Genomic DNA, 56,164 nt, shown 5'->3' with positions numbered 1-56,164 from the left:
CCCCCTGTTCGCAGGAGCTTTCCATGTTGATGCCGTTCTCGCGCAACACCTCGAGGATGGTTTTTCCCGCGGGCACATTCAGCGACAGCGCCGAGCGGGCCAGCTCGATCTGGAAACTGTTGGTGTCGTCGACCTCCTTGGTGTTCTTGAAGTATTCGAAATGCACGGCCTCGTCGGACCATCCCAGATCGGCAGCAATCCCGCGCGTCGCTTCCAGCATCGGCCCCGGCCCGCAGATATAGAGATGGCGGGCATGTCCTGGCGAGGCCAGGATATCGCGCAGCTTCGCGCCGGTATCCTCGGGCGATAGCCCCTTGTGCAGGGTCAGGGCATCGCCGAACTCCCCCATTTCGCGCCTGAACGCCGCATGGGCGTGGGATTGCACAAAGTAATGGAACTCAAAGCTGAGGCCCTGGGAGTTCAGCGCTCTCGCCATGGCCAGCAGCGGCGTGACTCCGATGCCACCGGCGACAAACACGGTGTGCAGCGCGTCGCGGCGCAATGGGAAATTGTTGTGTGGCGCGGACACGGCAAGCACATCGCCCACAGCCAGGCTGTCATGGATCGCGACGGAGCCGCCGCGGCTGTCGGGTTCGCGCTTCACGCCGATGGTGTAGTGATCGGTCTCGCCCGGCCCGTTGGTCAGGGAGTACTGGCGCACCATTCCGTTTTGCAGGTGCACGTCGATATGCGCCCCGGGCTGGAAGGTGGGCAGTTGGCCCTTGATCGCCTCCAGCCGCAGGCTGACGATCCCCTCGGCCGTCACGGTCTTGTCGACCACCTGCACGCGCAGTTCCGCCGTGCGCCCGCCTTCCTGCTCGGGGGGTATTTCCGCCAGATCGGCCGAGACCTTCGCGATCGGCGGCGTCATGGGTTCGGGAGTCTCCAATTCGGCGGCGCGGGCCTCTACCTGGCTGCGCAAGACGTCCAGCAGGAAGTTGTGATGGCGCAGCGCGGCAATGCGCTCTGCGCCGTCCAGCGCCTGGTTGAGTACGCCGCGGATGACCGAGAGGTTGGAGTCGCTTGGCTGCACGAAAAAACGCACCGCTTGCCCGTCCGCCGCCGTTACCGTCACAACACCATGTTCGTCGGTCTGCGCCGAACAGCCGTCGGCAAAGGCGTAGGCACCAAGCGCCTCGATCACCATATCCCGCGGTGCGTTCACTGGCAGGCCGCGCAACGCGGTCACGGACTCGAACCCGCTCATGTCGGGCAGATCGCCGGTTGCGTGCTCCCCACACCAGACCAGCCCGCTGGCTTCGGCGACGGGATAGGTATTGTTGCAGATCGTGCGGGCCGGGGCGTCTGCGGGATGGGCGGGAATATAGGTGCAGCCCGCGGTGCGGTTGGCATAGCGCCAGCCGTGATACTGGCACTTCAGCTCACGCCCATCGTTGATCCCGATGGACAGGCGCACGCCACGGTGCAGACAGCGGTTTTCCCAGATGTTCACATAGCCATCATCGGCGCGCCACACGGCATATTCCCGCCCCAGAAGCTGCGCCTGGTAAACGTGGCGTTTCACGAGGTCGGTGCTGGCGGCAATCGGATGCCAGGTGTTTTGCAGGTCGGTCGCCATGTTGATTTCCCTGAGTTGTTCGTTACGCCGCAGCAGGTATGACGCCGTACGTGATGCCCTTGTCCGACAACCACCTACGATAGACGATCGCGGATTTGTCCGCGCGGATGGGCGTCTCCGCCCGCGGGTCCAACGGAAGGCGTTTGGGATACTGGTTCTCCAATATCGGCTTGTCCTGCCCGAAGATGGTCTGTTGAAACAGCCGGATATCCAGATCCGTACTGGTGTCGTCAAGCAGCGAGAGCATCATGTGCACCCGCACGCTTTCCTGTGTGATCGGCTGGATGAAGATCGCGATGGCATCCATGCGCGCCGGGTCGATCGCAGCGGATTTGTAGAGCACCGAACAATAGGGATGCGGCACGCGATAGATATAATCGACATCGGCACCGCCGGAGGATGCCCTGGAGGCCATCGGCTGCCAGAACTTGCAGTTGGTCGCGAGGATCTCGTCGCGCTCGTCCGAGCGTTCGACGAAATACTCCTTCACCTCTGTATGGGGCTCGGCACCCAGAATATCGGTGTGGACGTAGGGGAAATGCCCCATGTCGAGGAAATTTTCCACCAGGCGCGGCGCAGAGGCATTCACGCCGAAACTGGCGGCATGGATATTGCGCCGGTCCGGTTCGTCGTATTCCGGAATAGCAAAGATATCGGCGTCGGGCGTGCCGAGCGTCGTCCAGAAATAGCCGTAACGCTCTTGCACCGGAAGGGATGCCCCGACCGGGCGCGCGCCGTCGCCGTCGTGGGACCAGACGGCGATCTGCCCCGAGGGCTCGCGGGTGAAGGCGATGGGTTGCTCCAGCAGGATCGAACGTTCGACCTTGCCGTCAAGAACCTCCTCCAGCGGCGCAATGGCGTACCACAGGTTCAGGGCGATAGGGTCTTTGCATTTGGGTGATGACACGGGCTTGGCTCCCTTGGAGAGGTTTATCCGGCAGCGATTGCGCCATAGGTGACAGAATGATCGCGCAGCCAGCGGCGATAGAGGATGGCCACCTGATCGGCGCGGATGGGCGTTTCCGCGCGCGGATCCGGCGCCACCGAAAGGCTTTCGCCCAACAGCAGGGTCTGCTGATGGCCTCCGGGCGACACCCGCGCGCCATCGGCCACAACGTGCCAATCCTTCAGCAGTATGTCGTCGTGACATGTCATTCCGGCACTCCGAATGCTGCGCTCGTTGGCGACAGTCCCGCACTTATCGTATGCAAAGCTGCATAGATTGGGTATCAATTCGTCGCAACAAGACTTTCAATTTTTGCAAGATAGTGCTTCAAACAATTTCTTAATACGGTTCGATGGCCATCTGGTGTGACTGAAGTACCAGAGAGCAAGACGGAGGAGGCGGTCTGATTCTGCAGGAACCGGAAGGCAAGGCGACGCCGATGGAGCATCGATCCGATGGGATAGCCAAGGCCATCACACGGGCGATCGTCAACAAGCGTCTGGCGCCCGGCTGCAAGCTGAGCGAACAGACGTTGGCCGATGTCTTCAAAGTCAGCCGCACAGTGGTGCGCCAAGCGATCATCAAGCTGACCGAGGACGGGCTGGTCACCATCGAGCGCAACCGCGGCGCCTATGTCTCCACCCCCAGCTACCGCGACGCGGTCGAGATCTACGATGCGCTCACCATCCTGGAACAGGGCGTCGCAGCCCAGCTTGCGGGGCGTCTGGATGCGCGCAGCTGGTCGGAATTGCGCCGCCACGTGGAATTGCAGCACAAGGCCGTCGAGGAGCATCAGGACGGGCTTGCCGATCAACTCGGGTCGGGCTTTCATGAGCTGCTGATCAAGTTTTCGAACAACAGTGTGGTGCAGGCCATGCATTCGCAACTCATTCGCCGGACGTCGCTGCTGCGGTTCCTTGTCGACAGCCGCTTTGACTACTGCGGTCTGCTGCATGACCACGCGGTGCTGGTCGACCTGCTTGAAGAGGGACAGGTCGCCGAAGCCCAGAAACTGATCGACGAGCACCACCGCACGGTCGTCAGGGGGTATCTTCTGGACATGGAGCGTATTCCGAAGATGTCCGCACGCGAGGCGCTTGCGCCTTTTGTCGAAGCCGCCACCGAAGGTGGACCACCCGGGTGAGTGTCTCTAGTCACCATCATTTGCAGCCACGAACCACATGAACCGAACAGGGGAGACGAGGATGAAACGCGCAACAAGACGGGATATTCTGAAATACGGGGCCGCCACGGGGCTTGCGACCGGGCTGACGGGTCTGCCGGGCCTGTCGCGCGCCCAGGAAAAGCTGAAGGTGGGGACGGTCTTCGTTTCGCCCCTCTCCGAAATCGGCTGGACCAAACAGCACAGTCTCGGGGTCGAGGCCATCAAGAATGAGATGGGCGACGCCGTCGAAATCACGACCATCGACAATATCTACCTGCCCCAGGACGCCGAACGGGTGTTTCGCGAACTGGCCAGCACCGGCCACCAGCTGATCTTCGGAACCAGCTTCTCGCACGGCACGCCGATGCAAAAAGTGGCGCCGCGCTTTCCCGAAGTCGCCTTTGAACATTGCTCGGGGATCAAGCATCTGAACAATCTCGGCACCTTCGAGGCGAAATACTACGAAGGCACCTATGTCGCGGGCATCACCGCCGGGCATGTGACGAAAACCGGCAAGATCGGCTTCGTCGGCGGTTTTCCGATCCCCGATATAGTCGGGCCGGGCAATGCCCTGCTGCTTGGCGCGCAAAGCGTGAACCCCGACATCACCTGCAACGTTATCTTCCTCAACTCCTGGTTCGATCCGGGCAAGGAAAAGGAAGCGGTGAAAACCCTCGTCGCGCAGGGGTGTGACGTGATCTGCTCGATGACCGACACCCCGACGGGTGTGCAGGTCGCCGGGGAAAACGATGCCTGGTCCATCGGCTATGCCAGCGACATGTCCCAGTTCGGCAATGGCAAGCATCTGACCGCCTTCACGCTTAACTGGGCGCCGGTCTATGTGGATGCCGCCAAGCGCGTCGCCGCGGGCACATGGGAGACCAGCGAACGCTGGCTCGGGCTGAAGGACGACGTGGTAAAACTGTCGCCGTACAACCCCGATCTTCCGGCAGAGGTGGTGGCCGCCGCCGACCAGGCACAGGCCGACATCAGCGCCGGTACGCTGCACCCCTACGCGGGTGAACTGAAGGATCAGTCCGGCGCCGTCCGGGCCGAGGCGGGATCGCGGCTGTCGGATGGCGATATCCGTGGCATGAACTGGTTCGTCCAGGGCATGATCGGCAACTTGGGATAACCACGTCCTTTTGGGGCCACAGGCCGGTCAGACGGTGCTGTGGCCCCTTTCTCACGAGGGAAACGCGCGAATGAACCCACGATTGGAACTGCGGGGCATAAGCAAGTCTTATCCCGGCGTGCTGGCCAATGACGAGATTTCGCTGACCGTGCAGCCCGGCGAAATCCACGCGATTCTGGGTGAGAACGGCGCGGGCAAAAGCACGCTGATGAAGATCATCTACGGCGCGACGCACGCCGATGCCGGCGAGATCCTCTGCGATGGCGTCGCAGTGCCAGAGCATGGACCAGCCGTTTCGCGCGAGCTGGGCATCGAAATGGTGTATCAGCACTTCGCGCTGTTCGAATCCCTGACCGTGGCGGAAAACGTCTCTCTCTCGATGCCGGGCAATATGGACCTGAAGGCGCTGGCAGCAAGGATCCGCGACGTTTCGGAGAAATACGGCCTGCCGATCGACCCCGACCGCCGGGTGCTGTCGCTTTCGGTGGGCGAGCGTCAGCGGGTCGAGATCGTGCGCTGCCTGTTGCGCAATCCCAAGCTGCTCATCCTTGACGAGCCGACTTCGGTGCTGACCCCGCAGGCGGTGCACAAACTGTTCGAGACCCTGCGCACACTGGCGCAGGAGGGGTGCAGCATTCTCTACATCAGCCACAAGCTCGACGAGGTGCGCGCGCTGTGCCATTCGGCCACCGTTCTGCGCGGCGGGCGCGTGACCGGCGTTGCCGATCCGCGCAAGTCCACCTCGGCGGAACTGGCCCGCATGATGGTCGGCAACGATCTCCCCGAAGTAATCCTGACGAAGACGGAGTTGAGCCATGCGCCCATGCTGTCCGTCAACAATCTTTCCATGGCCTCCGAAAGCGTCGTCGGCACCTCGCTCAAGTCGGTCAGCCTTGAGGTCCATGGCGGCGAGATCGTCGGCCTTGCCGGGGTGTCGGGCAATGGCCAGAGCGAGTTGGCCGCCGCCATCAGCGGCGAGCGGATCACCAACGCCGCCGAGGATATCCTTCTGGAGGGGCGCCCCATCGGGCATCTCGACGCCGGGCGCCGCCGCGATCTTGGCCTCGGTTTTGTTCCCGAGGAACGCCTGGGGCGCGGCGCGGTCCCGCCCCATGAACTGTCGGAAAACGCGCTGTTGACCGCACATCGCCAGGGCATGGTCAAACGCGGCATGGTCAATCGCAAGCGGGCCCGCGCATTCGCCAGGGACGTGATCGACAAATACAGCGTCAAGGCCAATGGACCGGACGCAAAGGCGCACGGGCTGTCGGGCGGCAACCTGCAAAAATACATCATGGGCCGCGAGATCGAGATGGCCCCGCGCGTGCTTCTGGTATCGCAACCCACCTGGGGCGTCGATGTCGGCGCCTCCGCCTATATCCGCCAGACGCTGATCGACCTCAGCCGTTCGGGCGCCGCGGTGATCGTCATTTCGGAGGAACTGGAGGAGTTGTTCGAGATCTGTGACCGGCTCTATGTCTTTTGCCACGGGGCGCTGTCGCACTCGCTGGACCGGAACGCCACCAATGTCGAGGAAATCGGCCTGCTGATGAGCGGGACAGGTGGCGCCGCCCAGACGGCCGTTCCGTCGGCCGACGAGGTGCGCCATGTTGTTTAAGATCGAGCCGCGGGCCGAGCCGTCGCGCCAGATGGCGATTGCCGCCCCGCTGATCGCCACCGCCATGACCCTTGTCGTCAGCACGATCTTCTTCGTGTCGCTCGGGCTGAATCCGTTCGTGACGCTCTACACCTTCTTCGTGCAGCCGCTGACCACGATGAACGGTGTGTCGGAATGGTTGCTGAAGGCATCGCCGCTGATCCTGATCGCCTGTGGCCTATCGATCGGGTTTCGCGCAAATGTCTGGAATATCGGCGCCGAGGGGCAGTTGATCATGGGGGCCATACTGGCAACCGGGGTCGGGTTGTTCTCGCCCTGGCAGGAAAGCGCGTTGCTGTTGCCCTTGATGGTGGTGGCTGGCATGGCGGGCGGCGCGGCCTGGGCGGCGATCCCGGCGTTCCTGCGCGCGCGCATGAACACGAACGAAATCCTCGTGACCCTGATGTTGAGCTACGTGGCGGCGCTGATCCTGTCCTACCTGGTGCACGGGCCCTGGCGCGATCCGGCCGGGTTCAACTTCCCCCAGACCGCGCTGTTGCCCTATTCGGGCACCTTCGAGGTGTTCGACTATTCCTATCGCCTGAACACCTCGATCTTCTTTACCGTCGTTGCCGTTTTCCTGACCTGGCTGTTCACCAATCGCAGCTTCATGGGGTACAAGATGGCGGTTGGCGGCGTGGCCCCGGCAGCGGCAAGGTTTGCCGGGTTCAAGTCCTCGGTGTCGGTCTGGCTTGGCCTTCTGGTGTCGGGCGCGGCGGCGGGGCTGGCGGGCATGATGGAGGTCGCGGGCCCCCTGGGGCAGCTTTCCTCGCAGATCTCGCCCGGTTATGGATTTGCCGCGATCATCGTGGCCTTCATCGGCCGGCTCAACGCCTTCGGAATCGTTCTGGGGGGGCTGCTTCTGTCCTTGCTCTATCTCGGCGGCGAGACTGTGCAACTCAACATGGGGCTGCCGTCATCGGTGGCGTTGATCTTCCAGGGATTGCTGCTGTTCTTCCTGCTGGCCAGCAACTTCCTCGTCAACTTCCGTATTCGCAGACTTGTCACGAGGACGCACTGATGGATCTTTTCGTCTCCATGTTTGCGGCGACCATCATCGCTGCGACCCCCCTGATCTTCGCCGCTCTGGGAGAGCTGGTTGTCGAGAAGTCCGGCGTGCTCAACCTCGGGATCGAGGGCATGATGCTGATCGGCGCGGCCTTTGGCATCTGGGTGCATTTCGCGGGCTTCCCGATGATCCTTGCGGTCGGTGCGGCTGTCGTGGGCGGGGCGCTGGCCTCGCTGATGTTCGGCGTTCTGGCGCTGACCTTCATGACCAACCAATATGCCGCCGGGCTGGCGCTGGCGATCTTCGGGGCCGGTGTCTCGGCCTTCATCGGGCGCGGTTTCGGCACCACGCCGGTCGAGGCCATCCAGCCGCTGCACATCCCCGGCCTGTCCGACATTCCGATCCTCGGCGAGATGTTCTTTCAATTCGATCCGCTGGTCTATCTGTCCTTCGTCCTGTTCGCCGCGGTCAGCTGGTTTCTCTATCGCACCAAGGCGGGGCTGGCGCTGCGCGCCATCGGGGAAAGCCCGGATTCCGCCCATGCCATCGGTTATCAGGTCATCAGGATCCGCTATCTCGCCGTCATGTTCGGCGGCGCCATGGCGGGGCTGGGCGGCGCCTACCTGTCGCTGGTCTATACGCCGCTCTGGGTCGAGAACATGACCGCCGGGCGCGGCTGGATCGCCCTGGCGCTGGTCGTCTTTGCGGCCTGGCGCCCCCGGCGCGTCATCTTCGGGGCCTGGCTCTTTGGCGGAATGACGATCCTGCAACTCCAGGGACAGGCTATCGGGCTTACCGTCCCGACCGAGGTGCTGTCGGCCTTGCCCTATGTTGCCACCATCGTCGTTCTCGTCCTCATCTCGCGCAACCGCGAGGCCATGGCGCTGGATTTCCCTACCTCGCTGGCGCAGCCTTTCCGTCCGAAAGGTTGACGCCTTCGGGTGCCGACACTTCCGCCTCAGGTGACGGGGGCGGTACAGGGCATCCCCTAAAAGACCGGACTCCGGCGCGTTCAGCGTGGTCCAGTTGTTGCCGCCACGCCAGCGGCGGCAGCGATCCGGACCCGCCGCGAAAAGGCAAGGAGCCGGGCCTTGGCCGCCTCCATCTCCCCGCTGGGTGCTGTCATGTGAGGACGGTTCCGTTTACGCAAGGATTGATTTGAGCTGATATTGGTCATTGCGGGTTGCGGTCATGTGTCAGGCCTCGTTTCTCGGCACGTCTGACCGCTGGCCCTGATGAAGTCCGCATGCCGGGTCCCAATCAGACCACCGAGCTTTTAAGCTCAGACAGCACCTCGGGGTATCCCGGCAGCGGTCCCGTTTGATCATCATCACTCACTTCTGCCCTTGCATCTCATCGCAACGCCGTTGGCGCGCCGCTATCTCTTCCTGCATTCAGATTGACGGTACGGCTTTGTACTCTTCTTCTTTCGCCGTCAACGCCCAGGCGGTTCGAGCGGTTTTGTCGGCCATGGCCACGGTGACAAGCCTCGTTGGTTTGCGCTCGAGAAGCGATCGGAGCCAGGCGCCGGCTCGAGTGTCGGCAGTTGGTGATCGTCGTGTGACGGATGTGGCCCCGATCACGAGCAGGCGGCGTAAGTAGCTGCTCCCCATCTTCGATTATGCCCAAGACGGTCCTTGCCGCCTGACGAGTTCTGTCGTGCTACGGGGCCTAGGTAGGCCGCAAACTGTCGGCCAGATTTGAAGACAGTAGGGTCGGGCACGCTGGCCGCGAGGGCCGTGGCGGTGATGATGCCCACACCTGGGATCGTCTCGAGGTGCTGGCTTTCCTGGTTCTGCCGATGCCATACCAACGGTTGCCGTTCGATATTGCAGATCTGAGGTACCCCAAGTTTCCTAGACACCTGCCTCGCGCAGTTTCTGCTGTCTGATTTCGAAGTCAACGGGTGACAGTATGCCGTTGTTCGTGTGCTTGCGTTTCGGGTTTTGGAACAGCTCAATGTCTTCGAATACGTCGCGCCTTGCATCGTCCCTTGTGAGATATGTCCGGCGTCGGATACGTTCTCTCTTCAGGAGCTGGAAGAAGCTTTCGGCGACCGCGTTGTCATGGCAGTTCCCTCGTCGGCTCATACTGGGTTGGAGGTTGTGTTGGCGCAGGATCATTTGCCATTCGCGGCTGGTGAACTGGGAACCCTGGTCTGAGTGCACCGTGACACGGTTGTTGGGTTTTCGCCGCCATACCGCCATCAGCCGTGCCTGCAAGGCGAGGTCGGTGGTCTTGCGGGATTGGGCAAACCAGCCAACCTCGCGGCGCGAGAACAGATCAATGACGACGCAGAGGTACAGCCAGCCTTCGTGGGTCTTGATGCAAGTGATATCGGTCACCCAGACCTGATCGGGCTGAGAGGCTTGGAAACGCTGCTCCAGCCTGTTCTCGGCCACGATGGCTGGTTTGCCGCCATATCGGCCAGGACGGCGTCTGTAGCCAACTTGAGCGGCAATCCCGGCCAGCGATGCCAGCCGCGCCACCCGGTTCTCCGAAATGCGTTCGCCCTGATCGCGCAGATCGTCGGTCAGCGTCCTATACCCATAGACCTTACCGCTCTCGGCCCATGCCTGTCGGATCAATACAGTCTGGCGGATATCCTCCTGCGCACGGTGGCTTAACGGGTCCTTAAGCCAGGCGTAGAAACCGGAGAAATGGACCCGCAGCACCCGGCACATGGCCCGGACGCCGAACTCCTCGCGATGCGCCCGGAAGAAGGCGTACTTCATTGGGACTCGCGCGCGAAGTACGCCGTTGCCTTTTTTAGGATGTCGCGCTCCTCGATGACCAGGGCCAGCTCGCGCTTCAGACGCCGGCTCTCGGATTCGTGGTCCACTCCCAGCTTCGGCGAGGGCTCCGCGAAGAGCTTCAGCCACTAGTAGAGAAAATAAATGCTGACGCCCAAACGCTTGGACACCTCCCGCACCGGATAGACAGGAAGGCAAAGTCGGAGTTCCTTAACCTGTCGGCGTCGGCGTTAAGTTTCAGAGTAACCGTTTCGCAATAGTGCGCGCCGACGGACCTGGGTCGTCGGGCAATGGGCTTCATCCGGCACCATCCTGTGAAATATGAACCTCGGTTGTCGACGTCAGAGTCGGGGCGTTTCGAGTGGCGTGTAATAACGAGCGCCACCGCGCTCCCATCGTGTCCGGTCGGTGGCCGGGAGTTCGAAGACCGCCAAGTCCGGCCCTCTTTGACAGACGTCATACAAATTGGTCTCGGATGCACGTTGTCGCGCCGGCTCACGCGGATGCCACCACCTCTGGGGACTGATCATATCCCCGCAGCGCGCCGCTTTATTGGTGATGCACAACATTTCAAGAGCGGCCAGCCCCGCTGGATGTGGCGTTGCCTCCTTTTTCTTCGCTCATCGTGCGGTCCTCAACGGCATCTACATGCCGTCCGTCATGAAGAGGAAATGGAAGGGTCGAGTTCAGGCAGAAACATTTTCCCGCAGACTGCCGCAAAATGTTCCTCCGCACCTCGCGGAGACGACTCCTCGTGATCCTTTTCGGCGCGCCCGAAGAAGTTTCCGGCGGGGCGAAAACCACGCGCTTCGGGAGAGGTACCACGGCCCCGGGCCAGTGTCGTCATCCGGCGTCATGGGGCCGGTTGACGACTTTGGCAGGGGAATTCCCAAGCACTTGCGGGCAGGACGAAGTTTTTTCTTCGTGCCGCAGGCCGTTGGCCAATCTCCATGTCTAGGGACGAGCTCAGTTGCCGGTGAGGCCCAAGAACAGACGGGAGGCTCATTCCGGCGAACCGAAACTCGGACAGGCTTGATGCTGCCGCGATTGGCAAACGCGCAACAAACAGGAGGACCCACCATGCAGTGCAAGCTCCCCAGGGAGACCCTGTCCGCAGATCTGCAACTCGCTGCCGTCCGCGCGCATTTCGACAAGCACGGATCGGCACTGTGCACCGCCGCGGGGCTGATCGACGGCGAGGCCGCAACGGCCCGCGTCCTGCGCCTGATGACCGGCTTGCGCGAAGCATCGCGCCTGGACCGGGCGACTCGGCGCAAGCTCGTTGATCTGCACTGGCTCCTGTCCCTCGATCTGGTTGGCGATAGTCTCGACCCGGAGTTGTGGTCCTGGCCCCTCCTCGATCCCGCCAGCCCGGAAGTGGAAGAGCTCTGCCTGCTCACCGACCGGCTCTATGATCTTCTGGTCGAGATCGGAGAATTGGACGACGGGCGGGACGCGCAGGCGGTCGCCGTCCCTACGCGGAACGCGGCCTGAGCCGCAACGCCGGCCCTGCACGGATCGCACGACCGGCGTCATGCTCTCGGACCAACGCAACGTCTGATGCCCCGCCTTGCACGGACCTGGCACGCCGTCGGCGGTGCGACGCGACAGCCGAAAATAGTTTGTGCACACGGCAGATTTCTTCTTCGTCATCCAAAAGAACGACCAATGTTCTCTTCACCAGCACCCGAAACCAGTCCCCGCAACCACCCGAGAGGAATCTGCCAACGCCCGACTTCTCCCCCGCGACGGAACATGACACCGACGAACCAGGCACACCAAACCTTTTCCGCCACCGCATGAAGGGAGAACAACATGCTCAACACTACCACACTCAACACCGCCGAGGCCGGTCTCGGCACCACCTACACGGTAGAGCAGCACCTCCGCCGCCACGGCGCGAGTCTGTGCGACCTGCTCGACGCGCTCGATGATCCGAGCGGGTTCGCGGCGCTCTGCGACCTGCATGGCGCCTTCGGGCAGCCGATCCCCAATACCGATATCGTCGAGGCCGCGCTGCGCGATATCCAGCGCATCCTGGCCGACCAAGCACCGTCTTCGCTCAACCGGATCGGTCATGAGCGGGGCCTGCCAGCCTCCGACATGACCCGTTGGCATGGTGCGCGGATCAGTGAACTTGTCGCGCGGTTCCGTCATGCCGACTGAGACCGGGGCACGCTGTGCCCTCTAGGTGGCGAGCCAGCGGCGCCTGAGTATCTACCTCGACGAATTCGGGATGGAGCAGGACATATGCGACGTGACACTGTGGCTTATCGAGATGCACGGCCTGTCTCGCGTCCACGTGTGGGTGGACCGGCACAACACGCAGATCGGCCGGGAGATCGCCGGCGTGACCGTCATGACCTCGCGGAGCCATCCAGCGCGGCTGATCAACGCGGCGCACGAGGCGTTTCTCGCGCTCGGCTACACGATCGAAGATACGCGCGCTGACACTTAAGGGCACCAGTTCTGCGACGGCCATCACTCGAAGCACGAGGCCATCTAGGCCTTCGCGCGCATCGAGCGCGCGTTACGACGATGGCGATCAGAATAGTAGACCAATAGATTGTTTGGAGAAGGGCGGCGAAAGCCGCCCTTTTTCGTGCCCGGTGATGTTGGACTTGCCAGCGGCCAACATACTGAGTCTCGTTCGCACGGCCAGGAATTCGATCGCGGTAGGAAACGCCTTCGATCGATGGGCCGCCACCGGCTGCACTCTTATCTGTCGTTGCGGAAGAAATCAGTCGGCCAACCGCGGCGGGATCGGGCCGCCTGACACGTGAGATGGCAGCGCTCAGCTCTTCGACCCCCTGAATTCATGGCAGATTACTGCGTTGTCAGCGTAGAATGGACACGAGAAGTTCCTTGCGCGCCGGACTGCGTGACGAAGGTCCGCGCATTCGGAATAGCGCTTTCGATCCGCGTTTGCTGCCAAATGCGACGCGACTGCGAAGGATCATCCTTGCGAAAGAAACTTCTGAAAACGTTTTGGCCGCGTGGCTCCCGGAACCATCTTCCTCGGGACAGAGTCGAACCCTGCACCCAAGGTGCAGGCTCGTAATACGGGAAAACCGGGCGTTGCCGCCCGTTGGTCGCGTTATGCTTATCAGAATGGCCAAAAAACCACCCCAAAAGGACAATTAGTCCTTTCAGTTTCAACACCGCGCCCGCCCCTTGACCTCAGCTGCACTTGGAGTGCCCGCAGGAGCCGCAGGTCATGCAGCCCTCGACCATGTGCATCGTGTACTGCCCACAGTTCGGGCATGCCGGGCCACGCCGTTCGCCCACGGCCATGGCGGCGAGCTGCGGGTCCGTCTTGGCCCCCTGCCCTTCGCCGCCGAGGAAGCCGATGGCGATCATGTGCCGCTCGATCACGCCCCCGATGGCGGCCAGGATCGAGGGGATGTAGCGCCCGCCCATCCAGGCGCCGCCGCGCGGGTCGAAGACGGCCTTCAGCTCCTCCACCACGAAGGACACGTCGCCGCCGCGCCGGAACACGGCGCTGATCATCCGCGTCAGCGCCACGGTCCAGGCGAAATGCTCCATGTTCTTGGAGTTGATGAACACCTCGAACGGACGGCGCTGGCCGCCGACGATGACGTCGTTGATGGTGATGTAGATGGCGTGCTCGGACTCGGGCCACTTGATCTTGTAGGTGTTGCCTTCCAGCGCCTCGGGCCGGTCGAGCTTCTCGGCGAGGTAGACGACGTCGCCATCGACCATCACCGGATCGCCGGGCGCACTAGGGGCCTCCCCGGCTGTTACATTACCCCCGTAAAGCAGCCATTGCTCCGTCGTTTGCAGCGTTCTAGCCAAGGCAGTCAGCAGTTCTGACTTTCTAAGGCTACGAATATCTCTTTCAATTTTGCTGAGAGTCGTCTGATCGCACCCAGTCATTTCGGCAATTTGCTCCTGCGTCAGGTTCAGCGCTTTACGCCTCTCCTTCATACGCGAGCCCGGCGTATCAGCAGAATCCACGCTCAACACAGAGCCGGTGACCGCGTTCGGACGGTAGGTCGTGCAACCCTTGCAGCCCTGGTCCCAGGCGGCCATGTAGACCTCCTTGAAATCGTCGAAGCTGATATCCTCGGGGCAGTTGATCGTCTTGGAAATACTGCTGTCGACCCAACGCTGCGCGGCCGCCTGCATGCGCACGTGATCCAGCGGGGCCAGCGTCTGGGCGTTCACGAAATGGTCGGGCAGCGGCGCGTCACCCTTCAGGTCGCGCCACATCTGCACGGCGTAGTCGACCACCTCCTCCTCGGTGCGCGAGCCGTCGCGCTGCAACACCTTGCGGGTGTAGGCATAGGCGAAGACCGGCTCGATGCCGCTGGAAACGTTGCCCGCGAAAAGGCTGATCGTGCCCGTCGGCGCGATGGAGGTCAGCAGCGCGTTGCGGATGCCATGCTCGGCCACCGCGCCGCGCACGTCGTCGTCCATGTCCTGCATCACCGCCGAGGCCAGGAACTTCTCGCGGTCGAACAGCGGGAACGCCCCCTTCTCGGCCGCCAGTTGCGCCGAGGTCAGATACGCCGCGCGGGCGATCCGCTTCAGCCAGTGTTCGGTCAGACGCGCGGCCTCCTCCGAGCCGTAGCGCGCGCCGACCATCAGCAGTGCGTCGGCCAGCCCGGTGACGCCCAGCCCGATGCGCCGTTTCGCGGCCGCTTCCGCCGCCTGCTGGGGCAAGGGAAAGCGCGAAGCGTCGACGACATTGTCCATCATCCGCACCGCCGTGGCGACCAACTCGTCCAGCGCGCCCTCGTCCAGCCCAGCGCCCTCGGCGAAGGGTTCCGGGACCAGCCGCGCCAGGTTGATCGAGCCGAGCAGGCAGGCGCCATAGGGCGGCAGCGGCTGCTCGCCGCAAGGGTTCGTCGCCGCGATCTGCTCGGCGTAGTACAGGTTGTTGCGCTGGTTGATCCGGTCGATGAAGATCACGCCCGGTTCCGCGTAGTCGTAGGTGGCGCGCATGATGCGGTTCCAGAGGTCCCGCGCCTCGAGCGTGCGATAGACCTTGCCGTCGAACACCAGCTCCCAGGGGCCGTCCGCCTTCACCGCCTCCATGAAAGCGTCGGTCACCAGCACCGACAGGTTGAACATCCGCAGCCGCGCGGGATCCTGCTTGGCGGTGATGAAGGATTCGATATCCGGGTGATCGCAGCGCATCGTGGCCATCATCGCGCCCCGGCGCGAGCCGGCGGACATGATCGTGCGGCACATCGCGTCCCAGACGTCCATGAACGACAGCGGGCCGGAGGCATCCGCCGCCACGCCCTTCACATCCGCGCCGCGCGGGCGGATCGTCGAAAAGTCATAGCCGATGCCACCGCCCTGCTGCATGGTCAGCGCCGCTTCCTTCAGCATTTCGAAGATGCCGCCCATGGTGTCGGGAATGGTGCCCATCACGAAACAGTTGAACAGCGTCACGCTGCGCTTCGTGCCCGCACCGGCGACGATGCGTCCCGCCGGCAGGAAGCGGAAATCCTCGAGCGCGGCGTAGAAGCGCGGCTCCCAGGTTTTCGGGTCGTCCTCCACCTCGGCCAGGGCGCGGGCGATACGGTGCCAGCTGTCCTCGACCGTGCCATCCAGGGGGTGGCCGTCGGCATCCTTCAGTCGGTACTTCATATCCCAGATCTGTTCGGCAATGGGGGCGGAAAAACGGCTCATGGCGACGGCCTTTGTTATACGTCAGTCGGGAAGGCGTTCTTAATACGTTCCCCCGCCGCCGTGGTCAATCGTCCGTGGCCCTGCCAGAACGCTTTACGGCCGCCTGAACACCGCAATATACGGCATGCGGCAGCGCGCCCACCCGCGAGATATTGAAACCCCTCCCCCCGGTGCTAGAGTCCGGGGCAGCAGGGAATCGCCGGGGGGCACATGGGCGCGGGCATCCATCTTCTGAAACTGTCGGTCGGCACGGAAAGCGTCGAGACGCTGGCCGCCTGGCAGGACACGGTCGTCGCGCGCAATACCCAGGCGGGCTACGGCGCGGTGGTCACGCACACCACCCGCATGTGGCCCAAGAAAGAGGCCGAGCTGCTGGACGGCGGCTCGATCTACTGGGTCATCAAGGGGGTCGTGCAATGCCGTCAGCGCGTGTTGCGGCTGGATGAGCGCCGGGGCGAGGATGGCATCCGGCGCTGCGCCATCGTGCTCGACCCGGCGCTGTTTCGCACCTCGCCCCAGCCGCGCCGCCCGTTCCAGGGCTGGCGCTACCTGAAAGCCGAGGACGCGCCACAGGATCTTGGCCCCTACCGCCCGGGCGAGGAGGCGTTGCCCTCCGAGCTGGCCAGCGAACTCGCCGCGCTCGGCGTCCTCTGAGCACGCCGCCCGCTGCCCGGGAACCCGGGCCAACGCACCCTCGCCATGGCTGCGCGGCGGACTATCTTCCGGGGAGAGCAGGCCAAAAGTGCCTGCCGACCAACACCGGAGGTACCCATGCCAGACGACCAGAATACGCCCGCGCAGCCGCGGATGAAGGCCAGCGACTTCGACCAGCGCCTGCTGGAGCTCTACGACGGATATGTTCACGGCAAGATGAGCAAGCGCGGCTTCCTCGACGCGGCGGCGAAATTCGCCGTCGGCGGGGTGACAGCCGCGGCCTTGCTGGAGCAATTGCAGCCCAATTACGCGCTCGCACAGCAGGTCAGCCCGGACGATCCCGGGATCGAGACGCAGCGCATCACCTATGCCTCCCCCGAGGGGCACGGCGATATCAAGGCGCTCTGGGCAAAGCCCGCCGGTGCGACGGAGCCTCTCGGCGCGGTACTGGTCGTGCATGAGAACCGCGGCCTCAATCCCTATATCGAGGATGTCGTGCGGCGCGTCGCCAAGGCGGGGTTCATCGCCATGGGCCCGGACGGGCTGAGCCCGCTGGGCGGGTATCCCGGCAATGACGAGGATGGCCGCGCCATGCAGCGCGAGCTGGACGGCACCAAGCTGATGCAGGACTTCTTCGCCGGGTTCGAGTTCCTGCACAACCACGCGGAAACCACGGATCGCACCGGCGCGGTCGGCTTCTGCTACGGCGGCGGTGTGTGCAACGCGCTGGCGGTAGCTTATCCCGAAATGGCGGCCTCGGTCCCCTATTACGGGCGGCAGGCGGATGCGGCCGATGTGCCGCGCATCCAGGCGCCGCTGATGCTTCAGTACGCCGGGCTGGACGAGCGGATCAACGAAGGCTGGGAAGCCTACGGCTCCGCGCTGGAGGAGCACGGCAAGGAATTCTCGGTCCATTTCTATCCGGACGTGAACCACGGTTTCCACAACGACACGACGCCCCGCTACGACGCGGACGCGGCAGAGCTGAGCTGGAAGCGCACGATCGCCTTCTTCAACACGCACCTGGGCTGAACCGGAAACCTTCGTCGGCGGGGCCGGTCCCGGCCGGCAGCGACTAGACTAGGCCGGAACCGGCACGTTGTCGATCAACCGCGCCGCGCCGAGCCGCGCCGCCACGAAGACCCGCGCCCCCCGCCCCGGCGAGGGGGCGAGGCGCAGCGTCTCGGCGTTGCGGCATTCCAGGTACTCGACCTGCGAGAACCCGGCGAGGGTCAGGGTTTCCTGCGCCTCGGCACAGGCAAGCTCGGTCGGGGTGCCTTGCGCAATGCGCGCCGCCGCCTCGCAGATCTCGTGATACAGCTGGGGCGCCAAGCGCCGCTCGGCCGCGGTGAGGTAGCGGTTGCGGGTGGACAGGGCAAGCCCGTCGCTATCGCGCGCGGTCGGAACGGTGACAATATCTGTATCGATGTTGAGATCACGCACCAGCGCCTTGACGACAAGGCATTGTTGCCAGTCCTTCTCACCGAAATAGGCGCGTTCGGCGCGGGCGATGCACAACAGCTTGCACACCACCAGGCTGACGCCGTTGAAATGCCCGGGCCGGTTCTGCGCACACAGCACGTCTTCAAAGGCGGTGATGGATATCCGGGTGGAAAACCCGGGGGGATAGATCTCTTCCGTGGCGGGGGCGAAGACCAGCGCGGCCCCGGCCGCCTTCAGCAGCGCGATATCGGCGTCCCGCTCGGCGGGGTAGCGCTCCAGGTCCTCGGATTCGCTGAACTGCGCGGGATTGAGGAACAGCGTCGCCACCGGCAGATCCCCGGCGGCGCGCGCCGCCTCGACCAGGGCGGCGTGCCCGTCGTGCAGCCCGCCGAGCGTCGGCACCAGGCCGATCCCCTGCCCGTTCGCGCGCATCGCCCCGATCCGCGCGCGCAATGCCGGGATCGAGGTAATCACCTCCATGGCGCGCCCGCCGTCTCGGGCAGGTTCAGGGCCTGTCGCATGGTCGTCAGCACGGTCATCTCGTCTTCGCTCCAGGGGGCCGCCGTCGCGGCGAACAGCGTCGCCTGCGAGCGCAGGATCACCCCGTCCGAGAGGATCCGCAGATGGTTCGCGCGCAACGTATCCCCGCTGGAGGTGATGTCGGCGATCGCCTCGGCGGTTTCATACTTCACGGTGCCCTCGGTCGCGCCCTGGCTGTCCACCAGCTGGTAGTCCGCCACGCCGTGCTTGCGGAAAAAGGCCCGCGTCAGCGCGTGGTACTTGGTGGCGACGCGCAGGCGATGCCCGTGGCGCGCGCGGAAAGCGGCCGCCGCGGCGTCGAGGTCGTCCATCGTGTCCACGTCGATCCAGAAGTTCGGCACCGCGACCACCAGGTCGGCGTGACCGAAGCCCAGTTCCGCGACCTGGCTGACCGCGCCCGGGGCAAGCCGTTCCGCCACCAGGTCCTGGCCCGTCACCCCCATGTGGATGCGGCCCGCCGCCATTTCCCGCGGGATTTCGCCCGCGGACAGCAGCACCAACTCGACGCCAGACAGACCAAGGACCCGGCCGGCGTATTCACGCCCCGCGCCGCTGAGTTCCAGCGTGATGCCATGGGCGGAAAACCACTCGAACGTCTGCGCCTGCAACCGCCCCTTGGAGGGCACACCGAGCTTCAGCATCCCGCGGCCCCCCGCAATGTCACCAGCATCTCGGGGCGGATGATGCCCCCGACCGCCGGCACCCCGGCCCCACCGCCGAGCGCGCGGGTCAGCGCGTCATAACGCCCGCCGCTGGCGACCATGGGCAGGTCACGCCCCTCGGACAGGAAGCCGAAGACAAACCCGTCGTAATATTCCAACGTGGTGCGCCCGAAAGCGCCCTGGAACGGCAGCGTCGCGATATCGATGCCGCGCGCTGCAAGCGCGTCCAGCCGGGCTGCGAAGCGGTCCACCGCATCGGCCAACGGGGTGCCCGCGCACGCAAGGTCGCGCAACTGGCGCAGCGCCGCTTCACAGGGGGCGCGGATGGCCAGCAGCGCCTCGATCAGGTCGACGTCCGCGCGCGCGATGGGCGGGGTGCGGGCATCCTCGGCCAGCCTTTCGATGCGGGAGGCGACGTCCTCGGGTGTGCGCAGGCCAAGTGCGGGGCCTGCCGCGACGATCTGCCCGGCGATCTGCTCGGCGTTGAGGCTCACGAGTTCGGGCTTGCGCGTTTCCCCTGAGCTGTAGAGGCGCAGGAGTCGCTCAAACCGCTCGGGCCGCCAGAGGTGGCGGCGCAGCGCGGCACGGCGCGGCGCGGTGGTATCGATCCCGTCGATGGCGGCGATCAGCAGGCCGATATCGCCGGTGGTCGGATGCAGCCGCGCCCCGGCGACCGAATCCGCGATCAGCGCGAAAACCTCGGCATCGGCGGCGGCGGGATCGGTGGCGTCGAACACCTCGAACCCCGCCTGAAGGTATTCCCGCGCCCGCATGCTGCCCGGGGGCTGGCGGCGCCAGACCGGCCCGGCATAGGCGTAGCGCGCTGGGTTGCGGGCGCGCGCCATATGCGCCTGCACCAGCGGCACGGTGAAATCCGGGCGCAACATCAACTCGTCCGTGTCGTCGTGAGTCACGAAGGCGCGCGCGCGGATGTCCTCTCCGTAGAGGTCGAGCAGAACGTCGGCGGGTTGCAGAACCGGGGGATCGAAGCGCTCGGCCCCCGCCTCGCGGAAGATGTCCAGAAGCCGGGCGACCTCCGCCTCGATCGCGCGTTCCATGGCCTCAGCCCGCCCGCGCGATCATCTTGCGCACCTCGGAGACGAGGTCGGCACGCTTGATTTCCATCTGCGCGGGCTGCGCTTTCCAGTCCTCGTTCGTGGTGATGTTGGCGGCCAGCCGCGCGCCAAGGGCAAGGTCCTTGATCTGGACCACGCCGCGCGCCTGCTCGTCCGAGCCCTCGATCACCGCGACCGGGCTTTGGCGGGCGTCGGCGTATTTCAATTGGTTACCGAAGTTCTTGGGATTGCCGAGGTAGACTTCGGCCCGAATGCCTGCGTTGCGCAGCTCGGCCACCATCGCCTGGTAATCGGCCATGCGGGCGCGATCCATCACCGTGACGACCACGGGGCCCGAAGCGGTGTTCTGGCCCGCGCGCAGCGCAGCGGTCGCCGCCAGCAGACGGTCCACCCCGATGGAGACACCCGTCGCGGGCACCGCCTGGCCGGTGAAGCGCTTCACCAGGTCGTCATAGCGCCCGCCCCCGGCAACCGAGCCGAACTGGCGCTTGCGCCCCTTCTCGTCCAGCACGTCGAAGGTCAGCTCGGCCTCGTACACCGGGCCGGTGTAGTAGCCGAGGCCGCGCACCACGGAAGGATCGATCACGAACTGGTCCGCCCCGTAGCCCATGGCCGAGACGAGGGTGCCGATCTCTTCCAGCTCCTGTACACCGCTGCGCCCGGTTTCGGACCCTTCGACCAGCCCCGCCAGCGTCGCGATGGTCGCGGCGGCGTCATTGCCGCGCGCCTCCATAAAGCCGATGATCAGGTCCGCCGCGTCCGCGCTCAGCCCCGCGCCGTCGGTGAAATCGCCGCTCTCGTCTTTGCGACCGGCCCCGAGAAGGGCGCGCACGCCCGCAATCCCCAGCCGGTCCAGCTTGTCGATGGCGCGCAGCACGATGCCGCGCTGGGCGGCATGGGCGTCGGGGTCATTCGGGTCCAGCAGGCCCACGACCTCCATCACGCCGTTCAGCACCTTGCGGTTGTTGATGCGCACGATGTAGTCGCCGCGCTCGATACCCGCCGCTTCCAGCACGTCGATCAGCATGGCGCTGATTTCCGCATCCGCCGCCATACCCGGTGCGCCGACAGTATCCGCATCACACTGGTAAAACTGGCGGAACCGCCCCGGCCCCGGCTTTTCGTTGCGCCAGACCGGGCCGACCGCGTAACGGCGGTAAGGCGTGGGCAGGTCGTTGCGGTACTGCGCGAAGACACGCGCCAGGGGCGCGGTCAGGTCATAGCGCAGCGCCATCCAGGCCTCGTCCTCGTCCTGCCAGGCGAAGACGCCGGCGTTGGGACGGTCCACGTCAGGCAGGAACTTGCCCAGCGCCTCGACCGTTTCGACGGCGCTGGTTTCCAGCGGGTCGAAGCCATACGCCTCGTACACGTTGGTGATCCGGTCGAGCATGGCGCGGCGCGCGCGCACCTCGTCGCCGAAGTAATCCCGGAATCCCTTGGGCTGGATCGCCTTTGGGCGTTGCGGTTTTCCCGATGATTTGGCCATGCGCCACCCTGCCCTTGCTGCTCGCAGCGTCTCCTACCTCAGGCCCCCGTGCGGGGCAAGGGCGGGCGCTGCTCCGCCGATGGCGGGGCGGCGGCCCCCTGCGGGTTGCACGGCCGGTTTTGACGCCGGATAACCATGCCCAGCATCAACAACCCACCAGAAAACACATGATTCGCACCACTCTGCTCAAAGCCGCCACCGGTCTTGTCGCGGTGTCTCTTGCCGCCTGCACCCAACCCGCCCCCACCGAGCCCGAGGTGATCAGCCGCACCGCCAGCGGCCTGACCCTGACCGAGCGGGACGCGGCCTGCCTGCGCGAGGCGATTTACCACGAATCCGCCGCCAACAGCCTGGACGGCGGGCGCGCGGTGGCCCATGTGATCCTGAACCGCACCGTCGATCCGCGCTTTCCCAATTCGGTCTGCGGCGTGATCGCCGAAGGACAGGACCGGGGCAGATGCCAGTTCTCCTACCGCTGCGATGGCCGGCCTGAGAACTTTGCCGACCTGAAGAAGCTTGCCGGCGCCAACAAGGCGACCGAAGTCGTGCTCGCCAATCCCGAGGATGACCCCACATCAGGCGCGTTGTTCTTTCACGCCCAGTTCATGGCGCCAGGCTGGTTCGCAACGCTCAAACGCACCATCGTCGCGGGCGGCAATATCTTCTATCGCTGAGCCCGTGACGGCGGCGCGGGGTCGTTTACCTGCCCTCGCCCTGCTCCAGCAGGGCGTAGGCGCCGCGGTGGTACAGCAAAGGGCGGCTGGTGTTGTGGTGCATGCGCTGAACCTCGCCCACCACGATCAGGTGATCGCCCCCGTCATGCCCGGCCGCGTGCGCGCATTCGAAAACCGCCGCGCAGCCCGGCAGCAAGGGCACGCCGCCCAGCCCCTCGCCGATGTCGAGACCCGCGAAATCATCGCCCGAGCGCGCGAAACGGTCCGCGAGCGCGCGCTGATCCTCCGCCAGGACGTGAATCGCGAAGTAGGACGCCGCCTCGAAGGCGGGAAACCGCGCCGACCGGCGCGCGGGCGACCACAACACCAGCGGCGGATCGAGGCTGACCGAAGCGAAGCTGTTCGCTGTCATCCCCAGCGGCCCGCGCGCGCTTTGCGTCGTCACCACCGTGACGCCCGTCGCATAACATCCAAGCGCATCGCGCAGGTCGCGTTCGTCGAGGGTTGTCATGCCTACGTTTCCTTCCAGTCTTTACAGGGGGACATAGCGCGCCCGGCAGATACGTCACAAGGGCCGTTGCGTAATGGACGGGGCAGCGGCGTTGGGATAAACCTCGCGCAGCTCCACCAAACCGGAATGCACCCATGAGCGACCCTCGTCTGACCCGCCTGGAAGAAGCCCTGACCCACCAGGCCGACATGCTTGAGGATCTGAGCCAGATGCTGATCGCCCAGGGCAAGACGATCGAGCGGCTGGAGCGTAACGTTGCCCTGCTGCGCGCCCGCGCGGCCGAGGCGGAGGCGGATTCGGGGGGCGGTACCGTGATCCTAGCCGATCAGAAGCCACCGCATTACTGATGCCGGTGCGTCACTTTCCCCGCGTGGGTCACGGGCCGACCGTGATCCTGCTGCATGGGCTGGGCCGCACGCCGGTCAGCTTCTGGCGCATGCACCTCGCGCTGCGCCGGGACGGCTTTCACAGCCTGCCGATCGGCTATCCGACGCGGCGGCGCGGGCCGCCGCACCAGTTGGCGTCGGTCCTCGTGGAAAAGCTGCCGAGGCGCGGGCGGCTGCATTTCGTCGGCCACTCGCTGGGCGGGCTGCTGGCGCTGCACCTTGTCGCCACCCTACCCGACTCGCGGCGCGGGCGCGTCGTGCAGCTCGGCACGCCCAACCTCGGCTCTGAAATGGCGAAGCGCGTGCGCCCGCTCGAGCCACTGTTCGGCCCGGTGCTGGAAGCGCTCGAACCCCATAACTCTCCGCTGTCCTCGCCGGTGGAGATCCTGTCCATTGCAGGCTCCGCCGCGCCCGAAGCCTTGAGCAGGGTGACCGGGCTTAAGGGCCCGAACGACGGTGTGGTAAGCGTGGAAAGCGCCCATGCCGCGGCGCGGCCTGAAAACCGCCTGACCCTGCCGGTGATGCACACGCTGATGACCATGGACAGCCGGGTGATCGACGCCACGATCGACTTCCTGGTGCACGGCAAGCTCGATCCCAAGCGGGTCGCCGAGGGGTACGACTGACGCGCGGGACCGGTTCGCACACCGGACCGGCGCGTCAGAAATCCTCCACGTGGGCGACACCCGCCACATGTTTGATTGCCCCCTTGATCTGGGGCGTGATCGGGTACTTCCGGGGCAGCTCCACCTCCACCTCGCCAGGCAGTTCGGGGTGCATCAGGATCAGGTTGACCGGCCCCCCGACGCGGCCCGCCTCGGACGCCTCCTCAAGGCGGGAGGCGACGGAGCCGACCGCCGACGGATCGCTGAGGAAGATCTTCAGCCCCGCGGGCGCCGCCCCGGCCACCGCGTCATCCACGGGCTGCACGCCGCGCGCCAGCAGCTTCAGCTGATCGCTTTCCAGCGTCGCCTCGACCGAGAGCACCACGTTCTGTCCCGGCTCCAGCAGGTCGCGGTACTTTTCCAGCGTGTCCGAGAAGACCGTCACCTCGTAAAGCCCGGTCGGGTCGGACAGCTGCACGAAAGCGAAGCGGTTGCCGCGCGCGGACTTGCGTTCCTGCTTGCCCGCGACGGAGCCCGCCAGTTTCGCCGCCCGCGGCCCCGCCTTCACCTGTTCGCTCAGCGCGGCCAGCGTCGTGACGCGCTGACGCGCCAGGGGGGCCTGGTAGTCGTCCAGCGGGTGGCCCGACAGGTAGAAACCGATCGCCTGATGCTCCTGCCCCAGCCGTTCGGTGGGCAGCCATTCCTCGGGCTCGGGCAGACGGGGGCTCGGCAGGTCCGCGCCGCCATCCCCGAACATGGAGATCTGCGCGCTGGCCTTGTCTTCATGCGCCGCGGCGGAATAGGCGACGAGCTGGTCGACGCTTTCAAACATCTTGCGCCGATAGCTGTCGAGCTGGTCGAACGCCCCGGCGCGCGCCAGCATTTCCATCGGCCGCTTGCCCACGCGCTTCAGGTCCACCCGCCGCGCGAAGTCGAAGATGTCGCGGAACGGCCCGCCCTCTTCCCGCGCGGCTACGATCAGGCGCATCGCTTCCACGCCGACGTTCTTCAGCGCGCCGAGGGCATAGACGATCTTGCCGTCCTTCACGCTGAACATGGCCTGCGAGCGGTTGACGCAGGGCGGGATCATCTCGATCTCCAGCCGGTCGACCTCCTGCTTGTAGACGTTCAGCTTGTCCGTCAGGTGGATATCGCAATTCATGACAGCGGCCATGAACTCCACCGGGTAGTTCGCCTTCAGCCAGGCCGTCTGGTAGCTGACCACGGCATAGGCGGCGGCGTGGGACTTGTTGAAGCCGTAGTTGGCGAACTTGTCCAGAAGGTTCCAGACCTCAAGCGCCTTCTTCTCGTCCACACCGTTGGCCTTGGACCCTTCGAGGAACTTCGGACGCTCGGCGTCCATCGCCGCCTGGATCTTCTTACCCATGGCGCGGCGCAGCATGTCCGCTCCGCCAAGGGAATAGCCGGCCATCTTCCGGGCGATTTCCATCACCTGTTCCTGGTAGACGATGATGCCTTGGGTTTCGTCCAGGATGTCGTCGATCAGCGGGTGGATCGAGGCGCGCTTTTCCTGCCCGTTCTTGACCCGGCAGAAGGTGGGGATGTTCTCCATCGGGCCGGGCCGGTAGAGGGCCACCAGCGCGATGATATCCTCGATACAGTCGGGCTTCATCTGGCGCAGGGCGTCGCGCATGCCCGAGCTTTCCACCTGGAACACGGCGACCGTGTTGGCCGAGCTGTAGACGCCGTAAGCGCCGGGATCCTCAAGCGAGATCGCGCCGATGTCCACCTCGACCCCGCGCAGCTTCAGCAGGTCGATCGCGTTCTGCACAACGGTCAGCGTCTTCAGCCCGAGGAAGTCGAACTTCACCAGCCCCGCCTGCTCGACCCATTTCATGTTGAACTGGGTCGCCGGCATGTCCGAGCGCGGATCCTTGTAGAGCGGCACCAGCTCGTCCAACGGCCGATCCCCGATCACCACACCGGCGGCGTGGGTCGAGGCGTTCCGCAGAAGCCCCTCCACCTTGCCCGCGAAGTCGAGCATCCGCGCGACCACCTCTTCGCGGCGTGCTTCCTCGCGCAGGCGCGGCTCGTCGGTCAGCGCTTTCTCGATGCTGACGGGCTTCACGCCCTCCACCGGGATCAGCTTGGACAGGCGGTCCACCTGGCCATAGGGCATCTGTAGCACGCGCCCCACGTCGCGCACCGCCGCCTTGGACAGAAGCGCACCGAAAGTGATGATCTGCGCCACACGGTCACGGCCGTATTTTTCCTGCACGTACTGGATCACCTCTTCGCGGCGATCCATGCAGAAGTCGATGTCGAAGTCGGGCATCGAGACCCGCTCAGGATTCAGGAAGCGCTCGAACAACAGCCCGTAACGCAATGGATCCAAATCGGTAATCGTCAACGCATAGGCGACGAGTGAGCCCGCCCCGGAGCCCCGGCCCGGCCCCACCGGAATGTCATGGTCCTTGGCCCACTTGATGAAGTCGGCAACGATCAGGAAGTAGCCGGGAAAGCCCATGCCCTCGATGATGCCAAGCTCGAATTCGAGGCGCTTGTCGTATTCCTCGACCGGCGCGGCATGGGGGATCACCTCCAGCCGGCGGGCGAGCCCCTCCTTCGCCTGGCGGCGCAGTTCCTCCACCTCGTCATCGGCGAAGCGGGGCAGGATCGGGTCGCGGGTATGGGCGCGCCAGGCGCAGCGGCGGGCGATCTCGACCGTGTTTTCAATGGCTTCGGGAAGGTCGCTGAACAGCTTCTCCATTTCCGGGGCGGACTTGAAGTAATGCTGGTCGGTCAACCTGCGGCGTGGCGCGGACTGGTCGACATAGGCGCCCTCGGCGATGCAGATCAGCGCGTCATGCGCCTCGTAGAACGAGGGGTCGGGGAAATGCACGTCATTGGTCGCGACCAGCGGCAGGTCCATCGCATGGGCGAGTTCGACGAAGCCCGGCTCGGTCTGCGCCTCGGGCAGCGTGCGCCGCGCGCCGTTCTCGGGGTGGCGCTGCAGCTCGACGTAGAGCCGGTCGCCATAGATGCCCGCGAAACGCTCCATCAGGGCGCGCGCCGCCGCCTGCTGACCGTCCTGCAACAGCTGGCCCACCGGGCCCAGGGCCCCGCCGGTCAGGCAGATCACGCCCTGGCTGTGGGTTTCCAGCTGCTCCAGCGTCACATGCGGCAGCACATCGCTCGACCCGAGGTAGTAGGCCGAGGTCAGCTTCAGCAGGTTCTGATACCCCGCCTCGTCCTGGGCCAGCAGGACGACGGCGCGCGGCTCTGCCATCCGCTCCCCCGGGCGGGGCGCGGGACCGTAGGCCACCGGCAGCTGGCAACCGAGGATCGGCTGCACGCCCGCCCCGGCGGCGATCTCGGAAAATTCGAGCGCCGCGAACAGGTTGCCACTGTCGGTCACGGCGACCGCGGGCATCCCCTCTTTGGCGGCCATCTTGGGCAAGGCCTTGATCTGGATCGCCCCCTCCAGAAGGGAGTAGGCGGAGTGCACGCGCAGGTGAATGAATCGGGGATCGCTCATGGCTCAAGGCTAGCGCAAATGCCGCCCCCCTCACCACCGCGAAAGCGCCCCAGGGCGGCAATTTCGGCGCATGGCGAAAAGTGAACTTGCCAAAGCCGCAAAACCGCGCTTTCCTGCCTGTCGGACAATAACAAGGGCCGCGCCGCCTGCCTTACGCCGCATCGGGCGGGCCGCGCACAACAGCCCAATGCAGAGAAAGCGGCGGACACAGCCATGACCCTGGCGTTTCTTCTCAACGGAGAGACCGTGCGCCTGAGCGGCGTACACCCCACCACCACCCTTCTTGACTGGCTGCGCGAGCAGCGCCGCCTGACCGGCACGAAGGAAGGCTGCAACGAAGGCGATTGCGGGGCCTGTACCGTCACCGTTTCCGCGCTGGAGGGGGATACCCTCGTCCACCGCGCGCTGAACGCCTGCATCCTGTTCCTGCCCCAGCTGCACGGCAAGGCCGTGCGCACCGTGGAAGGCATCGCCGCGCCCGACGGCACGCTGCACCCGGTGCAGGACGCGATGGTGACGCACCACGGCTCGCAATGCGGCTTCTGCACGCCCGGCGTGGTGATGTCGCTTTACACCGCCCACCGCGACGGGCGGCAGGATTTCGACGACGTACTGGCGGGCAACCTGTGCCGGTGCACTGGCTATGCCCCGATCCTGCGCGCGGCGAATGCCGCCGCCGGGATCCCGACCCCGTCCTGGGAACAGGACGAGACAGCGGCGCTGCAGGAACTTGCCGGGGACGAGGATGTCTTCCTCGACGGCGGCTTCCTGCCCGGCACCCTCGACAGCCTTGCGGCGTGGTACGCGGACAATCCCGACGCGACGCTGGTTTCCGGCGCGACGGATGTCGGCCTCTGGGTGACGAAGGCGCTGCGCGACACGACGCCGGTCGCCTTCCTGCACCGGTTGCGCGAGCACCAGACCATCTTGCAGGACGACAGCGGCCTGACCGTCGGCGGCGGCGTGACCCTGTCGCGCCTGCGCGCCGCGATGGCCGCCCGCCACCCGGATTTCGCGGAACTGATCCGCCGCTACGGCTCTGTCCAGGTGCGCAACGCGGCGACGGTGGGGGGCAACATCGCCAACGGCTCGCCCATCGGGGACAGCCCGCCCGCGCTGATCGCCCTTGGCGCGACACTGACCCTGCGAAAAGGGGCCGCGCGGCGCAGCCTGCCGCTTGAGGATTTCTTCCTTGAATACGGCAAGCAGGACCGCCAACCCGGCGAGTTCGTCGAAAGCATCCACATCCCGGCACAGCCCGACAGACTGCGGTGCCACAAGCTTTCCAAGCGTTTCGACCAGGATATCTCGGCCGTATGCGGCTGTTTCAACATCACGGTCGAGGATGGCAAGGTAAGCGACGCGCGCATCGCCTTCGGCGGTATGGCCGGCACCCCCAAACGCGCCACCACGGTGGAGGCCGCCCTGCTCGGCAAGCCCTGGACCGAGGCGACCGTCCGGGCCGCGATGCCCGCCTTCGCCACCGACTACCAACCGCTCAGCGACATGCGCGCCTCGGCCGACTATCGCCTGCGGGCCGCCGAAAACATGCTGCTGCGCTGCTTTCACGAGGATCACGGCGCCAGAACGCGCCTTGTCGGACGGGGGGCAGCATGAGCGTTCACAAGCCGAACCCGCACGACAGCGCCCTGCTCCATGTTTCGGGGCGCGCGCAATATACCGACGACGTGCCCCTGCCGGGGGACGCGCTGCATCTCGCCTTCGGCCTGTCCCCGAAGGCGGCCGGGCGGATCACCCGGCTCGACCTTGAGGCGGTGCGCACAGCCCCCGGCGTGGTCGACGTTCTGACCGCCGACGACCTGCCCCATGCCAATGACGTCTCGCCCTCCCCCAGCCCCGAACCGCTGCTCGCCACGGGAGAGGTGCATTACATCGGCCAGCCGGTGTTCCTGGTTGCCGCCACCTCGCATCTTGCCGCGCGCAAGGCGGCCCGCCTCGCCACCATCGAGATTGAAGAAACCACGCCGCACCTGACCATCGACGCGGCGTTGCAGGCGAACCGCCTGCTCGAACCGGTGCTCACCTACGAACGCGGCGACCCCGACCCCGAGATCGCCGCCGCGCCGCATCGCCTTTCCGGCGCGATGGAGATCGGCGGACAAGAACACTTCTACCTCGAAGGCCAGGCCGCCTTCGCGCTGCCCGGCGACGATGGCGGCGTGACGGTGCACGCCTCCACCCAGCACCCGTCCGAGATCCAGCACAAGGTGGCCGCGGCGGTCGGCCTTCCTTACGCGATGGTGCATTCCGTGGTGCGCCGCATGGGCGGCGGCTTCGGGGGCAAGGAAAGCCAGGGCAATGCGCTGGCGGTGGCCTCGGCTGTGGTCGCGCTGAAACACCGGCGCGCGGCCAAGATGCGCTATGACCGCGACGACGATTTCACTATCACCGGCAAGCGCCACGAGTTCCGCATCGGCTACGAGGTCGGCTTCGACGACAGCGGCCGCATCAAGGGCATCGCCTTCACGCAGTACTGCCGCTGCGGCTGGTCGGCCGACCTGTCGCTGCCGGTCGCGGACCGGGCGATGCTGCATGCGGACAACGCCTATTACCTGCCGACCGTGCGCATCACCTCGCACCGGGTGCTGACCAACACCCAGTCCAACACCGCCTTCCGCGGCTTCGGCGGGCCGCAGGGGCTGCTAGGCATCGAGCGTGTGATGGACCACATCGCCCATGCCCTCGACGCCGACCCGTTCGAGGTGCGCCGAGCCAATCACTACCGCGACATGGGACCGACGGCGCAGGAACCGGATCCCGGCTCGCCTCGCGCGCATGGAGATGCCCCGGACGCACAGATCCTGACCAGCCGCGGCGCGGCCCGGGCGACCCCGCCCCCAGACGCCCTGCCTGACACCGATCCCGATGCGCAACTCACCCCCTACGGGATGCCCGTCATCGACTGCGTCATCAACGCCCTGACGGACGAACTCGCCCGGCGCTCCGACTACAAGGCCCGCCGCGCCGCGATAGAGGCGGCGAACGCCGAAAGCCCGGTGCTGAAACGCGGCATCGCCCTGACGCCGGTGAAATTCGGCATCTCCTTCACGCTGACCCACCTAAACCAGGCGGGCGCGCTGGTGCATGTCTATTCGGACGGATCGATCCACCTGAACCACGGCGGCACGGAAATGGGCCAGGGCCTGAACACCAAGGTGGCGCAGGTCGCCGCCTCGGTCTTCGCTCAGCCGCTTTCGGCGGTGCGCATCACCGCGACCGATACCGGCAAGGTGCCCAACACCTCGGCCACCGCCGCCTCCTCGGGGTCCGACCTGAACGGCATGGCCTGCAAGGCCGCGTGCGAGACGATCCGCTCCCGCCTGGTCGCCTTCGCCGCCGAGCACTGGCAGGCCCAGCCGTCGCAGATCGCCTTCACCGAGGAAGGCGTGCGCATCGGCGCCGAAACGGTGCCCTTCGCCGAGCTGATCGCAAAAGCCTACATGCACCGCGTCCAGCTCTCCGCAACAGGGTTCTACGCCACGCCGAAGATCACCTGGGACCGCGTGAAAGGGCGCGGCCGCCCGTTCTTCTATTTCGCCTACGGCGCGGCGGTCAGCGAGGTCAGCATCGACACCCTCACCGGCGAATACCGGATCGAGCGCGCCGATATCCTGCATGACGTGGGCCAGTCCCTGAACCCGGCCCTCGATATCGGCCAGGTCGAAGGCGGCTACGTGCAGGGCGCGGGCTGGCTGACGACCGAGGAACTGGTCTGGAACGACGCCGGCGCACTGACCACCCACGCGCCGTCGACCTACAAGATCCCGGCCACCTCCGATAGGCCGCGGATCTTCAACGTCGCCCTCTGGGACGGCGCGAATACCGAGGCGACCATCCACAAGTCCAAGGCCGTGGGAGAGCCGCCCCTGATGCTCGGCACCTCCGTGCTGATGGCGCTGAGCCACGCGGTGGCGCAATGCGGCGACGGCTCCCTCTATCCCGCGCTCGACGCACCGGCCACGCCGGAACGCATCCTGCGCGCCGTCGATGCGCAAAGGGGCCGGCCATGGTAGCGCGCCCCCTCCCTCCAAAGTCCCCAAATATCCCCGCCGGAGGCATCGGCGCCAGCCAGGCGGCGCAACTTGCGCCCCGAAAGGACCGGGGGCCCGCACCGTGACCCTCGATCGCACCGCCCTCGCCCGCGCCATCGCCGAAAACGGCCCCCTCACACGGGTCGTCATCGCCGCCCACGCCGGCTCCACCCCACGGGAAACGGGCACCGCGATGCTCGTCTGGGCCTCCGGCCAGTCCGGCACCATCGGCGGCGGCACGCTGGAACATGAGGCGACCCGCCTCGCCCGCGCGCACAGTGCCGAGAGGCCGCGCCTGGTGACACAGCCCCTCGGCCCCGCCCTCGGCCAATGCTGCGGTGGCAGCGTGACGCTGCTGCTCGAACATTACGTGGACGTCGCCGAGATCCCGGAATCCGGCGCTTTCGCGCGCCCCGTCAGCCCCGATGCGCCGCCCGATCCGCCGCTCGCGCTGGCGCGGGCGCTCGGCGTCGCGCGGCAGGGCACGCCCATTCGCGCCGCACTTCACGACGGCTGGTTCATCGAACCGCTGTCCGAGCCCCGGACCCAGCTCTGGCTTTACGGCGCAGGCCATGTCGGGCGCGCCATCGCCGCCACGCTCTCCGGGCTGCCGGTGGACACCACCTGGATCGACACCGCCCCGGACCGGTTTCCCGACACCCTCCCCGAGGGGGCGACGCGGCTCGTCGCGGCAAACCCCGCGCAGGCCGTCGCCCATGCCCCCAGCGAGGCGCATCACCTCGTGATGACCTTTTCGCACGCGCTCGACCTGGAGGTGTGCCACGCCGTCGTGTCGCGCCGCTTCGCAAGCCTCGGGCTGATCGGCTCCGCCACCAAGCGCGCGCGCTTCCTCAAACGCCTTTCCGACCTCGGGCACCCTCCCGAACGGCTCGCGCGGCTCACCTGTCCCATCGGGAACCGCGCCCTCGGCAAACACCCCCAGGCCATTGCCGTGGGCGTGGTGCATCGGCTACTGAAGGACCAGGCCGCGCACAGAAGCGGCGTCACGAACAGGGACAACGTCGCATGAGTGCGCTCCTCTCCGTCGAGGGCCTGACGAAGGCCTACCCCGGTGTGCTCGCCAACTCAGACATCTCGTTCGAGGTGGCCCCCGGTGAGGTACACGCCCTGCTGGGCGAGAACGGCGCCGGGAAATCCACCCTCGTCAAGACGATCTACGGCCTGGTCACCCCGGACGAGGGGCGGATGTTCATCGACGGCACCCTGTTCGAACCGCGCGGGCCGCAAGCCGCGCGCGCCGCGGGCGTGTCCATGGTGTTCCAGCACTTTTCCCTGTTCGAGGCGCTGAACGTCGCCGAGAACATCGCCCTCGGCATGGCCAACCCGCCGGGCCGCCAGGAGCTGTCACAGAAGATACGCGACATCGCCAACGCCTACGGGCTGTCGGTGGACCCCGACCGCCTGGTCGGCGACCTGTCCGTGGGCGAACGCCAGCGGGTGGAAATCGTGCGCTGCCTGTTGCAGAAGCCGCGCATCCTGATCATGGACGAGCCCACCTCCGTGCTGACCCCGCAAGAGGTGAACACGCTCTTCACCACCCTGCGCAAGCTGAGCGCTGAGGGCGTCGCCATCCTCTACATCTCCCACAAGCTCGAGGAAATCCGCGCCCTGTGCGACCGCGCGACCATCCTGCGCTCGGGGCGCGTGGTCGGGGCCTGCCGCCCGGCGGAAAAGACCGCGCGGCAACTGGCCGAGATGATGATCGGCCTGGAACTGACGCGCCCGCTGCCCCGCCTGTTCACCCCGGGCGATCCGCTGCTTAAGATCCGCGACCTCACGGTGCCCGCCTCAAGCCCCTTCGGCACCACGCTGAAATCCATCGACCTGACCCTGCACAAGGGCGAGGTGCTGGGCATCGCCGGCGTCGCGGGCAACGGCCAGGATGAGTTGATGGACGTGCTCTCCGGCGAGACCCGCGTCAAAGGTGACGCCATCCGCCTGGAACAGCGCGAAATCGGCGCACTGGGGCCCAACCGCCGCCGGATGCTCGGCCTGCTCGCCGCACCCGAGGAACGCCTCGGCCACGCGGCGGCCGGCGACATGAGCCTGGCGGACAACGCCTACCTGACCGGGCGCAAACGCCAGCGGCTGGACTATCGCGGCTTCATCAAGAAAGCCACGACCGAGAATTTCGCCCGCGCCATCGTCTCGCGCTTCGACGTGCGCACACCGGGCGTAGGCACGCTTGCGCGCGCGCTGTCGGGGGGCAACCTGCAGAAATTCGTCATCGGGCGCGAAATCATGCAACGCCCCGGCGTGCTGGTCGTGAACCAGCCGACCTGGGGCGTGGACGCCCACGCCGCGGCCACCATCCGCACCGCGCTTCGCGACCTCGCGGCAGAGGGGACCGGCGTGCTGATCATTTCACAGGACCTCGACGAACTGATGGAAATCGCCGACATGTTCGCCGTGCTCGAAAGCGGGCGTCTGACCGTGCCGCAACGCACCGGCTCGCTGACGATCGAGGAAATCGGCCTGATGATGGGTGGCTCGACCAAGGGGGCGGTGCAAGATGCTCACGCTTGAACCGCGCCGCCGCTCCAGCACGCTGCTGCAGGCGCTGACCCCGGTCCTCGCCGTGCTGGCCACGATGGTCGCGGGCGGGATCCTGTTCGCCGCCCTGGGTAAAAACCCGGTGGAGGCGATCCGCATCATCTTCGTGGATCCCTTCTTCGATCCCTTCTCGCGCTCGGAACTGCTGGTGAAGGCCGCGCCGCTGGCGCTGATCGCCATCGGCCTCAGCTTCGGCTTTCGCGCCGGCATCTGGAACATCGGCGCCGAGGGGCAGTTCATCATCGGCGCGCTCTGCGCGGGGGCCACGGCGCTGGCGTTCTGGGGAACGGAAGGAACCTGGCTGCTGCCCCTGATGGCGCTGGCGGGCATGATCGGCGGCTTCCTCTGGGGCATGATCCCCGCCCTGCTGAAGATCCGCTTCGGCGCGAACGAGATCCTCGTCTCGCTGATGCTGGTCTATGTCGCGGAACTCCTGCTCTCCGCGCTCGTCTCCGGGCCACTGCGCGACCCTGACGGGTTCAACTTCCCGGAATCGCGGCGCTTTCACGACAGCGCCACGCTGCCGATCATCCTGCAAAACACCCGCGCGCATATCGGCATCCTCGTCGCCCTCGCGCTCGGGCCGCTGGCCTATGCGATCCTGCACAAGCATGTCTTCGGCTACCACGTCAAACTGCTGGGCACCGCCCCGCGCGCGGCCGCCTTCGCGGGCGTGAACACCAAGCTGATGATCGCCGCCTGCCTCGGCCTGTCGGGCGCGCTCGCCGGCCTCGCCGGCACGTTCGAGGCCGCGGGCCCCGTCGGCCAGCTCGTCCCCTCGCTGCCGGTCGGCTACGGCTTCACCGCGATCATCGTCGCCTTCCTCGGGCGGCTCGACCCGCTCGGCATCCTCGCCGCGTCTCTCGTCATGGCGCTGACCTACATCGGCGGCGAAACCGCCCAGTTCACGCTGCAAATCCCCGCCGCGGCGATCAGCGTCTTCCAGGGCATGCTGCTGTTCTTCCTGCTCGGCTTCGAGGTCCTGACCCGGTTCCGCATCCGCCGCGTCACAAGGGCCACCTCATGAGCGTGCCACTTTACTCCCTAAATACTCCCGCCGGAGGCCCCCGCCGCAACAGGTCGATCCGCCCATGAAGACATCCGTCGCCCCCCACGCCGTGACCCTGACTGCCATCGCGGCGCTTGTCGTCTTCGCGCTGGCCAACGGGCTGAACCCGGTACTGCTGACGGTCTCCATCACGGTGGCGGCCACGCCGCTGCTGCTGGCCGCGCTCGGCGAAATGGTGGTCGAGAAGTCCGGCGTGCTGAACCTCGGCGTCGAGGGGATGATGATCATCGGCGCGATCGCGGGTTTCGCCACGGCGGTGGAAACCGGCTCTCCCATGATCGGGCTCATCGCCGCCGCCGCCGCGGGTGCGGCGCTGTCGCTGGTCTTCGGCTTTCTTACCCAGGTGCTGCTGTCGAACCAGGTTGCGACCGGGCTGGCGCTGACGCTGTTCGGGCTCGGGCTCGCGGCGCTGCTCGGGCAATCCTACGCGGGGCTGAAGCCGCCGAGCTTCCCGCACCTCGACATTCCGCTGGTCTCGGACATCCCGGTGCTGGGGCCGATCCTGTTCGCCCATGACCTCCTGGTCTACATCACCGCGCTGATCCTGCTGGGCACGGCCTGGTTCCTCTATCGCACGCGCGCCGGGCTGATCCTGCGCGCGGTGGGCGAGAACCACGACGCGGCCCATGCGCTGGGCTATGAAGTGATCCGCATCCGCCTGGCGGCGATCGCCTTCGGCGGCGCCTGCGCGGGGCTTGGCGGCGCGGGGCTGAGCCTTGTTCGGGTCCCGCAATGGACCGAAGGCATGACCGCGGGCGCGGGCTGGATCGCGCTGGCCATCGTCGTCTTCGGTTCCTGGCGTCCGGGCCGGGTGGCGCTAGGCGCGTTCCTGTTCGGGGGCGTGACGATCCTGCAACTGAACCTGCAGGCGGCGAACCTGACGGCGCTGTGGCTGCTGGTGCTCGGCTTCCTGCTGCTGGCCACCCATGTCACGGTCCGCGGGCTGACAACGGGGTCCATGCACCGCAGCATGTTGCCGCTCTGGGCCGCCACGCTGGCAAGCGCGGCCTGGGCCTTGGCGGCACCGGTGTCGATCCAGACACAGTACCTTTCGATGACCCCCTACATCTGTACCATCATCGTACTCGTGGTCATGTCCGCCGACCGCCTGAAAGCCAACCTGAATGCCCCCGCCTCGCTGGGCCGGGTGTTCTTCCGAACGGGATAGGGGCAGGCGACGGTGCCGGAAAGACGCCAGAATCTCTATGCCATTCTGGAGGGCAACCACCCGACGCTCGGCCGGCCCTACGCGATCTTCACGAACTTCATCATCCTACTCGCGGTGCTGGTCTACATCCTGTCGACCCTGCCCGACCTGAGCCGGCCCATGCGACTGACCCTGCAGATGGCGGAGGTCTTCGTGATCTCGACCTTCGCGGCGGACTACTTCGCGCGGCTGTTCACCGCGCCGAAACCGCTGTCCTACGCGCTGTCGTTCTGGGGCATCGTGGACCTGATCGCCTTCCTGCCCGCCCTTGTCCTTGCGGGGACGGAGTTCAGCTCGGCGCGGCTTTTGCGGCTGGTGCAACTGGCGCGGGTCATGAAGCTGATGCGCCTTGCCCATGCGTTCGACACGATGGTCGACGCCCTGCGCTCGATCCGCGACCAGCTTTTCGTCTTCCTCATGCTGACGCTGATCGTACTGATCCTGGCCGCGGTGGGGATCTATCACTTCGAGCACAGCGCCCAGCCCGAGGTGTTCAAGTCCGTGCCGCACGCGCTCTGGTGGGCCGTTGCGACATTGTCGACCGTGGGGTATGGCGATATCTATCCTGTAACGGCAGGCGGAAAGGCGTTTACCGCGCTTGTCCTGCTCGTCGGTCTTGCGGTCATCGCGGTGCCCACCGGGTTGATCTCGGCCGCGTTGGTGTCGCGGACCAAAGACAGAGAAAAAGAAGCACCTGAACCCCAACACATGGATGAACCCAAGGAGTCCAACAATGATGAAACGTAGAACCCTTCTCGCGGGGGCCGCCCTTGCCGTGGCCCTGTCGACAAACCCCGTCCTGGCAGACGGGCATGAGCCGCTGAAGGTCGGCTTCATCTACGTCGGCCCGGTCGGCGATTTCGGCTGGTCCTACGAGCATGACCAGGGCCGCCAGGCACTGGAGGCGCATTTCGGCGACAAGGTCGAGACCACCTACCTCGAATCCATCCCCGAGGGCCCCGACGCGGAACGGGCGATCCGCCAGCTGGCGCAGTCGGGCCACGACCTGATCTTCACCACGTCCTTCGGTTACATGAACCCGACGATGAAGGTCGCGCAGCAGTTCCCCGACGTGAAGTTCGAGCACGCCACCGGCTACCAGCGCGCCGAGAACGTCTCGACCTATTCGGGCCGCTTCTATGAGGGGCGCACCGTCCTGGGCCATATCGCGGGCAAGATGACGGAAAGCAACATCGTGGGCTACATCGGCTCCTTCCCGATCCCCGAGGTGGTGCGCGGCATCAACGCCGCCTACCTGGCCGCCGCCAAGGTGAACCCGGACGTCGAGTTCAAGATCGTCTGGGCCAACACCTGGTTCGACCCCGCCAAGGAAGGCGATGCCGCAAAGCAGCTGATCGACCAGGGCGCGGACGTGATCCTGCAGCACACCGACAGCCCCGCCGCGATGACCATCGCCGAGGAAAATGGCATCTACGCCTTTGGCCAGGCCTCCGACATGATGCAGTTCGGGCCGAACTCGCGCCTCAGCTCGATCATCGACAACTGGGCCCCCTACTACATCGAGCGCGTTCAGGCTGTGATGGACGGCACCTGGGAATCCACCGACACCTGGGCCGGGATCGGCGAGGGCATGACCAAGATCGGTGAGTTCAAGAACATGCCCGAGGACCTGGCGGCCGAGGCGGGGGCGCTGCGCGACGCCATCGGCGCGGGTGAGATCCACCCCTTCACCGGCCCGATCAACAAGCAGGACGGCAGCCCCTGGCTGGCCGAAGGCGAAACCGCGGACGACGCCACCCTGCTCGGCATGAACTTCTATGTCGAAGGGATCACCGGCGACCTGCCGAACTGATCCGGGCACAACAGGCCCTGCCCCCGCGCCACGGCGCGCGGGGGCTGCATGGCCCCCGATTTTGTGCTATGAAGGCCCTCCGAACGGAATAAGGAGGTGCATCATGTCACGCCACATTCTCGATCACCGCAGCGTTGCGAAGCCGGGCCTTCGCCTGTCACGCTTCGCCCGTTTCACGCGCCAGGGCGGTCTCAGCCCCAGGATGCAGCGTCTGTTCCGCAGCGCCAAGGGCGCGTCCCCGGCACGGACACGCGCGTATTTCAACATCGAGCGCAACCGCTGACCGCCAGCGCGCCTGACCGGCGCGCCTGACGCACACCACGGCCCGCGCGGGCTGGACCGTCCCCCGGATTCCACGCATAACTAGCCGTGGAAACAAGGGGGACGACATGAAGCGCTCGAAGATCAATTCAATCATGGCCGAGGCGGATCAGATGATCCGCAGCTACGGCTTCACCCTGCCCCCGTTCGCCTATTGGAGCTCAGCGGAGTTCAAGGCTCGGGCAGAGGCGGCGCGCAATGTCATCACCGCGCGCTGCGGCTGGGATATCACCGATTACGGAGCGGGCCGCTACGACGAATTGGGCCTGTTCCTGTTCACCCTGCGCAACGGGCGGCTGGCCGACCTGCAACGCGGCGGTGGCATGTGCTACGCCGAGAAGCTGCTGATCTCCAAGCAGGATCAGCTTTCGCCGATGCACACCCATGTCATCAAGGCCGAGGACATCATCAACCGCGGCGGCGCGACACTGGTGGTCGAACTGTTCGGCTCGGACGACCAGGGCCGCTTTGCCGAGGATCGCGGCGGCGTGGTGTTCTGCGACGGCATCGAAACCCCCTATGGTCCCGGCGAGAAACTGCGCCTCGCCCCCGGGGAAAGCGTCACGCTGATGCCCGGCGACTGGCATGCCTTCTGGGGTGACGGCGGGGACGTGCTGATCGGCGAAGTCTCCACCGTCAATGACGACGAGACGGACAACATCTTCCGCGAGCCCATCGGCCGCTTTGCCACCATCGAGGAGGATGTGGACGCGACCCACCTGCTGGTCAGCGACTACGCCCGCGTGTTCGGGGACGCGTGATGCCACAACTCAGGACCTCCGCCGCCGAGATGGTCGCGAAGGCACGCGCCCGGATCCGCGAAGTCGGGACGCCGGAGCTGATCGCGCGCCTCGGCGATCCTGACCTCGTCGTGGTGGATATCCGCGACGTGCGCGAGCGCCAGCGCTCGGGCTTCATTCCGGGCAGTTTCCACGCGCCGCGCGGCATGATCGAGTTCTGGGTGGACCCCGACAGCCCCTATTTCAAGCCGATTTTCGGCGAGGACAAGACCTTCGTCTTCCATTGCGCCAGCGGCTGGCGCTCGGCGCTGACGGTCGCCACCTTGCTGGACATGGGCTTCGAGGCCGCGCATCTGAAAGAGGGATTCTCGACCTGGGAAAAGCACGGCGGACCGATGGCTTACGCCGAGAAGAAGGGCTGAACCGCCCGGCCACCGCCTGCCGTGGCGGGGGCCGAGACGTGCCAATCGCCCCCTGATCTGCTATCCTTTCACATGACGCTCACCTTGTCCGTGCGACGGAGGGGCCGTGAAATGACCAGTACCGCCACGAAGGAAGACCTGGCCGCCGGGCGCGGCTACGAGGCCCTGCTGGTCCCTGCCCTGTTCAGCCCGTGGGCGCCCCATGTCGTGGATGCAGCGGGCATAGGCGATGGTGCAAGCACGCTGGACATCGCCTGCGGAACCGGCGTCCTGGCGCGCCAGGCGCTGAAGCGTTCGGGTGCAAAGGGACGGGTCGTCGGCCTTGATCCCGCGCCGGGCATGATCGCCGCCGCGGCAGAGGTCGAGCTGGCGATCGAATGGGTAAGCGGGCGCGCCGAGGACCTGCCCTTCGAGGACAACGCCTTCGATCATGTCATTTCCCAATTCGGCATGATGTTCTTCGAGGATCGCCAGAAAGCCGCGGACGAGATGCTCCGTGTCCTGAAACCGGGCGGCACGCTGGCCGTCGCCGTCTGGCACGGGATCGAGCGGAACCCGGCCTACCGGGACGTCGCGCGCCTCCTGGAGGCAGAGGTCGGCCCCGCGGCGGCAGAGGCGGTGCGGCTTCCCTTCAGCCTTGGCGATCCTGGCGCGGTCGCCGATATCCTGTCGCGCGCGGGATTCGGGGACATCGAAACGGACACAAGGGTCGAACAGGCGACCTTTCCCGACCATCGCATGATCGTCGAGGTCGAGCTGCGGGGCTGGTTGCCGCTTTTCGGGATTCACCTGGACGAAGACCGGATCGCCGATGTGCTGGCGAAAGCGGACGAGCGGCTGGCGAAATACGCAATCCCGTCCGGACAAGCCGCCTTCCACACATCAGCCTGCATCACGACCGCGCGCAAGCCGCAACAGGACGCTGCGCCCTTGAAGCGCACGCATTGACGTCACCAGTTTCTGGAATGGGAGTGGTGGGCGACCCTGGAATCGAACCAGGCATGGGTCTCCCCGGCGGAGTTACAGTCCGCTGCCGCACCTTGCAGCCCGTCGCCCTCTGGGGGCCGTGAATACGTCTGGTGCGGCGGGGGGTCAAGCCGAAATTGCGCTGACCGGCACCCAGTCCGGAAAAGAAAAAGCCCGCTGTGAAAAGCGGGCTTTTTCAGATCACTGTCCTGTCCGGCGGATCAGGCGGCGCGGGCGTCCAGAAGGTCCCCGACGCGTTCCTGCGCCTTGAATTCCTCGATCCCGTCAACGGCCGCGACTTCGCGGGTCAGACGCTCCAGCGCGGCTTCGTAAAGCTGGCGCTCAGAATAGGACTGCTCGCGCTGGTCGTCGTTGCGGTGCAGGTCGCGCACCACTTCGGCGATGGAAATCAGGTCACCCGAGTTGATCTTCTGCTCGTATTCCTGCGCGCGGCGCGACCACATGGCGCGCTTCACGCGTGCACGGCCCTTCAGGGTATCCATGGCCTTGCTCACCAGCTCGGGCGAGCTGAGCGAGCGCATGCCGACGGACGTCGCCTTTGCGGTCGGTACACGAAGCGTCATCTTGTCCTTCTCGAAGGTGATGACGAACATTTCGAGCTTGATGCCAGCGACTTCCTGCTCGTCGATGGACACAATTTTCCCTACCCCGTGGGCCGGATAGACCACGAACTCATTCGGGCGGAACTCAGCATTCTTTTTGGTCTTGGACATGCGCATCCTCTTGTCTCTTCGCCTAAACCCACCGTCAGTCAGCCAAGACACCGGCGAACAAAAATCTGCGGCTGCCATTGAGGCAGTCCCAGGTTCCAAATCCGGGTATCAAAGCCGGTTCATCCCCCTCCAATGGTTTCGGGATGTGCCGTACCGACCGTCATGTCTGAACAATATAGCAGCAAAGGGCGGTTTTTTAAAGGTTGCACTGCGGCAAAGCGGCAGCGGCAGCCCCGATTCGAGCTCAAACCGACCGAAAAACATGAACAAACTGACACAAAAATCCGAGGTGACGTTGCGTTAGATCAATCGTCGCCCCGAATCATGCATGCGTCAGCATCATGCCTGCGTCATCCCAGAATCAGGCCAGTCGTCAGGTCAGCCGCCTTCCCCGGGTTTCTCGGAGAAGTATTTCTCCAGCTTGCCTTCCTCGCCGTCGTACTTCTCCGCGTCGGGCATCGGCTCGGCCTTGGTGAAGATGACGGGCCAAGCTTCCGAGTACTTGCGGTTGAAGTCCACCCACGGCTCCATCTCGGGCTCGGTATCGGGGCGGATCGCATCCGCCGGGCATTCCGGTTCGCACACGCCACAATCGATGCACTCGTCGGGATGGATCACCAGCATGTTCTCACCCTCGTAGAAGCAGTCCACGGGGCACACCTCCACACAGTCGGTGTATTTGCAGTTGATACAGTTATCGGTCACGACATAGGTCAAGGAAAGCAGGTCCTTCAAAGGGAGGCTCGTGGGGGTGGTTTGCCCGCCACGGACCCCGATTTCAAGAGGGAAAGCGCCGCAGCGCGTCCAGAGCGCGCCTGTCCTTCTTTTCCGGCCGTCCCCCGCCATCAAAACTTGGTGAGCGCGGCGCGCGCTCCGGCGGGGGCGGGCTTTGATCCTCGTACAGCGCCTGCGCCTCGGGCGCGGGGCCGCGCCGTTCGCCGATGGCCGTGACGACCACGACGCGCACCCGCTCGCCAGCGACGAAGGTCAGCGCGTCGCCGGGGCGGACGGTGTGGGAGGGCTTTGTGACACGGACCGAATTCACCCGGACCGCGCCCTGCCCCACCAGTTTTGCCGCAAGCGTGCGCGTCTTGAAGAAACGCGCATGCCAGAGCCATTTGTCGAGACGGATCCCCGTCCCGACATCCGCACTCACTTCTTGTCCTTCAGCGCCATCAGCGCGGCGAAGGGGTTGTCGGGGTCGATCTTCTTCTCGCGGCGCGGCGGCGGCGCGGAGTGGTTCTGCGCGCCCTGCGGTTTCACACCGCCCCTGCCTTTCGGCCCCTTGCCACGCGGCTTGGCGCCGCCGCCAGGCTTTCCACCGCCCTTGCCACGCTGGGGCTGGGGACGGCCCGCGCGGCGCGGGGGCGCCCAGGTGAAGGTGTAGAACACCTCCATTTCGGTGGGGCTTTCGGGCGTGGTGTCTGCCTCGGTCTCAGCCGTTACGTCTGTCGTAGCCTCGGGCCCGGCTTCTGCCGGCGCGTCGGGCGTTGCTTCAGCCGTATCCTCCACCGGCGCAGGCTCGGAGCTTTCGCTCATCACCGTGTCGACGGGCTTTTCCGAAGCCTCGGGCATCTCCTCGCGCTCGACCGTTTCCACGGGGTCGCCGAAGGCCGCGTCGGCGGTATCCTCGCGGGGGGCCGTGGCCGGTGCTTCGGGGGCCGGGGTCCCGTCCGGGTCGGATGCCTGCCCGTCGGGCGACAGCGCGCCGACAGCAGCGCCCTGATCGTCGGCCATTTCCACGGCGGGCGTCGCCGCGGGCGCGGCGGCGGCGGGATCGGCGGCTGTCGCTGCCTTGGCGGTCACCTTCGCGCGCTCACCCCGTTCGGCCTTGTACCCAAGACCGCCCATGAGGTCGGCGAACTGCTCCAGCGTCAGACCGGTGATCGACAGCATGTCGGCGGTGGCTTCGAAACCGCCCCGGCTGTTCTGGTTGCGCAGCATGTCGGCCAGGCGTTCCAGCATGTCGATCCGGATCGCGCGTTCGCCCGACAGGCGGTAGCCCGCGTGCGCGTAATAGCCTTCCGGCGCGCCCTTGACGGCGGGCACGGTCACCAGCCCCGGCGGCGGGGCTTCGGGGAACTCGTCGAGCTTCTGCCACAGCGCCCAGAGCACGAGACGCATCCGCGTCGCCGCCGGTTTCAACAAGACCGGCTGGAAGATCGTGAACTGGCCGAAGCGCACGCCGTGCTTGCGCAGCATCGAACGCGATTCCTGGTCGAGGGCCTTGACGTCCTGCGCCACCGGTCCGCGCGGCAGAACGCCCATCGCCTCGACCAGCTGGAACGCGACGCCCCGGGCGAGCCCGGAAAGCGCCTCGTCGTCGCGCAGTGCGAGAAGCGGCTCGAACAACGCCGCACATTTGCGGTCGAACCAATGGCCAAGCCGGCGGCGCACCTTTTCGGCGACGTCGGGGCCGGCTTCCTCGTCCACGAAAACCTCGATCTCGGGGCTTAGGGCGTCCGCGCCGGTCACCAGCTTGCCGACGGCATACTCGCCCCACATCAGCCCGCCCTGTTCGGTCAGGTCGATCTCGGGATCGGGGGCGTTGTAGAACTTGTCAGCCCTCAGGCTATAGGCTGGCGCAAGGGCCTGCAGGGCGGCGGATTTCAGCGTCTTGGCTTCTTCCACGCCCGCGTTCGGGTCGAGTTGAAAACGAAAACCCTGCAATCGACCCACGAACTGGTCGGCCACGTGGACCTCGCCCTTGTCATTCAGTTGCGCCACCAGGCTCTCCTTCTGCTTCAACCGGCGCATCAGCACACTGGTGCGCCGGTCGACAAATCGTTGGGTCAGCGCGTCGTGCAACGCGTCTGACAGGCGGTCTTCTACCGCACGACTCTCGCCGCGCCAATGGTCAGTATCATCGACCCAGTCCTTGCGCTGCGCGACATATGTCCAGGTGCGCACGAAAGCCAGCCGCTTGGACAACGTGTCGATGTCCCCGGTCGTCTTGTCGATGCGCGCAATCTGGCGGGCGAGCCAGTCCGTGGGAATGCGCCCGCCGTCGTGCAGGAACTCATACAAACGCTCGCACAGGGTATCATGTTCCGCGTGGCTGACCTTGCGAAAATCGGGGACCTGGCACACGTCCCACAACAGGCGCACGTCGGGGCCGCCCTGCACCCGGTCGCGCATGGCGGGCAGCGACCAGAGCGCCTTCAGCGTGCGCAGGTCGTCCGCCTCGCGGGCGCGGATCAGCTCCTCGTGGCCCGAGGGTTGCTCAAGCGCGGAGATCAGCGCGTCGGGCGTGCCGAACGTCAGGCGGTCATTGCGCCATTGCAGGCGGCGCAGCGGCGAAAATCGATGGTTTTCAATGGCATTCACGACGTCTTCGTCAAAGGGCGCCGCCTCGCCCGTGACTCCGAAGGTGCCGTCGGTGGTGTAACGCCCGGCGCGCCCGGCGATCTGGGCCAGCTCGTTCGGCTGCAACTGGCGGTGGCCGCGCCCGTCGAATTTCGACGTGCCCGCGAAGGCCACGTGCCCAATGTCCAGGTTCAGCCCCATGCCGATGGCGTCCGTCGCCACCAGGTGATCGACGTCGCCGTTCTGGTAGAGCGCGACCTGCGCGTTGCGCGTGCGCGGGCTGAGTGCGCCCATGACCACGGCAGCCCCGCCCTTCTGGCGGCGTAGCAGTTCCGCGATGGCATAGACGTTATCCACCGAGAACGCGACGATGGCAGAGCGCGGCGGCATCCTGCTTATCTTGCGCGAGCCGGTGTAGGACAGCTGCGAAAACCGCTCTCGCCCGACGAACTGGACGCCGGGGATGAGGCTGGCGATGCGCCCGCGCATGTTGTTGGAGCCGAGGAACAGCGTCTCCGTCGTGCCGCGCGCGTTCAACAGCCGATCCGTGAAGACGTAGCCCCGGTCCGGGTCCGCGCAGAGCTGGATTTCATCCACCGCCAGGAAGGACGCGCCAAGGCCGACCGGCATCGCCTCCACCGTGCAGACCCAGTACTGGGTGCGCTCAGGCACGATCCGCTCCTCCCCCGTGACGAGGGCCACGACCGAGGGGCCGCGGATCGCGACGATGCGGTCGTAGACCTCCCGCGCGAGCAGGCGCAGCGGAAGGCCGATCACGCCGGTGCGATGGCCCAGCATCCGCTCGATCGCGTAGTGGGTCTTGCCGGTGTTCGTCGGACCGAGAACCGCCGTCACGCGGGCATCACTGTCATACATGGTCGTCGGCTTTCGTCAGAGCGTGCTTTCGCCGATTCGCGCCTTCAGGCGCGCAATCCCGTCGGTCACGGTGGCGCGGTGCGGGTTCAGATCCTCTGCCAGTTCCAGCGCCCGCAATGCAAGCTCGTAGTCACCCAGTTCCTCGAGCACGATCCCGAGTCCGGTCAGCGCCCCGAAATGGCGCGGGTTCAGCACCAGGGCGCGTTGCAGGTCGCGCACGGCAAGGCCGAACTCTTCCTGCAGGTAGAACGCCGTCGCGCGCGCGTGCCAGCCTTCGGCGAAATCCGGCGCGTGGTCTGTCAGCGCGGTCAGATGTTCGACGGCGGTCAGGTAATCCTCGGCCTCCAGCGCGTTCATGCCCCGCTCCAGCAGCAGGTCCGCCGTGGCCGAGCCCGAGCGCGACCAAAGCTCGATGATCCGCGCCTCCGTCGCCTCCCAGGTGCGCAGGTCCGGGTCCGCCAGTTCCGCGAGCAGGCTGTCGATGTCATCGGCGGGGCGGCTCTCGATGATGTCGGCTTCGTCCATCTCCTCCTGCGCGGACGCGGGTGACGCGGCGAAAGCTAACGCGACGACAATCGTCAGGACGGGGTTACGAAGCAGGTTCATGCCCGTTAGATTAGCACGCAAACCAGCAATTGCGAGGGGCCAGCCCCGCAAATCCTGAGCAGGAAGGCACAGACCATGAGCGAGACACTCGACACCGCCATCGCGCGTTTGAAGGAAAAGGTGCAGCCGGGAGAAATGGATTTCTCGGTCGCCCTGCACGTGCGCGACGAAGGGGTGATCCGGCTGGACGAAACCGGCGTCAGCGAAAGCGACGAGGAGGCGGAGGCCGACCTGACCCTTGTCGCCGATGCCGAGACCTTCGCCGGGATCATGGACGGTTCCGTCAACCCGGCGGGCGCGGCGATGTCCGGCAAGGTCGAAGTGCGCGGCGACTACAGCTACGCGATGCGCTTGGGCTCAGTCCTGCTCTGAACGCCGCGCCGCCCTATTTCCTGGATGTCACGGACGGTCCCGCGCCGGATGTCGTGACGTGGCTGCACGCCTCTGACGGGGTGCGGCTGCGCGCTGCCGTGTGGAACGGCGGTGAAAAGGGGCTGGTGGTCCTGCTGACCGGGCGCTCGGAACATCTTGAGAAATACGGTCATGTCGTGGCGCGGCTCTCAGCGCTCGGCTACAGCGTGGCCGGGGTGGACTGGCGCGGCCAGGGCCTGTCGGACCGGCGGTTCGCGGCGCGCAACATCGGGCATATCCGGGACTTCCAGCTTTACCAGCGCGACCTGGAGGCGTTGCTGGCCCATCCAGGCGTGGCCGCCTTCGGGGCGCGGCGGGTGTTCCTCGGTCATTCCACGGGCGGGCTTGTGGGGCTCAGGGCGCTGCGCCGGGGGCTGTCGGTGCGGGGCGCGATCTTCTCCGGCCCGCTATGGGATCTCGACTTTCCCGGCCCCACCGGCCCGCTCATGCGGACCCTGCTGCGGCTTGCGCCCTTCCTTGGCCTGGGCTGGCTGTTCATGCCGACGGCGGATGGAACGCCCTATTCGGTGCGCCAGCATTTCAACGGCAACGCGCTGATGGGCAACCCAGAGCGCTATGACTGGTTCCGCAACCAGTTGCTGACCTATCCCCAGCTCGGGCTTGGTGGGCCCAGCCTCGGCTGGCTGTCGGCGGTGCTGAGAGAGGCCCGCGCCCTGCGCCCGCCCCCCGCGCCCTTGGTGCCGATCCTGACGTTCCTCGGGTCCGAGGAAACCATAGTTTCCCCCCGCGCGATCCGGGCCTACAGCGCGCATCAGCCCAACGCCCGCCTTGTCGAGATGGACGGTGCACAGCACGAGGTGCTGATGGAAACCCCCGAGATACAGGCACAGGTCTGGGCCGAGATCGAAACCTTCCTCAGAAAGCATCTCCCGGCAGCCTAGCGGCGCGCGTGGAACATCTGCACCAGCCGGGCGCGGCGCGAGAATTCCGCCGGCGGGCGGGCGACATCAAGCCCCGCCTCCTGCCGGGCGATCAGGCGCAACGCCAGCACCACGCTGATCGCGGCGAAGATCACCCCGCCCAGCGCCTGCCCGACCAGCACCCCCGGCGCGCCGTAAGCCCAGGCGCCAAGGCTGACCAGCGGTACGGTCCCGAGCGTGTTGCGTCCCCAGTTGACGGTGGTGGAATAGAACGGGTGCCCAAGGTTGTTGAACGCCGCATTGCCGACGAAGATCACCCCGTTGAAGTACCACGCCAGCGCGAGCGGCCCGCAGAACAGGAACACCAGCTCACGTGTCAGCCCGCTGGCGGAGAACAGCCCCGCGAGCGGCTCGCGCAGTAGGAACAGGACCAGCGACGCCAGCGCCACGTAGCCCGCGATGAAGACAAGCCCGTCCCGGAACGCCCCGCGCACGCGGTCGTAGCGCCCCGCGCCGAAGTTCTGCCCGATGATCGGACCGATCGCCCCGGACAGCGCGAAGATCATCGCGAAGGTGACCGGCGTCAGCCGCCCGACGATGGCCATCCCGGCGACGGCCTCTTCGCCGAACCGCGCCATTTCGCGCGTCACATAGGCCGTGCCGAGCGGGGTGGCGATATTCGTCAGCATCGCGGGCATCGCGATCCCGAGGATCGGGCGCAGATCGCCCAGGAAGGCCGGCAGGCGCAGCGGCGCGAAGCCGCCGTAGTGCTTCAGCAGCGGCAGGACCGACACTACCATGATCGTGACCCGCGCCGCGACAGAGGCCAGCGCCGCCCCCGTCAGCTCCAGGTCGAGGCCGAAGATCAGGATCGGGTCGAGCACGGCGTTCACCCCGCCCCCCGCGATGGTCGCCCACATGGCGCGCTGCGCATCCCCATGGGCGCGCAGGATCGCCCCGGCGGCCATGCCGATCATCAGGAACGGCATCGTCGGCACGATGGTCGCAAGGTAGGACGCCGACAACTCAAGCGTTTCCCCCCGCGCCCCCAGCAGCGCGGACAGCGGGCGGACGTTCACCCAGACCAGCGCCGCGAAGAGCACGGCCATGATGAAGCCCGCGACCAGCACGTGGGTGCCGATGACCCTGGCGCGCGCCGCGTCCCCCGCGCCGAGCGCGCGCGCCACCAGCGCCCCGGCGGCAATCGCCAGCCCGACGCTGATCGAGGTGGTGAAGAACAGGATCGTCCCGGCGTAGCCGATGGCCGCCGCCAGCTCCGCCTTGCCGAGCATGGAGATGAAGATCATGTCCACGAAGTCCACGAGGAACACGGCCATCAGCCCGACGGAGCCCGTCGAGGCCATGACCACGACATGCCGCATCAGGCTGCCGCTCAGGAATTTCGGTTGGTCGGACAAGGGGCCCTCAGGACTGGAGCTGTGCAAGGCCATATAACACGCCGGACGCCGCCGACCAGACAGGGACGCCGCGACAAGGGTCCAGCGTCACGCGCTCCGGGATCGGGAAGACCTGCTCGCCCCCGGTCTTTAGCAGCGCGAGATCCCGGTGGCGGAGCGCCGAAAGCGCCCCACCGCGCAACCCGTCCGTTACCTGGATTCGATCAGCGGGACATTTTCCAACAGCGGCAAGAGCCGGGACATGTCCGGGCCCCGGCTGCGCCCGGTGATCGCAAGGCGCATCGGCATGAACAGCGACTTGCCCTTGCGCCCCGTCGCCTCTTTCACCGCGCCGGTCCAGGTGCCCCAGGTCGTCTCGTCCCAGGGCTTGGGCGGGGCGAGGCTCTTGGCGGTTTCGATCATCTCGGCGTCCTCGGGCGCAATCACCGGTTCCGCCCCGTCGCGGCAGAGCGCCCACCATTCGGGAATGTTCCGCATCGTTTCGAGGTTTTCAGAGATCACGGCCCAGAACGCCTCGGCCTTGTCCGCCGGGACCCCCGCGTCGTCCAGCGCACCACGGACTGCCGCAAACGGCTTGGCGTGAACAACGCGCGCGGTCAGCCCGTCCAGGTCGGCGGGATCGAACTTGGTCGGCGCAGCGCCGAAGTTGGACAGGTCGAACCCCTCGATCAACTCCTCGGGCGTCGCGGCGATCTCTACCGGCTGGCTGGAGCCGAGGCGCGCCATCAGGCTGAGAATCGCCATCGGCTCGACCCCGCGCGCGCGCAGGTCGCGCAGCGCCAGCGTGCCGAGACGCTTGGACAGCGCCTCGCCCTGCGGGCCGGTCAGCAGCGAGTGGTGGCCATAGGCGGGCACCGTGCCGCCCAGCGCGTGCACGATCTGGATCTGCGTCGCGGTGTTGGTCACATGGTCCGAGCCGCGCACCACGTGGGTCACGCCCATGTCCATGTCGTCCCAGACCGACGCGAGCGTATAGAGCAGTTGGCCATCGGCGCGGATCAGCACCGGGTCCGAGACGCTGGCCGCGTCGATCGACAGCGGGCCGAGGATCATGTCGTCCCAGGCGATCCGCTCATGGTCCAGCAGGAATCGCCAGTGGCCGCCGCGCTCGGCGCGCAGCCGGTCCTTTTCCGCATCGTCCAGCGCCAGCGCGGCACGGTCATAGACCGGCGGGCGGCCCATGTTCAGCAGCTTCTTGCGCTTCAGGTCCAGCTCGGTCGGGGTCTCGAAGGCTTCGTACAGCCGCCCCGCCTCGCGCAGCCGATCGGCGACGGCGTTGTACTGGTCAAGCCGGGCGGACTGGTGCTCCTCTCGGTCCCAGGTCAGGCCGAGCCACTCCAGGTCCTCGCGGATCGCGTCGGTATAGGCCTGGGTGGACCGCTCGGCATCGGTGTCGTCGATGCGCAGGATGAAGGTGCCGCCGGCCTTGCGGGCGATCAGCCAGTTGAACAGCGCGGCGCGCAGGTTGCCGATGTGGATGTAACCGGTGGGCGACGGGGCGAAACGGGTGGTGGTCATGACGGGACTCGATCCGGTAAGGAATGTGGCGCGAGGTGACCCATAGCGCGGATTTGCGCGGGGCTGAACCCGAGAACGCGCGCCGGGGCGCGAAAAACCGGCGTTTGAGAAGGGAAAGTGGCGATGGCGGTGGACGTGGCATGTCTTTGCGGGGCGTATGATCTGAAGGAAGCCTACGCGGACAGCTTTGCCGCGCACCCCGAAATCACCCTGCTGCGCCCCGACGAGGTGCGCGATCCGGCGCGCATCCGCCACGCCCTGGCCTTTCGCCCCGGACCGGGCGCTTTCGCGCCGTTCCCGAACCTGGAACTGGTCCTGTCCGGCGCGGCTGGCGTGGACGGGATCCTGAGCCACCCGGAGTTGCCGGACCAGGTGCAGGTCACGCGGATGGTCGACGACGGGCAGGCGCGGATGATGGCCGCCTTCGCGCTGCATTTCATCACCGGCTGGCACCGGCGGATCTGGGACTACCCGGCGCGCGCCGCTGCGCGGGACTGGAGCCCGGTGAACATGACCCCGCCCGAGCAGTTCACGGTGGGGCTTCTGGGGTTCGGCAACATGGCCTCGACGCTCAGCACGACGTTGCGCGCGCTCGGCTACCAGGTCTGCGCCTGGGCGAACCGCCCGCGGCAGGTGAACGGCATCACCGTCAGCTCTGGCGCCGAGGGCCTGCGCGCCGTGGCGGGGCGCGCGGACGCGCTGGTCAACCTGCTGCCCCTGACGCCCGCGACGAGCGGCTTGCTGGATGCGAACCTGTTCGCGCAGATGAAGGAGGGCGCGATGCTGATCCAGCTCGGACGCGGCGAACAGCTGGTGGAGGCGGACCTGCTGACTGCGCTGGCCTCGGGCCGCCCCGCCATGGCGGCCATCGATGTGCTGGCCGCCGAGCCGCCCGCGCCGGACAACCCGCTCTGGGATCACCCGCGCGTCCTTCTGACCCCCCATGTCGCCAGCATGTCGGACGAGCGCGCGATCGCGCGCACCGTCGCCAGCGCAATCGCGGCCTTCGAGCGCGGCGAGCGGCCCGCCGGGCTGGTCGATCGCACCCGGGGCTACTGAGGATGCTGCCCCCCACCCTCGCCGATATCGAGACGTTGGCCGACCAGGCCCGCGACAGCCTGCCCGAGGGCTTCCTCGCCCCCGCGCGGGAGGTGGTGATCCGGGTCGCCGACTGGCCCGAGGACGAGCTGCTCGACGAAATGGGCATCGCGGACCCTTTCGATCTGACCGGCCTTTACGAAGGTGTGCCCCTGACCGAGAAGTCGCTGTCGGACATGCCCGGCCAGCCGGACGTGATCTGGCTGTTCCGCCGCCCCCTGCTGGAGGAATGGATCGAGCGGGAAGAGGTGACGCTGGCGGAACTGGTCACCCATGTGCTGATCCATGAATTCGCCCATCACTTCGGCTGGTCCGACGCCGATATCGCCGCCATCGACCAATGGTGGGAATGAGCGCCTAGCGCGCGGGGGCAGCGCCGCTTGCCAGCGCCCCTGCCCCCGTCTCGAACCCGGTGACAGTCACGCCCGCTTGCCGGGCGCGGGTCAGGCAGCGCGCGGCGGCCCCCGCCGGGTGGAATGCGCCGACATGGATCAGCCGGATCGGGCGTGAGATTCGCGCGCGCCAGAACTCGGCCTGGTATTTCGGCATCGCCTCGGTCAGGTTGGCGCGGTTGCGCACCCGCAGCACCAGCCCGTGGCGCGTGCGCTCGATCCCCTCCAGGTCGGGCCATTCGACGAACAGCGGGCGCTTGACCCCGTCGAAGGTGTAGATCAGCCCCGTGGGGTGCAGCTCCACCTTCGCATGATCGCGCAGCAGCAGTTGCGGCAACAGCGGCATCATGAACGGCAGGCGCGCGACCACGAAGGGCACGAAGCACAGGGCGATCAGCGACAGGTTGCGCGGGCTCGTCCCCTCGGTTCCCGCCGGGGCCATGAGCGCCCAGTATTTCAACGCCTGGCTCAGCACGAAGAAGGTGAAGAACTGCACCCCGAGCGGCATCTGGCGCACCCGCGCGCTGGCGAAGTCGGAAACGGCCATGGCTATGCTCCTTTGAGCGACAACTAGGGCGAACCGGGCAGGAGCAAAGCCCGGGCCCGGCTCAATCCCCGCCAGTCTCCGCCGCGTTCGTGAGCAGGACATGCAGGAAAGCTTCGGCGTCGCGGGCGATGTCCGAGGCGCGGTTCTGCAGGTTCACGGTGTTGCGCGCGCCGATGAAATCCTGCCGCGCCGCATCGATGTAATGGGCAAGGCCAAGGCCCTCGGGGTGGAAATCGCCGTCGAGCATGCCTTCGACCAGGACCCTCACCGCGACCTCCGGCAACAGGGCGAGGTCCGGCGTCTCGACCAGCGGCAGGTCAAGCCTGTCACCCTGCCGGGCGTAGTTCTCCAGCCAGGTGAGCTGCACGTAGCCACGCCCGTAGTACGCCTCACCGCAAGGGCCGCAGGGCTGCGCATAGGGCTTTTCGGCAAGGCGCGCTCGCGCTTCGGCGTCATCACGGGCGAAGGTTTCGCGCACCGGGGCCATGTCGGGGCCCACCTCGGCCAGCACGGTGGCGAGGATATAGGCCAGTTGCGCCGGCGGGCGCGCGGCGTGGTGCGTTTGCCAGTAGCGCAGCAGTGCGGCCACATGCGGGCGCGCCGCCGGGCTGAGGGACATGCTGACCGGGGTGGCGCAGATGCGATCGATCAGGGGCGTCTGGTCCATCGGCGCGCCGCCTCGCTCAGGCCGCCGCCACCTGCGCCACGTGGCGCACGAAATTGTCGAGGATCGCCTGCCAGCCGTCGCGCTGCATGTCGATTGGCTGGCTGGGTTCCGCATCGAACGTCTCGCGGATCCGCACGACATCGCCGTCCTGTTCAAACGCAACGCTGAGCTGGCGTCCCCCGAACGACGCTTCGAGCAGCGTCAGCGGCCGGACGGTGGTGTAGGTGCCTTCGAAGTCGAACCCCATGCTGCCATCCTTCGCCTCCATGCGGGACCGGAAGGTGCCGCCCACGCGCAGATCGACCTGCGCCTCGGTGGTGTGCCAGTCGTCCGAGGCGGCGTTCCATTGCAGGATATGTTCCGGCGTTGTCCAGCACACCCAGACCAAGTCGATCGGCGCCGCGACTTCGGCTTCTACGGTGATCTGCATGGCTTGCCCCCCTTTGCGACGTGCACCGGGAATAAGGTGCACGCGCAAAAGCGTACGCGCGGGGAGGTCACGGCGCAATCGCCGGGTGCCGTTACTGCTTCGCCCGGCGCGGCCTCAGCTGTTGTCGCGCCAGCGGTTCGCAATCGGATAGCGCCGGTCCAGCCAGAACGAGCGCCCCGTCAGGCGCGGCCCCGGCGCGGACTGGAAGCGTTTGTATTCCGAGATGTAGATCAGCTTCTCGATATGCTTCACGGTCTCGCGGTCGAACCCCGCCTCGACGCATTCCGCGACCGAGCAGTCCCCGTCGATCAGCATTTCAAGGATCACGTCCAGCACCTCGTAGGGGGGCAGGCTGTCCTCGTCCTTCTGATCCTCGCGCAGCTCGGCACTGGGGGGTTTGGTGATGATCCGCTCGGGCACGACGGTGCCTTCGGGGCCCTTCATCCAGTCACGGTGGTTCTGGTTCCGCCAGCGGCAGGTTTCGAAGACCCGCGTCTTGTAGAGGTCCTTCACCGGGTTGTAGCCGCCCGCCATGTCGCCGTAGATCGTGGAATAGCCCACCGCCACCTCGGACTTGTTGCCGGTGGTCAGCAACATTTCGCCGAACTTGTTGGACAGGGCCATCAGCATCACACCGCGCAGGCGCGACTGGATGTTTTCCTCGGCGATATCCGGCGTGGTGCCCTCGAACAGCGGCGCGAGGGCCTCGCCCACCGCATCCACGGCACCGCGGATCGGGATCGTATCCAGACGACAGCCGAGCAGGCGCGCCGCCTCCCCAGCATCTTCAAGCGAATGGTCCGAGGTATAACGCGATGGCAGCATCACGCAGCGCACGTTTTTCGGGCCAAGCGCGTCCGAAGCAATGGCAGCCACGATGGCGCTGTCCACGCCCCCCGACAGCCCGAGCAGCGCCTTGGAAAAGCCGGTCTTGGCGAAATAGTCGCGCACCGCCTCGACCATCAGGCGGTAGTCCTGCTCGATCGGGCCAGGATGCACCGCCTTTTGCCCCGGCTCGATCACCCAGCCCTCGGGCCCTTGGGTCAGATCGACATGGGCCAACGCCTCTTCAAAGACCGGCAGCATCATCGCCAGCGCCCCGCCCCGGTTCAGCGCGAAAGAGCCGCCGTCGAACACCTGGTCGTCCTGCCCGCCAACCATGTTGAGATAGATCAGCGGCACGTCATTCTCGACCACGCGGGACACCATGTGGCTCATCCGGTCGTCAAGCTTGTGGCGGCGATAGGGCGAGCCGTTCGGGATCAGCAGCACCTCGGCCCCGGATTCCACCATGGTTTCAGATACATCGGGATGCCAGGCATCCTCGCATATCGGGGTGCCGATCCGGATCGGCCCGATCGCGAACGGCCCCGAGATCGGGCCGCTGGAATAGAGCCGCTCCTCGTCGAACACGCCGTAGTTCGGCAGTTCGTGCTTGCGCGCGATACCCTGAACCTTGCCGTCCTGCAGCACGTAATAGGCGTTGTAGAGCCGCCCCGCCTCGAACAGGGGGCCGCCGATGCCCAGCGCGGGGCCGTCGGTGATCCGTGTCGCCAGCGCCTCGATCGTGTTGCGCGCGTCCTCAACGAAGGCGGGTTTCATCACCAGGTCCTGGGTCTGGTAGCCGGTCACGAACATCTCGGGCATGGCGACGAAGCCCGCGCCCGCATCGCGCCCCGCCTGCCAGGCGGCAAAGGCCTTGTCCGCATTCCCGGACAGGTCCCCGACGGTCGGGTTCGCCTGGGCTATGGTGATGCGAAAACGCTCTGCCATGGTGGTGGCTCCCGGTCAGGTTGCAGGTGGGCGCAGACTTATCCCATCACCGCCGGGGGGCAAGGTAAAATCGCCTGCCGCACAAGCGCACCGATCCGGCCACTACATGGTCACATTCAAGATTAAAAACCGTTGTAACGAGCAGACGGAATTCCTAACATCCCGCGACTTCGTGACGGGGATCGGAATTCCGGATCACGGGAAAGATGCGGCCCGACCGCGCGATAGAGAGTTGAGGACCGGCGTGTATATCAAGAAACTTGCAGCAGTAACCATGTTCGCGGCTCTGATGGGCAGCACGGCGCTGGCCCAGGACAATGGCGTTCAGACCAAGCAATACGATACCGGCGGCGTCTATACCGGCGAATTCAAGGACGGCAAGCAGCACGGCAAGGGCACCTACACCCTGCCCAACGGCTATGAGTACGAGGGCGACTGGGTCGAGGGGCGCATCGAAGGCAATGGCGTTGCGCGCTTCCCCAACGGCTCGGTCTACACCGGGGAGTTCCGCAACGGCTCACCCGCCGGTCAGGGTGAAATCGTGTTCTCGGACGGGGGCACCTACGTCGGTGAATGGGCCGACGGCAAGATCAACGGGACCGGCGTCGCCGTCTACGCCAACGGCGTGCGCTACGAGGGCACGTTCACCGACGCGGTGCACGACGGCACCGGGGTGATGACCTCTCCCAACGGGTACCGCTACGAGGGCGGCTGGGTGAACGGCGTCAAGGACGGCGAGGGAAAGATCACCTATCCCGACGGCGCGGTCTACGAAGGGCAGATCGTGCAGGGCGTCCGCGAGGGCCAGGGCACGCTGACGATGCCAGACGGGCTGAATTATTCCGGCGAATGGGCTGGCGGGCAGATCAACGGCACCGGCGTTCTGGTGCAAGCCAACG

At 66.2% G+C, this 56,164-nt stretch carries 51 protein-coding genes, 1 tRNA gene and 2 pseudogenes (2 of these 54 only partly in view); 30 read left to right on the top strand and 24 right to left on the bottom strand.

Annotated elements, in window-relative coordinates; genetic code table 11:
• The 3 genes in view from DJ029_RS18545 to DJ029_RS21965 are tightly spaced (at most 23 nt apart) and all read right to left on the bottom strand, a layout consistent with a single transcriptional unit that may run on beyond the window.
• Positions 1 to 1,579: the 5' portion of a Rieske 2Fe-2S domain-containing protein gene (locus DJ029_RS18545; RefSeq protein ID WP_112323985.1), read on the bottom strand. The gene continues 146 nt to the left of window position 1, outside the view; the window shows 1,579 of its 1,725 coding nt (coding positions 1-1,579); it begins with the start codon at positions 1,577 to 1,579; the stop codon falls past the left edge of the window.
• 22 nt (positions 1,580 to 1,601) lie between these two features.
• A complete protein-coding gene (locus DJ029_RS18540; protein ID WP_112323984.1) occupies positions 1,602 to 2,486 on the bottom strand; it encodes an aromatic ring-hydroxylating oxygenase subunit alpha in 885 nt (294 codons plus the stop codon).
• Between the two features lie 23 nt (positions 2,487 to 2,509).
• Positions 2,510 to 2,734 carry a hypothetical protein gene (locus DJ029_RS21965; RefSeq protein ID WP_198671191.1) on the bottom strand — a complete coding sequence of 75 codons (225 nt, stop codon included), beginning with the start codon at positions 2,732 to 2,734 and terminating at the stop codon, positions 2,510 to 2,512.
• Positions 2,735 to 2,964: 230 nt separating this feature from the next.
• On the opposite strand from DJ029_RS21965, the gene DJ029_RS18530 reads away from it, so the two are divergent.
• From DJ029_RS18530 to DJ029_RS18510, 5 genes are all read left to right on the top strand, one after another.
• On the top strand, positions 2,965 to 3,669 hold the full coding sequence (locus DJ029_RS18530) for a GntR family transcriptional regulator (RefSeq protein ID WP_112323983.1): 705 nt from the start codon (positions 2,965 to 2,967) through the stop codon (positions 3,667 to 3,669).
• 61 nt (positions 3,670 to 3,730) lie between these two features.
• Positions 3,731 to 4,825, top strand: a complete 1,095-nt coding sequence (locus DJ029_RS18525; RefSeq protein WP_112323982.1) for a BMP family ABC transporter substrate-binding protein — start codon at positions 3,731 to 3,733, stop codon at positions 4,823 to 4,825.
• A gap of 70 nt (positions 4,826 to 4,895) precedes the next feature.
• Positions 4,896 to 6,443 (top strand): ABC transporter ATP-binding protein, encoded by a 1,548-nt coding sequence (locus DJ029_RS18520; RefSeq protein WP_112323981.1) that lies wholly within the window; start codon positions 4,896 to 4,898, stop codon positions 6,441 to 6,443.
• Positions 6,433 to 7,503, top strand: a complete 1,071-nt coding sequence (locus DJ029_RS18515; protein WP_112323980.1) for an ABC transporter permease — start codon at positions 6,433 to 6,435, stop codon at positions 7,501 to 7,503. Before DJ029_RS18520 ends, DJ029_RS18515 begins: the two co-directional genes overlap by 11 nt.
• Positions 7,503 to 8,423 carry an ABC transporter permease gene (locus DJ029_RS18510; protein ID WP_112323979.1) on the top strand — a complete coding sequence of 307 codons (921 nt, stop codon included), beginning with the start codon at positions 7,503 to 7,505 and terminating at the stop codon, positions 8,421 to 8,423. The genes DJ029_RS18515 and DJ029_RS18510 overlap by 1 nt, the downstream gene beginning before the upstream one ends.
• 462 nt (positions 8,424 to 8,885) lie before the next feature.
• Here the strand turns inward: DJ029_RS18510 and DJ029_RS22195 are convergent.
• Both DJ029_RS22195 and DJ029_RS18500 read right to left on the bottom strand, forming a co-directional pair.
• Positions 8,886 to 9,331: pseudogene (locus tag DJ029_RS22195) on the bottom strand (transposase); the annotation flags it as partial.
• Positions 9,332 to 9,347: 16 nt separating this feature from the next.
• A pseudogene (locus tag DJ029_RS18500) lies at positions 9,348 to 10,429 on the bottom strand (IS3 family transposase); the annotation flags it as partial.
• An 895-nt stretch (positions 10,430 to 11,324) separates the two neighbouring features.
• Between DJ029_RS18500 and DJ029_RS18495 the strand changes: the two are divergent.
• From DJ029_RS18495 to DJ029_RS18485, 3 genes are all read left to right on the top strand, one after another.
• Positions 11,325 to 11,738: a hypothetical protein gene (locus DJ029_RS18495; RefSeq protein WP_112323977.1), complete on the top strand. Its 414-nt coding sequence runs from the start codon at positions 11,325 to 11,327 to the stop codon at positions 11,736 to 11,738.
• A 321-nt stretch (positions 11,739 to 12,059) separates the two neighbouring features.
• On the top strand, positions 12,060 to 12,410 hold the full coding sequence (locus tag DJ029_RS18490) for a hypothetical protein (protein WP_112323976.1): 351 nt from the start codon (positions 12,060 to 12,062) through the stop codon (positions 12,408 to 12,410).
• Positions 12,411 to 12,501: 91 nt separating this feature from the next.
• Positions 12,502 to 12,702, top strand: coding sequence for a hypothetical protein (locus DJ029_RS18485; RefSeq protein ID WP_157966441.1), 201 nt, complete (start codon positions 12,502 to 12,504; stop codon positions 12,700 to 12,702).
• Between the two features lie 722 nt (positions 12,703 to 13,424).
• On the opposite strand, the gene DJ029_RS18480 is transcribed toward DJ029_RS18485, so the two are convergent.
• Positions 13,425 to 15,908, bottom strand: coding sequence for an adenosylcobalamin-dependent ribonucleoside-diphosphate reductase (locus tag DJ029_RS18480; RefSeq protein WP_112323974.1), 2,484 nt, complete (start codon positions 15,906 to 15,908; stop codon positions 13,425 to 13,427).
• Between the two features lie 210 nt (positions 15,909 to 16,118).
• Between DJ029_RS18480 and DJ029_RS18475 the strand changes: the two genes are divergently transcribed.
• Together DJ029_RS18475 and yghX are read left to right on the top strand one after the other, a co-directional pair.
• Entirely contained in the window at positions 16,119 to 16,562 is a 444-nt protein-coding gene (locus DJ029_RS18475; RefSeq protein ID WP_112323973.1) for a DUF1489 family protein, read from the top strand.
• A gap of 117 nt (positions 16,563 to 16,679) precedes the next feature.
• The gene (gene yghX, locus DJ029_RS18470; protein ID WP_112323972.1) at positions 16,680 to 17,594 is read left to right on the top strand and encodes a YghX family hydrolase; all 915 of its coding nucleotides are present in this window, start codon (positions 16,680 to 16,682) and stop codon (positions 17,592 to 17,594) included.
• 48 nt (positions 17,595 to 17,642) lie between these two features.
• On the opposite strand, the gene panC is transcribed toward yghX, so the two are convergent.
• The 4 genes from panC to hisS are packed head-to-tail and all read right to left on the bottom strand — an operon-like array spanning position 17,643 to position 21,769.
• The gene (panC, locus tag DJ029_RS18465; RefSeq protein WP_112323971.1) at positions 17,643 to 18,485 is read right to left on the bottom strand and encodes a pantoate--beta-alanine ligase; all 843 of its coding nucleotides are present in this window, start codon (positions 18,483 to 18,485) and stop codon (positions 17,643 to 17,645) included.
• A complete protein-coding gene (hisG, locus tag DJ029_RS18460; protein ID WP_112323970.1) occupies positions 18,476 to 19,186 on the bottom strand; it encodes an ATP phosphoribosyltransferase in 711 nt (236 codons plus the stop codon). The genes panC and hisG overlap by 10 nt, the downstream gene beginning before the upstream one ends.
• Positions 19,180 to 20,265 carry an ATP phosphoribosyltransferase regulatory subunit gene (locus tag DJ029_RS18455; protein ID WP_112323969.1) on the bottom strand — a complete coding sequence of 362 codons (1,086 nt, stop codon included), beginning with the start codon at positions 20,263 to 20,265 and terminating at the stop codon, positions 19,180 to 19,182. Before DJ029_RS18455 ends, hisG begins: the two co-directional genes overlap by 7 nt.
• A gap of 4 nt (positions 20,266 to 20,269) precedes the next feature.
• Complete coding sequence (hisS, locus tag DJ029_RS18450; RefSeq protein WP_112323968.1) at positions 20,270 to 21,769, bottom strand: histidine--tRNA ligase; 1,500 nt, start codon at positions 21,767 to 21,769, stop codon at positions 20,270 to 20,272.
• A 167-nt stretch (positions 21,770 to 21,936) separates the two neighbouring features.
• On the opposite strand from hisS, the gene DJ029_RS18445 reads away from it, so the two are divergent.
• Positions 21,937 to 22,443, top strand: a complete 507-nt coding sequence (locus DJ029_RS18445; RefSeq protein WP_157966440.1) for a cell wall hydrolase — start codon at positions 21,937 to 21,939, stop codon at positions 22,441 to 22,443.
• Positions 22,444 to 22,468: 25 nt separating this feature from the next.
• Here the strand turns inward: DJ029_RS18445 and DJ029_RS18440 are convergent, their stop codons facing one another.
• Complete coding sequence (locus DJ029_RS18440) at positions 22,469 to 22,954, bottom strand: flavin reductase family protein (protein WP_112323967.1); 486 nt, start codon at positions 22,952 to 22,954, stop codon at positions 22,469 to 22,471.
• Between the two features lie 134 nt (positions 22,955 to 23,088).
• Between DJ029_RS18440 and DJ029_RS18435 the strand changes: the two genes are divergently transcribed.
• On the top strand, positions 23,089 to 23,301 hold the full coding sequence (locus DJ029_RS18435; RefSeq protein WP_112323966.1) for a SlyX family protein: 213 nt from the start codon (positions 23,089 to 23,091) through the stop codon (positions 23,299 to 23,301).
• Between the two features lie 41 nt (positions 23,302 to 23,342).
• The gene (locus tag DJ029_RS18430; protein ID WP_157966439.1) at positions 23,343 to 23,966 is read left to right on the top strand and encodes an alpha/beta fold hydrolase; all 624 of its coding nucleotides are present in this window, start codon (positions 23,343 to 23,345) and stop codon (positions 23,964 to 23,966) included.
• A gap of 34 nt (positions 23,967 to 24,000) precedes the next feature.
• Here DJ029_RS18430 and dnaE read toward each other — a convergent pair whose 3' ends face one another.
• Positions 24,001 to 27,444 (bottom strand): DNA polymerase III subunit alpha, encoded by a 3,444-nt coding sequence (gene dnaE, locus DJ029_RS18425; protein WP_112323964.1) that lies wholly within the window; start codon positions 27,442 to 27,444, stop codon positions 24,001 to 24,003.
• Between the two features lie 213 nt (positions 27,445 to 27,657).
• On the opposite strand from dnaE, the gene xdhA reads away from it, so the two are divergent.
• The 12 genes from xdhA (at position 27,658) to DJ029_RS18365 (ending at position 40,590) form a co-directional block, all read left to right on the top strand.
• Positions 27,658 to 29,061: a xanthine dehydrogenase small subunit gene (xdhA, locus tag DJ029_RS18420; RefSeq protein WP_112323963.1), complete on the top strand. Its 1,404-nt coding sequence runs from the start codon at positions 27,658 to 27,660 to the stop codon at positions 29,059 to 29,061.
• Positions 29,058 to 31,478, top strand: a complete 2,421-nt coding sequence (gene xdhB / locus DJ029_RS18415) for a xanthine dehydrogenase molybdopterin binding subunit (RefSeq protein ID WP_112323962.1) — start codon at positions 29,058 to 29,060, stop codon at positions 31,476 to 31,478. Before xdhA ends, xdhB begins: the two co-directional genes overlap by 4 nt.
• Positions 31,479 to 31,578: 100 nt before the next feature.
• Positions 31,579 to 32,526, top strand: a complete 948-nt coding sequence (gene xdhC, locus DJ029_RS18410; RefSeq protein WP_232823135.1) for a xanthine dehydrogenase accessory protein XdhC — start codon at positions 31,579 to 31,581, stop codon at positions 32,524 to 32,526.
• On the top strand, positions 32,523 to 34,043 hold the full coding sequence (locus DJ029_RS18405) for an ABC transporter ATP-binding protein (RefSeq protein ID WP_112323960.1): 1,521 nt from the start codon (positions 32,523 to 32,525) through the stop codon (positions 34,041 to 34,043). Before xdhC ends, DJ029_RS18405 begins: the two co-directional genes overlap by 4 nt.
• Positions 34,030 to 35,097, top strand: a complete 1,068-nt coding sequence (locus DJ029_RS18400) for an ABC transporter permease (RefSeq protein WP_112323959.1) — start codon at positions 34,030 to 34,032, stop codon at positions 35,095 to 35,097. The genes DJ029_RS18405 and DJ029_RS18400 overlap by 14 nt, the downstream gene beginning before the upstream one ends.
• Before the next feature lie 64 nt (positions 35,098 to 35,161).
• Positions 35,162 to 36,307, top strand: coding sequence for an ABC transporter permease (locus DJ029_RS18395; RefSeq protein ID WP_112323958.1), 1,146 nt, complete (start codon positions 35,162 to 35,164; stop codon positions 36,305 to 36,307).
• A gap of 12 nt (positions 36,308 to 36,319) precedes the next feature.
• Positions 36,320 to 37,093, top strand: a complete 774-nt coding sequence (locus DJ029_RS18390) for an ion transporter (RefSeq protein ID WP_112323957.1) — start codon at positions 36,320 to 36,322, stop codon at positions 37,091 to 37,093.
• Positions 37,083 to 38,159 carry a BMP family ABC transporter substrate-binding protein gene (locus DJ029_RS18385; protein WP_112323996.1) on the top strand — a complete coding sequence of 359 codons (1,077 nt, stop codon included), beginning with the start codon at positions 37,083 to 37,085 and terminating at the stop codon, positions 38,157 to 38,159. The genes DJ029_RS18390 and DJ029_RS18385 overlap by 11 nt, the downstream gene beginning before the upstream one ends.
• A gap of 103 nt (positions 38,160 to 38,262) precedes the next feature.
• Positions 38,263 to 38,442, top strand: a complete 180-nt coding sequence (locus DJ029_RS18380) for a hypothetical protein (RefSeq protein ID WP_112323956.1) — start codon at positions 38,263 to 38,265, stop codon at positions 38,440 to 38,442.
• A gap of 106 nt (positions 38,443 to 38,548) precedes the next feature.
• Entirely contained in the window at positions 38,549 to 39,241 is a 693-nt protein-coding gene (locus tag DJ029_RS18375; protein WP_112323955.1) for a D-lyxose/D-mannose family sugar isomerase, read from the top strand.
• On the top strand, positions 39,241 to 39,642 hold the full coding sequence (locus DJ029_RS18370; protein WP_112323954.1) for a rhodanese-like domain-containing protein: 402 nt from the start codon (positions 39,241 to 39,243) through the stop codon (positions 39,640 to 39,642). The genes DJ029_RS18375 and DJ029_RS18370 overlap by 1 nt, the downstream gene beginning before the upstream one ends.
• 111 nt (positions 39,643 to 39,753) lie before the next feature.
• Positions 39,754 to 40,590 carry a class I SAM-dependent methyltransferase gene (locus DJ029_RS18365; protein ID WP_157966438.1) on the top strand — a complete coding sequence of 279 codons (837 nt, stop codon included), beginning with the start codon at positions 39,754 to 39,756 and terminating at the stop codon, positions 40,588 to 40,590.
• Positions 40,591 to 40,614: 24 nt separating this feature from the next.
• On the opposite strand, the gene DJ029_RS21810 is transcribed toward DJ029_RS18365, so the two are convergent.
• From DJ029_RS21810 to DJ029_RS18340, 6 genes are all read right to left on the bottom strand, one after another.
• Positions 40,615 to 40,698: transfer RNA gene (locus DJ029_RS21810), tRNA-Tyr, on the bottom strand.
• 131 nt (positions 40,699 to 40,829) lie between these two features.
• Positions 40,830 to 41,342, bottom strand: coding sequence for a CarD family transcriptional regulator (locus DJ029_RS18360; protein WP_112323952.1), 513 nt, complete (start codon positions 41,340 to 41,342; stop codon positions 40,830 to 40,832).
• A gap of 378 nt (positions 41,343 to 41,720) precedes the next feature.
• Positions 41,721 to 42,059, bottom strand: a complete 339-nt coding sequence (fdxA, locus tag DJ029_RS18355) for a ferredoxin FdxA (protein WP_112323951.1) — start codon at positions 42,057 to 42,059, stop codon at positions 41,721 to 41,723.
• Positions 42,060 to 42,120: 61 nt separating this feature from the next.
• Positions 42,121 to 42,498, bottom strand: a complete 378-nt coding sequence (locus DJ029_RS18350) for an RNA-binding S4 domain-containing protein (protein WP_112323950.1) — start codon at positions 42,496 to 42,498, stop codon at positions 42,121 to 42,123.
• The gene (locus DJ029_RS18345) at positions 42,495 to 45,524 is read right to left on the bottom strand and encodes a helicase-related protein (protein WP_112323949.1); all 3,030 of its coding nucleotides are present in this window, start codon (positions 45,522 to 45,524) and stop codon (positions 42,495 to 42,497) included. The genes DJ029_RS18350 and DJ029_RS18345 overlap by 4 nt, the downstream gene beginning before the upstream one ends.
• A gap of 15 nt (positions 45,525 to 45,539) precedes the next feature.
• Positions 45,540 to 46,130 (bottom strand): tetratricopeptide repeat protein, encoded by a 591-nt coding sequence (locus tag DJ029_RS18340; protein WP_232823134.1) that lies wholly within the window; start codon positions 46,128 to 46,130, stop codon positions 45,540 to 45,542.
• Between the two features lie 75 nt (positions 46,131 to 46,205).
• On the opposite strand from DJ029_RS18340, the gene DJ029_RS18335 reads away from it, so the two are divergent.
• Positions 46,206 to 46,502 (top strand): SCP2 sterol-binding domain-containing protein, encoded by a 297-nt coding sequence (locus DJ029_RS18335; protein WP_112323947.1) that lies wholly within the window; start codon positions 46,206 to 46,208, stop codon positions 46,500 to 46,502.
• A 53-nt stretch (positions 46,503 to 46,555) separates the two neighbouring features.
• Positions 46,556 to 47,443, top strand: a complete 888-nt coding sequence (locus DJ029_RS18330) for an alpha/beta hydrolase (RefSeq protein WP_157966437.1) — start codon at positions 46,556 to 46,558, stop codon at positions 47,441 to 47,443.
• Here DJ029_RS18330 and DJ029_RS18325 read toward each other — a convergent pair.
• Complete coding sequence (locus tag DJ029_RS18325; RefSeq protein WP_370445256.1) at positions 47,440 to 48,786, bottom strand: MATE family efflux transporter; 1,347 nt, start codon at positions 48,784 to 48,786, stop codon at positions 47,440 to 47,442. The two genes, DJ029_RS18330 and DJ029_RS18325, sit on opposite strands and share 4 nt — an antisense overlap.
• 243 nt (positions 48,787 to 49,029) lie before the next feature.
• Entirely contained in the window at positions 49,030 to 50,358 is a 1,329-nt protein-coding gene (gene gltX, locus DJ029_RS18320) for a glutamate--tRNA ligase (protein WP_112323945.1), read from the bottom strand.
• A gap of 123 nt (positions 50,359 to 50,481) precedes the next feature.
• Between gltX and DJ029_RS18315 the strand changes: the two genes are divergently transcribed.
• Together DJ029_RS18315 and DJ029_RS18310 are read left to right on the top strand one after the other, a co-directional pair.
• A complete protein-coding gene (locus tag DJ029_RS18315; RefSeq protein ID WP_112323944.1) occupies positions 50,482 to 51,417 on the top strand; it encodes a 2-hydroxyacid dehydrogenase in 936 nt (311 codons plus the stop codon).
• Between the two features lie 2 nt (positions 51,418 to 51,419).
• Positions 51,420 to 51,809 (top strand): metallopeptidase family protein, encoded by a 390-nt coding sequence (locus tag DJ029_RS18310; protein WP_112323943.1) that lies wholly within the window; start codon positions 51,420 to 51,422, stop codon positions 51,807 to 51,809.
• A gap of 4 nt (positions 51,810 to 51,813) precedes the next feature.
• Here the strand turns inward: DJ029_RS18310 and DJ029_RS18305 are convergent, their stop codons facing one another.
• The 4 genes from DJ029_RS18305 to DJ029_RS18290 all read right to left on the bottom strand — a co-directional run bounded on the left by DJ029_RS18305 (position 51,814) and on the right by DJ029_RS18290 (position 55,265).
• On the bottom strand, positions 51,814 to 52,395 hold the full coding sequence (locus tag DJ029_RS18305) for a hypothetical protein (protein WP_112323942.1): 582 nt from the start codon (positions 52,393 to 52,395) through the stop codon (positions 51,814 to 51,816).
• 61 nt (positions 52,396 to 52,456) lie between these two features.
• Entirely contained in the window at positions 52,457 to 53,062 is a 606-nt protein-coding gene (locus DJ029_RS18300) for a hypothetical protein (protein ID WP_157966436.1), read from the bottom strand.
• A gap of 16 nt (positions 53,063 to 53,078) precedes the next feature.
• Positions 53,079 to 53,492 carry an SRPBCC family protein gene (locus tag DJ029_RS18295; RefSeq protein ID WP_112323940.1) on the bottom strand — a complete coding sequence of 138 codons (414 nt, stop codon included), beginning with the start codon at positions 53,490 to 53,492 and terminating at the stop codon, positions 53,079 to 53,081.
• 114 nt (positions 53,493 to 53,606) lie between these two features.
• Positions 53,607 to 55,265: an NAD+ synthase gene (locus tag DJ029_RS18290; protein ID WP_112323939.1), complete on the bottom strand. Its 1,659-nt coding sequence runs from the start codon at positions 55,263 to 55,265 to the stop codon at positions 53,607 to 53,609.
• Between the two features lie 274 nt (positions 55,266 to 55,539).
• Here DJ029_RS18290 and DJ029_RS18285 point away from each other — a divergent pair, with 274 nt between their 5' ends.
• Positions 55,540 to 56,164, top strand: the 5' end (the start) of a protein-coding gene (locus tag DJ029_RS18285; RefSeq protein ID WP_112323938.1) for an MORN repeat-containing protein. 791 nt of this gene lie beyond the right edge of the window; the window shows 625 of its 1,416 coding nt (coding positions 1-625); its start codon is at positions 55,540 to 55,542; its stop codon lies beyond the right edge, outside the window.

Origin of the sequence: Oceanibium sediminis, from assembly GCF_003265325.1 — a bacterium.
Lineage (GTDB): Bacteria > Pseudomonadota > Alphaproteobacteria > Rhodobacterales > Rhodobacteraceae > Halovulum > Halovulum sediminis.
Note: the sequence above shows the minus strand (reverse complement) of the source record. Positions and strands in the feature narration are given on the sequence as shown.

Excerpts from the sequence above, each read along its gene's own strand:
- DJ029_RS21965 (WP_198671191.1), bottom strand. The coding sequence starts at position 2,734 with ATGACATGTCACGACGACATACTGCTGAAGGATTGGCACGTTGTGGCC.
- DJ029_RS18530 (WP_112323983.1), top strand. The coding sequence starts at position 2,965 with ATGGAGCATCGATCCGATGGGATAGCCAAGGCCATCACACGGGCGATC.
- DJ029_RS18525 (WP_112323982.1), top strand. The coding sequence starts at position 3,731 with ATGAAACGCGCAACAAGACGGGATATTCTGAAATACGGGGCCGCCACG.
- DJ029_RS18520 (WP_112323981.1), top strand. The coding sequence starts at position 4,896 with ATGAACCCACGATTGGAACTGCGGGGCATAAGCAAGTCTTATCCCGGC.
- DJ029_RS18515 (WP_112323980.1), top strand. The coding sequence starts at position 6,433 with ATGTTGTTTAAGATCGAGCCGCGGGCCGAGCCGTCGCGCCAGATGGCG.
- DJ029_RS18510 (WP_112323979.1), top strand. The coding sequence starts at position 7,503 with ATGGATCTTTTCGTCTCCATGTTTGCGGCGACCATCATCGCTGCGACC.
- DJ029_RS18495 (WP_112323977.1), top strand. The coding sequence starts at position 11,325 with ATGCAGTGCAAGCTCCCCAGGGAGACCCTGTCCGCAGATCTGCAACTC.
- DJ029_RS18490 (WP_112323976.1), top strand. The coding sequence starts at position 12,060 with ATGCTCAACACTACCACACTCAACACCGCCGAGGCCGGTCTCGGCACC.
- DJ029_RS18480 (WP_112323974.1), bottom strand. The coding sequence starts at position 15,908 with ATGAGCCGTTTTTCCGCCCCCATTGCCGAACAGATCTGGGATATGAAG.
- DJ029_RS18475 (WP_112323973.1), top strand. The coding sequence starts at position 16,119 with ATGGGCGCGGGCATCCATCTTCTGAAACTGTCGGTCGGCACGGAAAGC.
- yghX (WP_112323972.1), top strand. The coding sequence starts at position 16,680 with ATGCCAGACGACCAGAATACGCCCGCGCAGCCGCGGATGAAGGCCAGC.
- panC (WP_112323971.1), bottom strand. The coding sequence starts at position 18,485 with ATGGAGGTGATTACCTCGATCCCGGCATTGCGCGCGCGGATCGGGGCG.
- hisG (WP_112323970.1), bottom strand. The coding sequence starts at position 19,186 with ATGCTGAAGCTCGGTGTGCCCTCCAAGGGGCGGTTGCAGGCGCAGACG.
- DJ029_RS18455 (WP_112323969.1), bottom strand. The coding sequence starts at position 20,265 with ATGGAACGCGCGATCGAGGCGGAGGTCGCCCGGCTTCTGGACATCTTC.
- hisS (WP_112323968.1), bottom strand. The coding sequence starts at position 21,769 with ATGGCCAAATCATCGGGAAAACCGCAACGCCCAAAGGCGATCCAGCCC.
- DJ029_RS18445 (WP_157966440.1), top strand. The coding sequence starts at position 21,937 with ATGATTCGCACCACTCTGCTCAAAGCCGCCACCGGTCTTGTCGCGGTG.
- DJ029_RS18440 (WP_112323967.1), bottom strand. The coding sequence starts at position 22,954 with ATGACAACCCTCGACGAACGCGACCTGCGCGATGCGCTTGGATGTTAT.
- DJ029_RS18435 (WP_112323966.1), top strand. The coding sequence starts at position 23,089 with ATGAGCGACCCTCGTCTGACCCGCCTGGAAGAAGCCCTGACCCACCAG.
- dnaE (WP_112323964.1), bottom strand. The coding sequence starts at position 27,444 with ATGAGCGATCCCCGATTCATTCACCTGCGCGTGCACTCCGCCTACTCC.
- xdhA (WP_112323963.1), top strand. The coding sequence starts at position 27,658 with ATGACCCTGGCGTTTCTTCTCAACGGAGAGACCGTGCGCCTGAGCGGC.
- xdhB (WP_112323962.1), top strand. The coding sequence starts at position 29,058 with ATGAGCGTTCACAAGCCGAACCCGCACGACAGCGCCCTGCTCCATGTT.
- DJ029_RS18405 (WP_112323960.1), top strand. The coding sequence starts at position 32,523 with ATGAGTGCGCTCCTCTCCGTCGAGGGCCTGACGAAGGCCTACCCCGGT.
- DJ029_RS18400 (WP_112323959.1), top strand. The coding sequence starts at position 34,030 with ATGCTCACGCTTGAACCGCGCCGCCGCTCCAGCACGCTGCTGCAGGCG.
- DJ029_RS18395 (WP_112323958.1), top strand. The coding sequence starts at position 35,162 with ATGAAGACATCCGTCGCCCCCCACGCCGTGACCCTGACTGCCATCGCG.
- DJ029_RS18385 (WP_112323996.1), top strand. The coding sequence starts at position 37,083 with ATGAAACGTAGAACCCTTCTCGCGGGGGCCGCCCTTGCCGTGGCCCTG.
- DJ029_RS18380 (WP_112323956.1), top strand. The coding sequence starts at position 38,263 with ATGTCACGCCACATTCTCGATCACCGCAGCGTTGCGAAGCCGGGCCTT.
- DJ029_RS18375 (WP_112323955.1), top strand. The coding sequence starts at position 38,549 with ATGAAGCGCTCGAAGATCAATTCAATCATGGCCGAGGCGGATCAGATG.
- DJ029_RS18370 (WP_112323954.1), top strand. The coding sequence starts at position 39,241 with ATGCCACAACTCAGGACCTCCGCCGCCGAGATGGTCGCGAAGGCACGC.
- DJ029_RS18365 (WP_157966438.1), top strand. The coding sequence starts at position 39,754 with ATGACCAGTACCGCCACGAAGGAAGACCTGGCCGCCGGGCGCGGCTAC.
- DJ029_RS18360 (WP_112323952.1), bottom strand. The coding sequence starts at position 41,342 with ATGTCCAAGACCAAAAAGAATGCTGAGTTCCGCCCGAATGAGTTCGTG.
- DJ029_RS18345 (WP_112323949.1), bottom strand. The coding sequence starts at position 45,524 with ATGTATGACAGTGATGCCCGCGTGACGGCGGTTCTCGGTCCGACGAAC.
- DJ029_RS18340 (WP_232823134.1), bottom strand. The coding sequence starts at position 46,130 with ATGAACCTGCTTCGTAACCCCGTCCTGACGATTGTCGTCGCGTTAGCT.
- DJ029_RS18335 (WP_112323947.1), top strand. The coding sequence starts at position 46,206 with ATGAGCGAGACACTCGACACCGCCATCGCGCGTTTGAAGGAAAAGGTG.
- DJ029_RS18325 (WP_370445256.1), bottom strand. The coding sequence starts at position 48,786 with ATGGCCTCGACGGGCTCCGTCGGGCTGATGGCCGTGTTCCTCGTGGAC.
- gltX (WP_112323945.1), bottom strand. The coding sequence starts at position 50,358 with ATGACCACCACCCGTTTCGCCCCGTCGCCCACCGGTTACATCCACATC.
- DJ029_RS18315 (WP_112323944.1), top strand. The coding sequence starts at position 50,482 with ATGGCGGTGGACGTGGCATGTCTTTGCGGGGCGTATGATCTGAAGGAA.
- DJ029_RS18310 (WP_112323943.1), top strand. The coding sequence starts at position 51,420 with ATGCTGCCCCCCACCCTCGCCGATATCGAGACGTTGGCCGACCAGGCC.
- DJ029_RS18305 (WP_112323942.1), bottom strand. The coding sequence starts at position 52,395 with ATGGCCGTTTCCGACTTCGCCAGCGCGCGGGTGCGCCAGATGCCGCTC.
- DJ029_RS18300 (WP_157966436.1), bottom strand. The coding sequence starts at position 53,062 with ATGGACCAGACGCCCCTGATCGATCGCATCTGCGCCACCCCGGTCAGC.
- DJ029_RS18295 (WP_112323940.1), bottom strand. The coding sequence starts at position 53,492 with ATGCAGATCACCGTAGAAGCCGAAGTCGCGGCGCCGATCGACTTGGTC.
- DJ029_RS18290 (WP_112323939.1), bottom strand. The coding sequence starts at position 55,265 with ATGGCAGAGCGTTTTCGCATCACCATAGCCCAGGCGAACCCGACCGTC.